At 39.2% G+C, this 40,890-nt stretch carries 41 protein-coding genes, 2 tRNA genes and 1 riboswitch (1 of these 44 only partly in view); of the genes, 12 read left to right on the top strand and 31 right to left on the bottom strand.

What is annotated here, in order from left to right; all coding sequences use genetic code 11:
* Window positions 1-2: 2 nt before the first annotated feature.
* From I6F50_RS08290 to xerD, 8 genes are all read right to left on the bottom strand, one after another.
* A tRNA-Arg gene (locus I6F50_RS08290) sits at window positions 3-76 on the bottom strand.
* A gap of 38 nt (window positions 77-114) precedes the next feature.
* A tRNA-Ser gene (locus tag I6F50_RS08285) sits at window positions 115-207 on the bottom strand.
* A gap of 128 nt (window positions 208-335) precedes the next feature.
* Window positions 336-518: a hypothetical protein gene (locus tag I6F50_RS08280; RefSeq protein ID WP_165727226.1), complete on the bottom strand. Its 183-nt coding sequence runs from the start codon at window positions 516-518 to the stop codon at window positions 336-338.
* Window positions 519-848: 330 nt separating this feature from the next.
* Window positions 849-2,384 carry a lysine--tRNA ligase gene (gene lysS / locus I6F50_RS08275; protein ID WP_165727225.1) on the bottom strand — a complete coding sequence of 512 codons (1,536 nt, stop codon included), beginning with the start codon at window positions 2,382-2,384 and terminating at the stop codon, window positions 849-851.
* A 26-nt stretch (window positions 2,385-2,410) separates the two neighbouring features.
* A protein-coding gene (prfB, locus tag I6F50_RS08270) for a peptide chain release factor 2 (RefSeq protein ID WP_165727224.1) occupies window positions 2,411-3,509 on the bottom strand; the annotation gives its coding sequence in 2 pieces (ribosomal slippage) (window positions 2,411-3,433 and window positions 3,435-3,509; 1,098 coding nt in all).
* Between the two features lie 143 nt (window positions 3,510-3,652).
* Entirely contained in the window at window positions 3,653-5,374 is a 1,722-nt protein-coding gene (gene recJ, locus I6F50_RS08265) for a single-stranded-DNA-specific exonuclease RecJ (protein ID WP_197175916.1), read from the bottom strand.
* A gap of 80 nt (window positions 5,375-5,454) precedes the next feature.
* Window positions 5,455-6,183: a bifunctional protein-disulfide isomerase/oxidoreductase DsbC gene (gene dsbC / locus I6F50_RS08260; protein ID WP_024596174.1), complete on the bottom strand. Its 729-nt coding sequence runs from the start codon at window positions 6,181-6,183 to the stop codon at window positions 5,455-5,457.
* A gap of 63 nt (window positions 6,184-6,246) precedes the next feature.
* Entirely contained in the window at window positions 6,247-7,173 is a 927-nt protein-coding gene (gene xerD / locus I6F50_RS08255; RefSeq protein WP_197175915.1) for a site-specific tyrosine recombinase XerD, read from the bottom strand.
* Window positions 7,174-7,267: 94 nt separating this feature from the next.
* Between xerD and fldB the strand changes: the two genes are divergently transcribed.
* On the top strand, window positions 7,268-7,789 hold the full coding sequence (gene fldB / locus I6F50_RS08250; protein ID WP_007583764.1) for a flavodoxin FldB: 522 nt from the start codon (window positions 7,268-7,270) through the stop codon (window positions 7,787-7,789).
* Window positions 7,790-8,139: 350 nt separating this feature from the next.
* Here fldB and I6F50_RS08245 read toward each other — a convergent pair whose 3' ends face one another.
* The 4 genes from I6F50_RS08245 to I6F50_RS08230 form a co-directional block, all read right to left on the bottom strand.
* Complete coding sequence (locus I6F50_RS08245; RefSeq protein WP_165727221.1) at window positions 8,140-8,607, bottom strand: YHS domain-containing (seleno)protein; 468 nt, start codon at window positions 8,605-8,607, stop codon at window positions 8,140-8,142.
* 139 nt (window positions 8,608-8,746) lie between these two features.
* On the bottom strand, window positions 8,747-9,193 hold the full coding sequence (locus I6F50_RS08240) for a DUF2147 domain-containing protein (protein ID WP_165727220.1): 447 nt from the start codon (window positions 9,191-9,193) through the stop codon (window positions 8,747-8,749).
* Between the two features lie 154 nt (window positions 9,194-9,347).
* Window positions 9,348-11,057, bottom strand: coding sequence for a DUF4153 domain-containing protein (locus I6F50_RS08235; protein ID WP_165727219.1), 1,710 nt, complete (start codon window positions 11,055-11,057; stop codon window positions 9,348-9,350).
* Window positions 11,058-11,118: 61 nt separating this feature from the next.
* Complete coding sequence (locus I6F50_RS08230) at window positions 11,119-11,817, bottom strand: tRNA1(Val) (adenine(37)-N6)-methyltransferase (protein ID WP_165727218.1); 699 nt, start codon at window positions 11,815-11,817, stop codon at window positions 11,119-11,121.
* 75 nt (window positions 11,818-11,892) lie between these two features.
* Here I6F50_RS08230 and srmB point away from each other — a divergent pair, with 75 nt between their 5' ends.
* Window positions 11,893-13,119 (top strand): ATP-dependent RNA helicase SrmB, encoded by a 1,227-nt coding sequence (gene srmB, locus I6F50_RS08225; RefSeq protein WP_166376491.1) that lies wholly within the window; start codon window positions 11,893-11,895, stop codon window positions 13,117-13,119.
* A gap of 272 nt (window positions 13,120-13,391) precedes the next feature.
* Window positions 13,392-13,712: a BON domain-containing protein gene (locus I6F50_RS08220; RefSeq protein ID WP_010553266.1), complete on the top strand. Its 321-nt coding sequence runs from the start codon at window positions 13,392-13,394 to the stop codon at window positions 13,710-13,712.
* 93 nt (window positions 13,713-13,805) lie between these two features.
* On the opposite strand, the gene I6F50_RS08215 is transcribed toward I6F50_RS08220, so the two are convergent.
* The 3 genes from I6F50_RS08215 to yaaA all read right to left on the bottom strand — a co-directional run bounded on the left by I6F50_RS08215 (window position 13,806) and on the right by yaaA (window position 16,587).
* Window positions 13,806-14,489, bottom strand: a complete 684-nt coding sequence (locus I6F50_RS08215) for a hypothetical protein (RefSeq protein WP_166376490.1) — start codon at window positions 14,487-14,489, stop codon at window positions 13,806-13,808.
* Between the two features lie 240 nt (window positions 14,490-14,729).
* Complete coding sequence (locus tag I6F50_RS08210; protein ID WP_165725197.1) at window positions 14,730-15,686, bottom strand: mechanosensitive ion channel family protein; 957 nt, start codon at window positions 15,684-15,686, stop codon at window positions 14,730-14,732.
* Between the two features lie 121 nt (window positions 15,687-15,807).
* Window positions 15,808-16,587: a peroxide stress protein YaaA gene (gene yaaA / locus I6F50_RS08205; protein WP_039488339.1), complete on the bottom strand. Its 780-nt coding sequence runs from the start codon at window positions 16,585-16,587 to the stop codon at window positions 15,808-15,810.
* A 225-nt stretch (window positions 16,588-16,812) separates the two neighbouring features.
* Here yaaA and tal point away from each other — a divergent pair, with 225 nt between their 5' ends.
* Together tal and I6F50_RS08195 are read left to right on the top strand one after the other, a co-directional pair.
* Window positions 16,813-17,763: a transaldolase gene (gene tal, locus I6F50_RS08200; RefSeq protein ID WP_197159796.1), complete on the top strand. Its 951-nt coding sequence runs from the start codon at window positions 16,813-16,815 to the stop codon at window positions 17,761-17,763.
* A 203-nt stretch (window positions 17,764-17,966) separates the two neighbouring features.
* Window positions 17,967-18,155: a DUF3545 family protein gene (locus tag I6F50_RS08195; RefSeq protein WP_166421303.1), complete on the top strand. Its 189-nt coding sequence runs from the start codon at window positions 17,967-17,969 to the stop codon at window positions 18,153-18,155.
* Window positions 18,156-18,262: 107 nt separating this feature from the next.
* Here I6F50_RS08195 and ung read toward each other — a convergent pair whose 3' ends face one another.
* The 8 genes from ung to I6F50_RS08155 all read right to left on the bottom strand — a co-directional run bounded on the left by ung (window position 18,263) and on the right by I6F50_RS08155 (window position 26,007).
* Entirely contained in the window at window positions 18,263-18,925 is a 663-nt protein-coding gene (gene ung, locus I6F50_RS08190) for a uracil-DNA glycosylase (RefSeq protein WP_197159798.1), read from the bottom strand.
* On the bottom strand, window positions 18,922-19,782 hold the full coding sequence (locus I6F50_RS08185) for a cobalamin-binding protein (protein ID WP_165741362.1): 861 nt from the start codon (window positions 19,780-19,782) through the stop codon (window positions 18,922-18,924). Before I6F50_RS08185 ends, ung begins: the two co-directional genes overlap by 4 nt.
* The gene (gene cobO / locus I6F50_RS08180; protein ID WP_165722116.1) at window positions 19,782-20,381 is read right to left on the bottom strand and encodes a cob(I)yrinic acid a,c-diamide adenosyltransferase; all 600 of its coding nucleotides are present in this window, start codon (window positions 20,379-20,381) and stop codon (window positions 19,782-19,784) included. Before cobO ends, I6F50_RS08185 begins: the two co-directional genes overlap by 1 nt.
* Window positions 20,374-21,858, bottom strand: a complete 1,485-nt coding sequence (locus tag I6F50_RS08175) for a cobyric acid synthase (RefSeq protein WP_165741360.1) — start codon at window positions 21,856-21,858, stop codon at window positions 20,374-20,376. Before I6F50_RS08175 ends, cobO begins: the two co-directional genes overlap by 8 nt.
* A 4-nt stretch (window positions 21,859-21,862) precedes the next feature.
* Window positions 21,863-22,867, bottom strand: a complete 1,005-nt coding sequence (locus tag I6F50_RS08170) for an iron ABC transporter permease (protein WP_165727209.1) — start codon at window positions 22,865-22,867, stop codon at window positions 21,863-21,865.
* Between the two features lies 1 nt (window position 22,868).
* The gene (locus I6F50_RS08165; protein ID WP_165741358.1) at window positions 22,869-23,681 is read right to left on the bottom strand and encodes an ABC transporter ATP-binding protein; all 813 of its coding nucleotides are present in this window, start codon (window positions 23,679-23,681) and stop codon (window positions 22,869-22,871) included.
* Between the two features lie 162 nt (window positions 23,682-23,843).
* A riboswitch (cobalamin riboswitch) is annotated at window positions 23,844-23,968 on the bottom strand.
* 67 nt (window positions 23,969-24,035) lie between these two features.
* Window positions 24,036-24,968, bottom strand: a complete 933-nt coding sequence (locus tag I6F50_RS08160; protein WP_197175914.1) for a porin — start codon at window positions 24,966-24,968, stop codon at window positions 24,036-24,038.
* Window positions 24,969-25,134: 166 nt separating this feature from the next.
* Window positions 25,135-26,007: a LysR family transcriptional regulator gene (locus I6F50_RS08155; RefSeq protein WP_010553277.1), complete on the bottom strand. Its 873-nt coding sequence runs from the start codon at window positions 26,005-26,007 to the stop codon at window positions 25,135-25,137.
* A gap of 91 nt (window positions 26,008-26,098) precedes the next feature.
* Here I6F50_RS08155 and I6F50_RS08150 point away from each other — a divergent pair, with 91 nt between their 5' ends.
* Window positions 26,099-26,473 (top strand): DUF413 domain-containing protein, encoded by a 375-nt coding sequence (locus I6F50_RS08150; RefSeq protein ID WP_007583734.1) that lies wholly within the window; start codon window positions 26,099-26,101, stop codon window positions 26,471-26,473.
* Window positions 26,474-26,559: 86 nt separating this feature from the next.
* Window positions 26,560-27,795 (top strand): response regulator, encoded by a 1,236-nt coding sequence (locus I6F50_RS08145; RefSeq protein WP_024592846.1) that lies wholly within the window; start codon window positions 26,560-26,562, stop codon window positions 27,793-27,795.
* Between the two features lie 17 nt (window positions 27,796-27,812).
* Here I6F50_RS08145 and rarD read toward each other — a convergent pair whose 3' ends face one another.
* Window positions 27,813-28,730, bottom strand: a complete 918-nt coding sequence (gene rarD, locus I6F50_RS08140; protein ID WP_165740539.1) for an EamA family transporter RarD — start codon at window positions 28,728-28,730, stop codon at window positions 27,813-27,815.
* Window positions 28,731-28,781: 51 nt separating this feature from the next.
* Window positions 28,782-29,237 (bottom strand): thioesterase family protein, encoded by a 456-nt coding sequence (locus I6F50_RS08135; RefSeq protein ID WP_197119790.1) that lies wholly within the window; start codon window positions 29,235-29,237, stop codon window positions 28,782-28,784.
* Window positions 29,238-29,622: 385 nt separating this feature from the next.
* Here I6F50_RS08135 and recQ point away from each other — a divergent pair, with 385 nt between their 5' ends.
* From recQ to I6F50_RS08115, 4 genes are all read left to right on the top strand, one after another.
* Window positions 29,623-31,446 (top strand): DNA helicase RecQ, encoded by a 1,824-nt coding sequence (gene recQ, locus I6F50_RS08130; RefSeq protein ID WP_010553279.1) that lies wholly within the window; start codon window positions 29,623-29,625, stop codon window positions 31,444-31,446.
* Window positions 31,447-31,453: 7 nt separating this feature from the next.
* Window positions 31,454-31,738 (top strand): DUF3630 family protein, encoded by a 285-nt coding sequence (locus I6F50_RS08125; RefSeq protein WP_007583724.1) that lies wholly within the window; start codon window positions 31,454-31,456, stop codon window positions 31,736-31,738.
* Between the two features lie 171 nt (window positions 31,739-31,909).
* Window positions 31,910-33,619, top strand: a complete 1,710-nt coding sequence (locus tag I6F50_RS08120) for a BamA/TamA family outer membrane protein (protein WP_197119791.1) — start codon at window positions 31,910-31,912, stop codon at window positions 33,617-33,619.
* Between the two features lie 69 nt (window positions 33,620-33,688).
* Window positions 33,689-34,261, top strand: a complete 573-nt coding sequence (locus I6F50_RS08115) for a mechanosensitive ion channel domain-containing protein (RefSeq protein WP_197175913.1) — start codon at window positions 33,689-33,691, stop codon at window positions 34,259-34,261.
* Window positions 34,262-34,365: 104 nt separating this feature from the next.
* Here the strand turns inward: I6F50_RS08115 and I6F50_RS08110 are convergent, their stop codons facing one another.
* From I6F50_RS08110 to I6F50_RS08100, 3 genes are read right to left on the bottom strand one after another with little or no spacing between them, the layout of a single operon-like run.
* Entirely contained in the window at window positions 34,366-35,424 is a 1,059-nt protein-coding gene (locus I6F50_RS08110) for a succinylglutamate desuccinylase/aspartoacylase family protein (RefSeq protein WP_007585786.1), read from the bottom strand.
* Window positions 35,411-36,316: a 30S ribosomal protein S6--L-glutamate ligase gene (rimK, locus tag I6F50_RS08105; RefSeq protein WP_002961977.1), complete on the bottom strand. Its 906-nt coding sequence runs from the start codon at window positions 36,314-36,316 to the stop codon at window positions 35,411-35,413. Before rimK ends, I6F50_RS08110 begins: the two co-directional genes overlap by 14 nt.
* Before the next feature lie 2 nt (window positions 36,317-36,318).
* Window positions 36,319-36,753, bottom strand: a complete 435-nt coding sequence (locus I6F50_RS08100; RefSeq protein ID WP_007585784.1) for an ATP-dependent zinc protease — start codon at window positions 36,751-36,753, stop codon at window positions 36,319-36,321.
* 285 nt (window positions 36,754-37,038) lie between these two features.
* Between I6F50_RS08100 and I6F50_RS08095 the strand changes: the two genes are divergently transcribed.
* Complete coding sequence (locus I6F50_RS08095) at window positions 37,039-38,010, top strand: zinc transporter ZntB (protein ID WP_165740541.1); 972 nt, start codon at window positions 37,039-37,041, stop codon at window positions 38,008-38,010.
* Window positions 38,011-38,098: 88 nt separating this feature from the next.
* Here I6F50_RS08095 and I6F50_RS08090 read toward each other — a convergent pair whose 3' ends face one another.
* The 3 genes from I6F50_RS08090 to I6F50_RS08080 form a co-directional block, all read right to left on the bottom strand.
* A complete protein-coding gene (locus tag I6F50_RS08090; protein ID WP_165742187.1) occupies window positions 38,099-39,286 on the bottom strand; it encodes a polysaccharide lyase family 7 protein in 1,188 nt (395 codons plus the stop codon).
* Window positions 39,287-40,401: 1,115 nt separating this feature from the next.
* Window positions 40,402-40,737, bottom strand: a complete 336-nt coding sequence (rraB, locus tag I6F50_RS08085) for a ribonuclease E inhibitor RraB (RefSeq protein WP_007585369.1) — start codon at window positions 40,735-40,737, stop codon at window positions 40,402-40,404.
* A protein-coding gene (locus I6F50_RS08080; RefSeq protein ID WP_024590693.1) for a 1-acylglycerol-3-phosphate O-acyltransferase crosses the window boundary here: on the bottom strand, window positions 40,737-40,890 show its 3' end. Its footprint extends 560 nt past the window's final position; 154 of the gene's 714 nt are visible here — the last part of the coding sequence; its start codon lies off the right edge, out of view; its stop codon occupies window positions 40,737-40,739. Before I6F50_RS08080 ends, rraB begins: the two co-directional genes overlap by 1 nt.

Here is a 40,890-nt window from a genome sequence, read left to right as displayed (position 1 = left end):
GGTGGGCGCAGGAGGATTCGAACCTCCGACCGCTCGGTTCGTAGCCGAGTACTCTATCCAGCTGAGCTATGCACCCATACTTTAAAACTTTACAAAACACGCCATTAAAAGAAATGGTGGAGAGGGAGGGATTCGAACCCTCGATAGAGCTACAAACTCTATACTCCCTTAGCAGGGGAGCTCCTTCGGCCACTCGGACACCTCTCCGTCTTGTGGGGCGTATAATAAAGATTTCAGAAAATATGTCAAACACTTTTCTACCAAAAACGACTATATGGTTACAGATTGCACATATGCTTGGTTTAAAAGTGTAATTAGTTTGAAATTTAAGCGGGTTACGTATTTTTATTTGAAGGATTAACACCTAGCACAGGAACTAAGTCATCCGTTAACTGAGCCAAATACTGTTCTTGGTAACCTAATTGTTGAAATTCGGCAATACAAGCACGGTAGTAAGCATCTCGTTCTTGCTCTGTTGTGCATTCTTCTGATAAATCATCTACTCGTTTATCTTTCATACTATTATTCTAAGTCCTTTAAGAATCTATATTAACTGCTAAATACTAAGCAGTTTAAATTTCGTGCGTATTTTAGCTAAAACCTTTACATTAATACAACATATGTTTAAAAAACAATCATACTAAAAAGTTATAGCACTGTTAGTTTTAATATTAAAACTGCCAATAACAATAAATTAGCGAAGCTGAATTGCACATTAACCAGCACTAATAACTACATTTAATTTTTAGTGTAGTACTTATTAACTAAAATAACAAAAGCCGATTTAAAAAACAAAAAAACGCCGCTATTAAGCGGCGTTTATTAACTTACTTTGTTCTACCAAAAGCTTAGTCAGCTTGTGGACGCATATGCGGGAACAGAATAACGTCTTTAATTGTTGATGAATCAGTAAACAACATTACTAAACGGTCAATACCAATACCTTCACCTGCAGTTGGCGGTAAGCCGTACTCAAGTGCGCGTATGTAGTCTTCATCGTAATGCATTGCTTCATCATCGCCTGCGTCTTTCTCTTCAACTTGGCGAGTAAAGCGCTCAGCTTGATCTTGTGCATCGTTAAGCTCAGAGAAACCATTTGCAAGCTCACGACCGCCAACAAAAAATTCAAAACGGTCTGTAACAAATGCATTGTCGTCGTTACGGCGTGCAAGTGGCGATACTTCCCACGGGTAGCCAGTAATAAACGTAGGTTGAATAAGCATGTGCTCTGCTGTTTCTTCAAATATTTCACACAAGAACTTACCAGGCCCCCAAACGCAGTTTTCAGGAATTTTAACGTGCACTTGTTTAGCGTACGCTTTTAATTCGTCAAAGTGGTTTTCTGGGTCATTAAATACCGCAGCATCAAACTCAGGGTTATATTTTAAGATAGCGTCCGCCATGCTTAAACGTGTAAACGGTTGGCCAAAGTCGTACTCTACTGAGTCAATCACTTCGCCGTTTTCGTCTTTAGTTGTATTAACTACAACTGCACTACCAAGTACGTTTTCTGCAACTGTACGTAGCATGTCTTCGGTGATGTTCATCAGGTCGATGTAATCAGCGTATGCTTGGTAAAACTCAATCATTGTGAATTCTGGATTGTGACGCGTAGATAACCCTTCGTTACGGAAGTTACGGTTAATTTCGAATACACGATCAAAACCACCTACCACTAAGCGCTTTAAGTAAAGCTCAGGCGCTATACGTAAGTACATGTCGATATCAAGCGCGTTATGGTGAGTTACAAACGGACGCGCAGATGCACCGCCAGGTATAACCTGTAGCATAGGTGTTTCTACTTCCATAAAGTCACGGTCTGCTAAAAAGCGACGAATGCCTTCAACTACTTGCGAGCGAATACGGAATGTTTCGCGCGTTGCTTCGTTGGTAATTAAATCAACGTAACGTTGGCGGTACTTTGTTTCTTGATCTGATAAGCCATGGAATTTTTCAGGCAACGGACGAAGTGACTTAGTTAATAATTGATACTCAGTCATTTCTACGTATAAATCGCCTTTACCCGATTTATTTAGCGCACCTTTAACACCAATAATATCGCCAGTGTCTAGTTGACCATATTTTTCTTTAAGATCTTTTTGAACATCTTTAGATGCATACGCTTGTACGCGACCTTTCATGTCTTGAATTACAAAAAACGGTCCACGCTTTGCTAAAATACGGCCAGCGATAGACACAACTTCTTGCATCTCTACTAATTCTTCTTTGCTCTTATCACCAAACTGGGCTTGCAAATCAGCCGTGTAATGCTCACGACGGAATTGGTTTGGATGACCGTTGGCTGGGCAATTTTCGCGTATAGCGTCTAACTTGCCGCGACGCTCAGCGATTAACTTGTTTTCGTCTTGGATTTTATCAGTCATTTTTTAGCTCTTTATTAGCTTGGTGGTTATAGGCCAGATTTAAGGCTGGCTTCAATAAATTTATCTAAGTTACCGTCAAGTACCGATTGGGTATTACGGTTTTCAACGCCTGTGCGTAAATCTTTAATGCGTGCGTCATCAAGTACGTATGAACGAATTTGACTACCCCAACCAATATCAGATTTCGCGTCTTCTTGCGTTTGTTTTTCAGCATTTTGCTGTTGTAGCTCAAGCTCAAATAATTTAGCTTTTAACTGCTTCATCGCTTGGGCTTTATTTTTATGCTGCGAACGCTCGTTTTGACACTGTACTACGGTATTTGTTGGTACGTGCGTAATACGAACCGCCGATTCGGTAGTGTTAACGTGCTGACCACCCGCGCCTGATGCACGGTAAACGTCTATACGTAGGTCTGACGGATTCATATCAATTTCAATATTATCGTCAACTTCTGGGTATACAAACGCAGAAGCAAATGAGGTATGACGACGACCACTTGAATCAAATGGGCTTTTACGCACTAAGCGATGCACGCCCGTTTCGGTACGTAACCAACCGTAAGCATATTCGCCAACAAAGCGAACTGTTGCGCCTTTAATACCAGCAACATCACCGTCGGTCGCTTCAACTAGCTCAACTTTAAAGCCTTTAGCTTCGCCCCAACGTAAATACATACGTAGTAAAATATTACACCAGTCTTGAGCTTCAGTACCGCCAGAGCCAGATTGTAAATCAAGGTAAGCATCATTTGAGTCGTGAGGACCGCTAAACATACGACGAAACTCTAAACCTTCTAACTGCTCGTTTAAATCAGCAAGTTCAGTTTGTGCTTCAACAAAGGTATCTTCGTCTTCAGCTTCTACTGCTAGCTCAAGTAAGCCTTCAACGTCGTCTGTACCGGCTACAAGGTTGTCGATTGTTTCAACAACCGCTTCCAATGCTGATTTTTCACGGCCAAGCGCTTGTGCGCGTTCAGGCTCATTCCATACGGCTGAATCTTCAAGCTCGGCGTTAACTTCTTCTAAGCGTTCTTGTTTAAGAGCGTAGTCAAAGGTACCCCCGAAGCAATTCAGTACGTTCGCGAATTTCCTTGATTTGATTAATCACAGGATTCACTTCAAACATGTACATCACTCCAAAATGGCTAGGTAATTGCGCCCCTTAAAATGGGATTTTCGCAATAAATTATCGTCAAATGATAAAAACGCCCGATTTTAACAAAAAACCGCGCGCTTTATTAGCATTTTATGCATGATATTACATATTTTTTAGTGCACTTTTTCAAGCTCTCTAACTATTAATTGCAGCGTAAATTTACCTCTAAACTCATTTATATCGAGCTGGTACGCTACTTTTACAAATTTAGCCTCGGTGTCGGGCCATTCTTTTACATCAATACCAAATGCGATGGCGTCAACTAATCGACCTGATTGATGTTTTAACACCAGCTTTAAATGTTTTTCGCCAACTATGCGCTGCTGTATTATTTCAAAGGTATGCTCAAACACCGGCTCAGGAAATTGCTGTCCCCATGGGCCAGATTGCTTTAATAGCTGGGCAAATTCCATGGTAAAGCAGTCGTTTGGCAGCTCGCCATCGGTAAACACAATACAGCGTTTACTTTCTTCGCTAAGTTGAGCGCTCACTGCGGCATCAAACGCTATTTTAAAGTCGTTAAAGTGCTGCTCGTTAATACTTAAACCAGCAGCCATTGCATGGCCACCAAATTTATTAATTAAGTGCGGATCGGCAGTATTAAGCCCTTCAAGTAAGTCGCGCATGTGCAGCCCTTCAATAGAGCGGCACGAGCCTTTAATTTCACCATTTTCTCCACCAGCAAATATAACGGTTGGGCGGTGGTATTTTTCTTTTAAGCGGCCGGCCAAAATACCAATAACGCCTTGGTGCCAATCATCTTGAAATAAACAAATTGCATCAGGAATGTTATCGTCGCTAAATGCGAGTCTATCGAGTACAGCTTGCGCTTCTGCTTGCATGCCCTGCTCTATTTCGCGCCTTGCAAAGTTTAAGCTATCGAGTTCGCCCGCTATGCTGCGAGCTTGATTTATATCGGTACTGAGTAAGCACGCTATACCCAAACTCATATCGTCTAATCGCCCTGCTGCGTTTAAACGCGGGGCAAGCGAAAAACCAAAGTCGCTAGCACTCAAACGTGCGGCATTGCGGTTAGCCACTTCAATAAGGGCGGTAATACCTGGGCGTGTTTTACCACTGCGAATACGTGCTAAACCTTGATGCACCAACGTACGGTTATTTGCATCAAGTGCCACTACATCGGCAACCGTACCAAGCGCTACAATATCGAGTAAATTTGCAAGGTTAGGTGGCGACTGTTGCTCAAAATAACCTAAGTCTCGCATTACGCTTCTCAGTGCTATTAGTAAGTAAAAAGCAACGCCAACGCCTGCAATCGATTTAGACGGAAAATCACATTCATGCCTATTTGGATTTACTATTGCATCTGCATTTGGCAGTTGCTCACCTTGTAAGTGGTGATCTGTTACCAGCACTTTTATGCCAACCGCTTTTAAAATATCAATACCGGCAATACACGATATGCCGTTATCTACGGTGATCACTAAATCAGGTTTTATTTGTACTATTTGCTCTGCAAGTGCGGGGCTTAAGCCATAACCTAAGCTAAACCTGTCAGGAATTAAGTAATCTAAATGCTTAAAGCCAAACATCTCAAGGCCTTGCATTAAAGTTGCAGTGCTTGTTGCGCCATCGGCATCAAAGTCGCCAACTATTAAAATATGGCTTTGTGCTTTTAATGCTTCAATTAATAAGTCACTGGCTTTGTCGATGTCTTTAAACAATTTAAAGTCGTGAAGCGTCGCTACGCTGTTATTTAGCTCTTCGGCATTGAATACATTGCGGTTAGCATAAATTTGTTTAATTACAGGGTGTAAATTACTCGGGAGATGCGAGTCGTCAACGTTTTCACGCGCAATGATTAGTTTTTTCATGCAGAGTTTTAACTTATTGAGTCGTATTAAAAAGACAAAAAAAGGCCATTAAGGCCTTTTTAATAATGCTACGCGTTTAATTACGACGCTTTGTTAGCTTCTAATGCTGCTTTTAATGCCGCTGCTGGCTGATAACCAGGGATCATCGTGCCATCTTCTAAAATAATAGCGGGCGTGCCGCTAATACCAAAGCTTTGACCAAGTTGGTAATGCTCTGCAACTGGCGCGCTACAACCTGCAACTACTTTAGTACTTGTGCCCGATTTAGCTTCTGTAAGTGCTTCTTGCTGATCGCGTGCACACCATACATTCATTAAATCTGCGTAACCAGAACCTTGCAGTCCACCACGTGGAAACGCTAAGTACTTAACGGTAATACCCGCATCAAGTAAATCGTCTAACTCACGGTGTAATTTACGACAGTAACCACAGCTAATATCGGTAAATACAGTAATGCTGTGTTTTTCGTTTGGTGCTTTGTACACAATCATCGATTCTTCGTATTCTTTAAGACCTTCAACACGCACGCCATTTAATGCTTGCTCTGTTAGGTTATTACGATTATTTAAATCAATTAACGTACCTTGCATTAAATATTGACCATCTGGACTTGCGTAAAGCACGCCCTTATTAGTGATCAATTCTTTTAAACCCGCTACGGGGCTTGGATTAATTTGCTTTACAGTTACACCAAGCTCGGCAAATTTAGTAATAATAGGATCATTAGCATCTGGTGTTACAGCAACGCCATTTGCAAATGCACTAATACTTGTGCACAACATGGCACCTGCTAACATTAATTTTTTCATAACTTCTCTCTATCCTAAAAATACTTAATATATTGACCGGCTTAATGATATTTAATTTCAAACTTACGCACGTGGATGATGCTGCGCATGTACCGACTTTAACCGTTCATTGGCAACATGGGTATAAATTTGCGTCGTTGATAAATCGCTATGGCCCAACATCATTTGTACCACACGTAAATCTGCCCCATGATTTAATAAGTGCGTAGCAAAAGCATGACGCATAGTATGGGGCGATAAGGGAGACTCAACTGCTGCCAAAATAGCATAGTGTTTAATTCTATGCCAAAAGGTTTGTCGCGTCATGCCTACTCCGCGTTTAGACGGGAACACAAAATCGGTGGCGTGTTTTATCATTTGCGCACGCCCACCCTTTAAAAATTGCTCAAGCCAATACATGGCTTCTTCACCCAGTGGAACTAAGCGCTCTTTATTACCTTTACCTTTTACAAACACCACTGCTTGGCGCAAATTAATTTGCTCCATGCGCAGGCCAACAAGCTCACTTACACGCAAACCCGTTGCATAAAGTAGCTCTAGCATGGCTTTATCGCGCAGTCCCATCGCTTCTTCGGTATTAGGCGCATTTAATAATGCCTCAACTTCGGCCTCTGAGAGTGTTTTAGGTAACGACTGCCCTGCTTTTGGCTGAGAAATATTTAGCATGGGGGTGTCGCTAATTAGTTTTTCGCGCACAAAGTACTGATAAAAACGCTTAAGCGCACTAATGCTACGTGCCGTACTGCGTGGTTTTAATCCTAAATCGACTCGGTGCGCTAAGTAACTCTCTACATCAAGCCCTGTTACCGTCATTAAATTTTGCCCTTTTAAAAATAGGCAAAACTTATCTAAATCACTGCGATAAGCACTTAATGTGTTTTCGCTTACGCCTTGCTCTAAGTACAGGCTATCTAAAAAGGTTTCTAGGTAGTCGCTATTACTGCTCATACTGCTGTTATTTTCAAAAGAATCGTCAGATAGCGTTGTCACATTATGCTCTCATGCTTTGCTAAGGTATCAATTAAAAATACCTTACGGTAAACTTGAGCCTATCATATCAGGCAATTACACAGTGATAAATACGATGCAAATTGGTTTATTTTTTGGTTCTACTACGTGCTACACCGAAATGGCAGCAGAAAAGATTCGCGACATTATTGGTGCCGATATAGTTACCCTGCACAATATTAAAGACGAGCCACTAAAAAATGCAGAGCAGTATGACTTTATCATCTTTGGTATTTCAACATGGGATTTTGGTGAAATACAAGAAGACTGGGAGTCAAAGTGGGACGACATAGCCGACGTAAACCTAAATGGTAAAACCATTGCTTTATTTGGCATGGGCGATCAACAAGGTTACGGGCAGTGGTTTCAAGATGCGCTAGGCATGCTACACGACGAAATAAATACGCAAACATTTACTCAACTTGGTTTTTGGCCAAACGACAGTAGTTACGAGTTTGAAGCTTCAAAAGCATTAACGCCTGATGGCAAACAGTTTGTAGGACTCGCACTCGACGAAGACAGTCAATACGAGCTAAGCGACGACCGTATTGCAACGTGGGTTGAACAGGTAATGACTGAATACGGCGAAACGCTTTAATTTACTTATCAATACTGACAAATAAAAAGCAAAAAGCCCGCAACTAGTTTAGCTGCGGGCTTTTTAATTAGGGCGTGTTGATCTTTGGTGGGTGAATTTGCAGCAGTATGTTTGGTTTTTAGGCAAGGCAGAGCCTATGTAGTGTGGTTATTCCCCATAAATAGGCGATAACGCAGCATAAATGCCAAACATGCACTGCCCTCTGGGTTCTTTTTAGGGGCGATCAACTCTTTGTTGCTCGGTTTTTACTTAGCCCACTAGGTTACAAACCTCGCGCCGCGATTTAATCGCCCCTAGATTGAACAAATTTCAATCCACAAAGATCAACACGCCCTAGCAATATGAGTAATTTATTGAAACGTCATAACATTGGTTGTTTGTGGGTAGTACCCATCGGCCATAACAATGTACGGCAGTAAATTACTTAGCCATTTTTGCTGTACGCTTTGGCTGTAATTTAAGTAAAGCTTACCTTCGTGAATATAAAATGCTTCTGGGTCTATACCTACAGCATTGCCCTCATCGGCCATCGCATAAGCGCACCATCCACCGTATTGCGGTGCATAACGCTTAGGGTCTTCTGCAAATGTGGTTTTGTTTTCTTCACTCGAAAAATGCCAGTCGGCACCTAAATAATTAAATGTGTATTTACTGCTGCCTTTAACTGCTTTATTTTGGGTAAAGTAAGCAACGCTATCGTACCCTTTAATAGCTGTGTTATTAAACCACCCCGTATTTACAGCATCATCCTTTGCATTTGCTACACCGCTTATTAACAGTGTGCTTAGCATCATTAAAGCAACTACGTACTTAATCATCTTCTTTCCTTTATTATTTACTCAAAATTTAATGCCAATTAAATATGGCTGGCTTAATGAGTAAGAAAGGCAAAGCGCAAAAATGATTTCAGTTAACGGTTAATTATTTAACGCCCAGTAATTAAATAAGCAGTAAAACTTACTCTACTCTTACCCAATATTGGTTGCGGTAAAAAAAGCCAATGTAGCCGCGTACTTCAAGCTTTTTACCTTCCTCTTGCGGGGTTAGTTGTAAGGTATAAGTTTTGCCATTTGTTGGGTCGAGTATTTCACCGTCTCCCCAGATGCCATCATCCTGTGCTTTTACATCTTTAATAATAGTCATGCCAAGAATAGGTTGGTCTTTTAACTCATCATCGCATTTACTGCATATATCGTTTTGTTTTGCAGGATCAATGATTTTGTCAACGGTACCGCTTAATACACCGTTGGTTTGAGTAATACGTACATACGACTTAGCTTGGTTTGTATCTTCATCAATGGTTTTCCAAAGGCCTACTGGCGTAATAGCAGCAAACACACCTTGGCTTGCAAAAATGGTGGCTGTTAACGTGCTAAGTAATACTAATTTATTTAACTTTTTCATTATGTTGCCTTTTAAATTAAGTGGCTAATGGCTAAATCATATCAGGTGATTTATAAACACACTATTAAAGCATCTTACCTAAAAGCAAAAAACCTAAACTAATAATCATTAGTTTAGGTTTAAGGGGCTGTAGCATAAAAAACAAAGTAACGTATTACCTCACTTTAAAAACAACATCCCCTATTTTTAGATTTGAATATTCAGGCTCAACTAAAGATAATTCATTATTATCAATCATGCTTTTAAGGTATCTAATCTCTTCAGGATTTTCGACATTCATATACTTTGAGCGCCACTTACCCATGTCGAATAACCAGAAATATGCGGCTATATTTTCATTACTTTCGTCAATCACTATAAAATCTAGCTCATCATCTTTGTTTAAATCCATGCCAATGAAATAGTAAGTATGTTCTTTTAAAGAGTTACGATCGTAAAAATGTTGTTCAGAAAATACTGCCTCTATTAAGCCTTGGGGTATTAGCGCTTGTGATGGCCAAAATACACTGCGCTCAATAAAATCATCGATTGTGTGTTCAAGCGTTAAAGCAAACTCATTATTTACATACATCCTATCGATAATAGCGTATTGCTCTGGGTGACTCGTTTCAATTTTCTGTTTTAATAACTGCATAGCTAAATAACCTTGACGACCTAAGCTGTACTCAAAATAGTAATAATCAAACTTTTCTACTGTTACTTTACCTGCATCTAAACGCGCTATTTGGCTGTTTGTAGATAAGCTTTGAAAGTTTAATAAAGGAGAGTTAACAACAAGCATACTTACAAGTACAACCCAGCCCATCACAATATTTATTTTGCTAAGCGGCTCTAGCCAATTATCTCTCTTTGTAATTATTCCAACAAGATAACTAAACGAAAAACACGCCAATAAAAACCAAATTAAAATACCCCAACAACGATCTACCGTTAGCCCATGCTGATCTACCCGTAAGTAAATTCCATAGGCAGAAATAACACTATAAACGGGAAGTAACGCAACGCTTATAAAAACGAGTCGATGCAAGAGCAAGTAATAAGGGCGAACTGATGAGTCATCTTTATAAACTGTATTAACAAAAAATAAGGTGAGCACCTGCAGCCACATTACTAACAAACTACCACTTCCGGTTTCCCATAATTTATTGAGCCCGGTAAAAGGAAGTGTTGCTAAAAAACCGAGAGAAATAACTGATAAAACAGGAAGTAAAAACTTAATTAAAGTTTGTAGTAAAAAAGCGATATTATCTTCAATGTTCAAAAGCTTTCTAAATATGATACTCGCAAAGGCAAATGCGAGCGTTAAGATTGGGATCCAAAACCATTCATTTCTTAGTAGCTCAGAGAAAAATTCTATATCTAAAATATCAAATAAAGCCGCACCTAAATTTAGAATTCCCCAAAAAATAAGCACGAACAGCCAGCATTCCCCAAAAATTATAAAATTGCGCCAAGAAAGCTTAAACAAACGACTGTAGCTAACATTTTCCGAACTACCAAATTGTTGAATGTACATAAGGCCTTTAAAGCCAGCTATTAAACTAGTAAAAATAAAAGCTGACATTAAAGTGTTATTACTTACGTACTCTTGAGGCTCTTGCTGAAAGCCTGCATACGCACCCAGTAAAGATAACAACAAGGAAAAAGGAAGGATTAAAAGTAACGACGTTTTTATATTATTTTTATTAACAGTCATTAGCATTAATAAAGGAAAGCTCATAGAAAATGTAATAAGTGAGACTAGCCATGTAGGGCTTGTTGCTGGCCACACATTGTTTTCTATACTGCTATATAAAAGAGTAAGAGCAATAGCCTGTAATACAGCAAGTGTAATTATAAAGGGTTTAGGTATCTGACTATCCATATCTGTTCTCAGCGATAAGTTTTAGTTAGTTTGCGTTATTCGTTCCTATTTTACAATTGCTTCACATTTTCAAATAAAATGCTTTGCACAGGGCTATATAATCAGCCGTGTAGGTATTATCTAAGTTTCTAATACACAGTGTTGATGATTCTATATCGCTTTTTACGTAGCTAAATGTCATTAAACTGCGGCTAATATCTTTATTTGGCGTGGCTTTCACTTGGCAATGAGTATTTAAATAAAGCCCATTTTGAGTAGCAAGCTCAATAAATAGCACGCCTTCAACTCTCGGGAGTATTAAGCTAAAGCGAGAGCTTCTATGGCTTAAACGTTTAAACGCATTAATTAACTCTTCAAAACTTAGGCCGTCGGTATGGCGTGCGGTATTACGCGCAACATTATCGCCTTTTAAACTGTGATTAAAATACGGTGGATTAGAAATAACCACGTCAAATTTAACTTCACTACTAAAGCTTTGAATAGTTTGGTGCGTAATACTTATAGTTGGCCACGGGCTATTAGCTACATTTTGTAATGCTTGGGTATAGGCGCTTTCGTCAATTTCTACCGCAGTTATATCAAGCTCATTACTGCGCTGCTTACACATTAGTGCTAGTAAGCCGGTGCCGGTGCCTATATCAAGTAATGACTTTGCACCGCTTAAATTAGCCCATGCGCCAAGCAAAATGCCATCGGTAGAAACTTTCATTGCACAGTGGTCGTGTTCAACTTTAAATTGTTTAAATACAAAACCAGACATTTTTTCACCTTTTCATTCACCAAGCGCAGCATAGCGCGTATAATCAGGGTAATTGTCCCTTATTTTAGACACTCTATGCAATTTTCTGAATTTGATCTTGATAACAAGCTACTCGATGCCATTAATAAAATGGGCTACGAGACGCCAACCAGCATTCAACAACAAGCTATTCCTGAAGCACTACAGGGGCGCGATATTTTAGCATCTGCGCCTACTGGTACAGGTAAAACAGCGGCATTTTTAATTCCGGCTATTCAGTACTTACTGGATTTCCCACGTCGTGACCCTGGTTTTGCGCGCGTACTCGTTATGACCCCGACTCGTGAGCTGGCTTATCAAATTCATGAACAATGTGAACTGCTAGCTAAACGCACACACCTAAAAATTGGTGTAGTAACAGGCGGTATTAACTACGGCACGCATAAAGAAATTTTTGAAAAAAATAATGATATTTTAATCGCCACACCAGGTCGATTAATGGAATACCTAGAAACCGAAAACTTTCATGCTGAACACGTAGAAATGCTTATTATTGATGAAGCAGATCGCATGTTAGATATGGGTTTCAAAAAAGAAATGAGCCGTATTTGTGACGAAGCTAAAAATCGTCGCCAATGTTTTTTATTCTCAGCAACACTTGAAGGTGACAGCGTAGAAAGGTTTGCTGAAAAAACATTAAGCGACCCAGCTCTATTAGAAGCCGAATCGTCACGTAAAGAAAAAGCTAAAATTCACCAATGGGTACATTTAGCCGACGATTATCATCACAAACTTGAATTATTAGTTAATACGCTAAAAAACCCTGACGTAACTAAAGCGATTGTGTTTGTTAAAACTCGCGAACGCTTAGAAACATTGATTGGCGAACTTACAACTAATGATGTAAAAGCGGCGTGGTTACGCGGCGAAATGCCACAAGACAAACGTATGAAAGCCATGGAAAACTTCCACAGTGGCAAAACAAGCATATTAGTTGCTACCGACGTAGCTGCACGTGGTATTGATGTATCTGACATCAGCCACGTTATTAACTTTGATATGCCGCGTACTGCCGACGTATATGTACACCGTATTGGTCGTACTGGCCGTGCTGGTAAAAAAGGGATAGCAATATCGCTAGTTGAAGCACACGATATTGGTATTTTATATAAAGTAGAGCGCTACGTTGAACAAAAATTAAAACGCCGTGTAATTAGAGGTGTCGAGCCACAGCATAAAGAAGCTAAGCCACCGGCTAAAAAACGTAAAGATCCAGTAAAAATGAAAGCCAAGAAAAAGGCTAAGGTTAAAAAGAAAAAGTAACCTAAAACATTTTTATACTAAGCCGACTTTTGTCGGCTTTTTAATGCAAGCCTTGCAGGCTCTGCTGTTTGTACCTGTTACATATGTAACCCAAGCATGTAACTCATACTCATTTAAATGTAATTTTTGCCCACCTGAATTCCCACTTAATAAAATTCCCTTATATTTCATAGCGTTAATATTGGCACCGAAATTGTAACTACAAAGATAACCTAGCCGATGGAATTTCCATATTGTGGCTGCACTATTCACCGTAATGTAAGGATTAAGTTATGAACCGCTTCAAGTTAACTATCGCTTTAGTATCATTTTGTTGTTTATTTTTATTAGCTTGCGCTACAAAAGTAAGTGCAGCAACCAACATGGCCGTAGTAAGCAGTGTAGCCACTCAACCTAACTTACAACAAGCTATCACCAACACCCTACGAACTAATCCTAACCTAGCGTTAAGTGATATTCGCGTGCAGGTAAAAAATGGTGAAGTAGATTTATACGGTGAAGCACAAACTGGTTTTCAGCGCGCACTGGCTCAAAAGTTTTTAGAAAATATGGATGGGGTTAAAATCATTCGTAACAAAATTAGCGTTATTTAATACGCACCACATAAACTTATTTGTATAACTAATTCATAAGCGCGGCTTGTTACTCCAACACAAGCTGCGCTTTTTTATGTTTATTTTTTGTAGTTATTTCAATTTATCTAGTTGTTGAATAACATCACTTAATTTAAAACTACTTTTTTGTGAATTAAAACTTTCAACAAAAACTTCTTTAAAACTGCTTACCGTAGAATCTTCATTTAGCTCAAAAGGAAAACCCTTAAGTTCCTTTGTTTTTGGGTTAAACTTATAAACAAAATTGTCACCACTTAAACCCGCTGAAAAAACGTAATGATGATTATCAACCCATCCTGCCGCGCCATGAAATAGAGCAATATTTATTTTATCGTTTTGAGTATGTACGCCGACTTTAACTACATTATTTTTATTGAATGCGGCTTTTGTTATCTCTTTACTGGGGATAAACCAAAACCCTTTTGTATTACCCACAAACACAGCTAAATATTCATTATCAGGTGACCAAGTGATAACGTTACTTTCATAACTTTTTCTAGGGCATAAAACATCATCTGAGCTACAAAACTCTCGTAACTTCTCTTTTTCAATATATGCCGCTTTATTTGGTAAGATTAATGTAGAGGTAAGGTTTTTGTTTTTATCGAGAAAAAGTATTTCAGCGGTATTGTTATCTATATTTAATTTATAACTCACATCATATTTAGCATTATATTCGTTACCTACTGAAATAAAGCTAATAACTAGGCTTGAAAATAAAATTATTTTTGTAAACCATTTAATCCTTAACTTCATTTGTTTGTAACCCTAATATCTAAAAAAAATACACCTTGTATAACCAATAATTGCATAATAAATAGATAAAAGGGAAACTTACCTTATAAAAAATACGTTACAAAATCTGCTGGAGAAAATAATTAATGAATAAAGAAAAGTGACTTGAACTAATTAAAAAGCGCATTTTTTACTCTGTAAAAATGCGCTGTTGGTAAGTAACTATTTCCCAATGCTTTTGCCTAATGAGCTTTAACTAAATTACTCACTTTGGTTAGAGTCAGTACCGTCGCTACTGTCTTTATTTGATGACTGCTGGCTTATTTTGTCGCTTATCATGGCATCGAGTTTTTCGCCGCCTTTAATACCAAAATCTAAAGTACGAATTGGGAATGGAATACTAATGTCAGCCTCATCGAGTGCCTGCTTAACGGCAACAACACCTTTGTGGCGTACCGTCATAAAGTCAGGCTCACCTGGGTATTTAATCCAAAACCACACCAGTAAGTTAATGCTGCTGTCGCCAAAACCTTCGGCGTATACAGCGGTTTCGTCTTTACGTATTACGAAGTCAAATTCATTTATTTTTTCGACGATGACGTCCTTTGCTTTTTCTATGTCGTCGCCGTACGAAATACCTACAGGTACTTCTATGCGCCTAACACCTAGCGTGGTGTAATTTTTTAGTACATTTCTAAATAATACTTTGTTTGGTACCAGTATTAACTGCCCATAAAAGCTCTCTATTAGCGTGTTACGTAGGTTTATAGAATGTATTGAACCAAACACGTCATCGGTTTCTATTACGTCGCCTGTTTTGAATGGTTTGCGTACACCCATAGCAATACCGGCTATTAAGTTTTCGGTCATATCCTGAAAAGCAAAACCAATTGCTAAACCAACAATACCCGCACCAGCAAGCAGTGAGGTAACAGTGCCTTTTAAGCCAACAAAATCGAGCGCTATAAATAAGCCTATACACAACACAATAACTTTAAAAATTGACGCCATTAAGTCGGCAATTTGTTTTGAGTCGAGTGAGCGGCGTAATACGTTTTTCATCAGCTTGCCAGCAAAGCGTGCCAATATTGAAAACACAATTGCGATCAGTATCGCAACTATAAAATTAGGGATATGACTTATTACAACATCAAACCACCCTCCGAGCTTTTCTTCTATTAGTTTTTCGGCTTCGTCAATTGACGGAATGCTGATCATTTTATTTGCACCTATTTAATTAGTGTTCTCATTAATATTAGATGAGATTGCAAATATAACGCCAACATCAAAAAAGCCATGCAATGCATGGCTTTTAAGTTTTTTATTTAAGCTTATAAACCTAATTTTGTTCGTCGCGCATAAATACCGGCTCAAGCTCTTTAACTGTTGCCTCTGGGCTAAAGTAATAACCTGCTACCGTAAACTCTTTAAGTTGGCTTAACTGCGTTACTTTATTTTCGATAATGTAGCGCGCCATCATGCCGCGTGCTTTTTTAGCGTAAAAGCTAATTACTTTGTATTGACCGTTTTTACAGTCTTTAAAGTGTGGGGTAATAATTTGTGCATTTAATGCTTTCTTATCTACCGCTTTAAAGTATTCGTTTGAAGCAAGGTTAACTAAGTATTGCGCGTCTTGTGCTTTTAATACTTCGTTTAATTTATTCGCTATTACGCTGCCCCAAAACTCGTATAAGTTTTTGCCACGCGAGTTTTCAAGCTTGGTGCCCATTTCTAGGCGGTAAGCTTGCATTAAATCAAGTGGTTTTAATAAGCCATATAAGCCAGAAAGGATACGTAAGTGGTTTTGTGCATAATCAAGCTCGCTAGCTTTAAGCGTGCTTGCATCTAAACCGCCGTATACATCGCCATTAAAGGCAAGCACTGCTTGTTTAGCATTACTTTGTGTAAACGGCTGCGCCCACTCGCTAAAGCGTGCTGCGTTAAGCCCAGATAGCTTGTCGCTAATTTTCATTAAACTGCCAATTTGCGCTGGTGTTAGTTCACGGCATACTTTCATGAGCTCTTCGCTGTGCTCTAGTAATTCAGGCTGAGTGAACTTGTCTGTTGCGGGTGGCGTTTCGTAATCAAGATTTTTTGCAGGTGAAATAACAGTGATCATAGTTAGCTATTGACTTGTAATTTATTTAGTGTCAATTTCAACATTAAATGAAACGAAAAGCACGTTTTGTTTAAATAAATCCTCTCTTAATAACCCATGCATTGCCGTTTTTTTATTGATCAGGACATAAGACCTATCAAGCATTGTCACACTGTTGCAGTATGGATTGTATATATTAAGAGTGATTAGATTATTCTTTTAACTTGCTTGGAATGAGGAAAGCAAATGACTTCAGCTCTACAAAGGCTAAAACAACATTCATCTATCGTGGCCGACACTGGCGATATTGAAGCGATCAAAAAGCATCAACCAGAAGATGCAACAACAAACCCGTCGCTTTTATTAAAAGCGAGCGAGATTGAAGCTTATAAGCCTTATCTAAATAAAGCTTGGAGCTATGCAAAAGAAACCGAGCAAGAGCCAGCTAAACAACTTGAACTAGCATGTGATTACTTTGCCGTATTACTAGGTAAAGAAATTAGCGAGATTGTACCTGGTTATATTTCTACTGAAGTAGATGCACGCCTTTCGTTTAATACGCAAGCTACGATTGATAAAGCACATACTCTACTTAGCCTTTACGAAAAAGAAGGCGTAAGCAAAGACAAAATTTTAATTAAAGTTGCGTCTACATGGGAAGGTATTAAAGCCGCTGAGCAGCTAGAAAAAGAAGGCACTAAATGTAACCTTACTTTATTATTTAGCGATGCCCAAGCCCGCGCGTGTGCCGATGCAAATGTATTTTTAATTTCGCCATTTGTTGGCCGTATTTTAGATTGGCACGTTGCTAACGGCATGGAAAAACCAACCGATCCGCTACAAGATCCAGGTGTTCAGTCTGTACGCAGCATTTTTGAATTTTACAAACGTCATGACTACAAAACAGTTGTGATGGGTGCAAGTTTCCGTAATACAGGCGAAATTATTGCACTTACAGGTTGTGACAAGCTAACTATTAGCCCTAATCTTTTAGAAGATTTAGGTAACTTAGAAGGCGCACAAGAATACTTGCTAGAAAGCGATGTTCCACAAGAGCCAAAACCAGAGCCTTTAACAGAAGCACAGTTCCGTTGGTTACATAACCAAGATGCTATGGCTACTGAAAAACTAGCTGAAGGTATTCGCTCTTTTGCTGATGCACAAGAACAACTGGAAGCACGTTTTAAAGCAATGTAATTTGCTTTAAACATACTTTAAAAAGCGTCGCTATTGCGGCGTTTTTTTATGCCTAAAATACGCTATTCCTTAATATAAATATTGATATAAACCTTCATCAATTCATCACATCTTCGTAACATTACTGTCACTTTTTTGTTCTATTTTAGCTAGGCCTGTGGTATAGGTATTCTTGAGGTCAATAAAATCAATAGGAGAAGTACATGGATAGCCTAAACGATATATTAGAGATATTAGAAGGACCAGATACAACAAGGAAAACCTCTCAGAAAAATAAAAAAAGAAAATGGCGGGAAATAGAAGCAATAAAAGACAAACACCGCTTACGTAAAGAATTACAGGAATATGATTTTTTTACAGACAGTATTGCGATTGATGAGCTAAATTTTTAATCCAATACGCCCCAACTAAACAAAAAGGCTTTCATTATATGAAAGCCTTTTTTAATGCGCTGAAATTAGCTGTATGAGATAAATTTATTATTCAGAGCCCAGGTTATTTACACCTGCCAGTTAATCGGCTTTTTATCTTGGGCTTGTAATAGCTCATTCGTTTTTGAAAAATGCTGACAACCAAAAAAGCCTCTATGCGCCGAAAGTGGCGATGGGTGCGGCCCTTTTAAAACATGATGGCGAGCGCTGTCTATGCCCTTACCTTTTTTCTGTGCATGTGCGCCCCATAAAATAAAGACTACACCTTCGCAGTGTTCATTAATGTGCGCTATTACGTTATCGGTAAATTGCTCCCACCCTAAATGCTTATGGGAATGCGCTTGCCCTTGCTCAACGGTCAGTACGGTATTAAGTAAAAACACGCCTTGATCTGCCCAACTTTGCAAGTAACCGTGATCAGCAATAGTAAAACCAGTAATGTCGGTAGCTAACTCTTTGTACATATTTTTAAGCGACGGCGGCAGCTTTTTTACATCAGGCAATACCGAAAAACACAAGCCATGCGCTTGCCCTTCTCCGTGGTATGGGTCTTGTCCTAAAATTACAACGCGGATGTCATTTAGTGCTGTGGCATCAAAAGCACTAAATACTTGAGGTTCAGGCGGATAAACAGCAACACCTTCATTGCGGCGATTAGCCACATACTCTAACGTTTCCTGCATGTAAGGTTGCTGTAATTCACTTTCTAAAAATGTAGCCCAATCGCTCATTGTGTACTCTTAATCTGTTTACGTGATGCGTCTATTTTATCACACATATCCGCGAGTCCATCTAGCATGCGCGGAGTAAAACGATGTAATAAATCGGCATTTACGCTAATAAATTGATCATTTTTAACAGCGGGCACTTCTGGCCACTTTTGCCAATTAACAACCGGCTGTGGCGTTTTTGATTTTTCATCAGGGATAATAATAACTTGTGGCTTAGTAACAATGACATTTTCGATACTAATTTGTGGGTAATCTGTAACGCTATCGGCAAATACATTACTTACATGGCATGTTTCAATCAGTTGGCTTATCCACGTATTTTTACTTACTGTCATCATAGGCTCAGCCCATAACTGATAAAATCCGGTAATATTTTTTTTATCTTGCTGGCTTTTAACAATCGCGTTTAGTTTTTGTGTAAATGCATTTGCCGCTTGCTGGCTTTGCTCAATATTCCCTGTAAATTCACCAAAAGTAAGTAACTCGTCGGCTACACCAGCGATTGTGGTCGGGTTACTTAAATATACTTTTATGCCCAGGCGCTCTATTTGGGCTAAATCTTCGCTTTGATTTCCGCTTTTCCACGCAATTACTAAGTCGGGTTTAAGCGCCAATACTTTTTCAAGCGAGATGCCGTAATAACCCCCTATGCGCTCAATACTTTGGGCCTCAGCAGGATAGTCGGCATAATCAACCGTGCCCACAATATTATCGCCCGCCCCTATGGCAAATAGGTTTTCAACTATATGTGGTGCAAGCGCGATTATTCGCAGTTTTTTAGAATCATTAGTCTGCTCTGCAAGTGCACTGCCCGATAAACTAAAAAGCAGCAGCCCAATAAAAAACGCTTTAAACATTAGTAATCAAACCCTTCAAGCGCTTTTATGCCTGAATCGAATGCATGTTTTACATTACGCACTTCGCTTACTGTGTCGGCAAGGTCGGTTAAAGTGCGGTGCGCTGCACGCCCTGTAATAATAACCGACTGCATTGGCGGGCGGTTATTAAGCGCTGTTACTACTTCATCTAAATCAACGTAACCGTAAGTCACCATGTAAGTAAGTTCATCGAGTAATACTAAATCAATACTGCTATCAGCAAGCATGCGTTTTGACTCTTGCCATGTTGCTTGGGCGGCTGCGGTATCAGCTTCTTTATTTTGCGTATCCCAGGTAAAACCGGTGTTCATTACAACAAACTCAACACCTGCACCTTGTAATAAATTACGCTCGCCACATTCCCAAGTACCTTTGATATACTGGCAAACGGCTGCTTTTTTACCATGACCTACGCAGCGTGCTACAACGCCAAAACCCGAGGTTGATTTACCTTTACCATTACCCGTAATCACCTGAAAAATACCTTTAACATCTTGTGCGGCAGCAACACGTGCATCCACTTGCTCTTTTACTTTTTGTTGGCGTTGTTGGTGCTTATCGTTATTTTGTTCAGTCATTATTGTGCCCTTCATAAATCGAGATAATTTGCTGTATATTTAAATGCGTTTCGCACATGGTTGCTAAGCGCTCTAACTGCTGCTCGCGGTGATCGGTAATACTAATAGGATTAATGGTAGCGCTTGGTTTTACCCATTTTAAAATTTGCGATGTCGCATCGGCTTCATCAAATAAACCATGTAAATAGGTGCCTGCAATAGCATTATCGTCACTAATAAAGCCATCAGTTTTAAAGCCATTTGGGTGGTTTTCGTCAAAGGTTAAAAACGGCTTATTAAGCGCTGCACCTTGGCTAATACCTGCATGTATTTCGTAACCACTACAGGGTGTTGATTGGTTATTTAAAAGTAGTGTAGCGGTTATTTTGGTTAATACTTTTTGTGTTGTCAGCGTGGTTTCAAAATCGCACAGAGCAAGCCCATTTACTTGCTTTAATGACGATTCAATACCATCGGGATCGTTGAGCGTATTGCCCAGCATTTGCATGCCGCCACAAATTCCAAGTACTTTGCCACCATAGCGTAAGTGGCGCTTAATTTGTAAATCCCAGCCTTCATTTTTCAAAAAGGTTAAATCCCCCAGCACGTTTTTACTGCCTGGTAGAATGATCAGATCAACTTCTGGGATCGTTTGCGTGTGGCGCACATAATTTATATTAATGTTTGGGTGCAAACGCAGTGCATCAAAATCGGTATGATTACTAATGTGTGGCACGAGCAGCACTGCAATATTAATTGTGGCATTGGTTACGTTATTATCAATTGCAACGGCGTCCTCAGCGTCAAGCGCTAGGTCGTGCAAATAAGGTAATACACCAAGTACGGGTTTGTTTGTGTATTCTTCAAGCCAATCTAGCCCGCCTTGCAGCAAACCTATATCGCCTCTAAAGCGGTTTATAACAAAGCCTTTTACGCGCGCTTGTTCTGACTCGCTTAACAACGCAAGCGTACCTACCAAATGTGCAAACACACCACCTTTATCAATATCGGCAATTATAATAACAGGGCAATCTACCTCTTCGGCGTAACCCATATTGGCAATATCGTTTTCACGCAGGTTTATTTCAGCAGGGCTCCCCGCTCCTTCAACAAGGAGTAATTCAAAGCGTTTAGCTAAGCGGTTATGTGAGGTAATTACTGCATCCATCGCGACTTTTTTATAGTCGTGATATTTGCCAGCTTCCATATTACTAATGGCTTTTCCGTGAATAATCACTTGTGCGCCCGTGTCGCTATTAGGCTTAAGTAATATAGGGTTAAAATCTATTTCGGGCTCTACTTTAGCTGCTATTGCTTGCAAAGCTTGCGCACGACCAATTTCGCCGCCATCTTTTGTTACTGCGCTATTAAGTGCCATATTTTGTGGTTTAAAAGGCGCAACCTTTACCCCTCGCTTAGCAAATACCCTGCAAAGGGCTGCAACTAAAGTGCTTTTACCTGCGTCGGAAGTAGTGCCTTGCACCATTAAGGTTTTCATGGAATTACACCCTTCGCTTTCTAAAAAACAATAAACTTAAAAAGAACACACTACCAATAGCAGCAGTAATAACGCCTACGGGCAATTCTTGGTTTTTTAGCAAGGAGCGCGAAAGTACATCAACCCACACCATAAATGTACCGCCCACTAAGCTGGTTACCAGTAAGCCAGCGATGGTGCCTTGGGATATAAAAAAGCGCACAATGTGCGGCACCATTAATCCTACAAACCCAATACCACCACACATAGCCACCAGCACAGCGGTAATTAATGAGCTCAAAACCAGCATAAGTATTCTAAAGCGCTGGACCCTAACACCTAATGTAATTGCGCTTTCATCGCCAAGTAACATAGCATTGAGTTGCCTTCTAAAGCTCAGCATTACAAACGTACACAATGTGATTACCAATAAAGGTAACCAAAGCGTAGCCCACTGCGCACGAGCAAAGCTGCCCAGTGTCCAAAATAAAATAGCGGCTACCGCCTGAGGGTCGCTCCAATAAAGCAACAAACTGGTAAATGCACTAAATAAAAATGACAGAGCAACACCAGCTAATAACATTGATTCTACCTGTGCACTTTGCTGCCTACCTGCAATAAGTATTAATAAACTCATAGCGAGTAAGCTGCCCAGCAATGCTGCTGCCGATAGCATAAAGCCTGCGCTAATGCCTGCTAGCGCCATAAGTAACACCACGCCAAATGAGGCACCCGACGATATACCAAATAAGTAAGGATCGGCTAAAGGGTTGCGCGTTACCGTTTGTAAAATAAGCCCCGCAATTGCTAAGCCAGAGCCTGCTAAAAAGGCGAGTAATGTGCGTGGCATTCTTAGTTCAAAAATAATACGCGAATTAAAAGACGCATCATTTGAGAGTAAAAAGCTATTAAATACATCTTGAAGTGAGGTCTCTGCTGCGCCAAAACTAAGTGCTGCAAATAAGCTAAATAAAGCAGCTACAACACTTATAAATAGCGCAAATGATTGGCGAGTATTAACTGCGCTCATATTATTTGTAGCCATAAAAGTAAGTGATATGAGGGATGCTATTTCCCGACTTCGATATTTGCGGGTGGTTATTTACTTGGGCGCAAACACCAAAAACGTCGCCTAGCATGTTTTCGGTTAATACCTCACTTGGCGTGCCTGTATGTGTAATTTCACCGTTTTTAATAACCACTAGTTCATCGCACATTGCAGAGGCTAAGTTTAAATCGTGAAACGATGCAAATACCGTTACACCCAACGATTTAGCAAGCTCCATAACCTGTATTTGGTATTTAACATCTAAATGGCTGGTTGGTTCGTCCATAATTAATAGTTGAGGTTGCTGCACAATAGCACGAGCAATAAGCGCTCTTTGTTTTTCACCGCCTGAGAGCGATTCAAAACTTTGATCAATATGATCCACTAACCCTACGGTGTTGATAGCTTGGATGATTTTTTGTTTATCAATATTGGTTATTGAGCTAAATAGCGATTTATGAGGCGTTAGCCCAAGTGCAATAACATCAAATACGCTTAAGTTAAATTGCGAAGGGGTTTCTTGTAAAACAACCGCGACTTTTTTTGCGTACTCATCACTTTTTAGCTGCCAAATGTCGGTGTTGTTAAACTCTACAACGCCATCACTTGGTTTATTAAAACGATATAAACAACGCAATAAGCTCGATTTACCTGCGCCATTAGGTCCAATTAAACCAACAAATTTACCTGTGGTTATTTTAAGGTTTATTTTTTTGAGAATCGTTTTATTGCCAATACCCCATGATACGTTTTTAACGTTTAGTAAAGGCGTGTTTAGCGCTGATTTAGTGTGCAACAGTGAGTCCTTGGTAGGCGTGTACTCACTAACAATACAGCTAACAATAACTAGTGCATTAATAAAAATGAGTAAACCCGCTCGTTAAAAAATTATACCAATCTATTTAGATATAGAACCTATTAAGCGATAAATTTAATTCGTTAAATTGTTCAAATATTTATGCTGATTGGTATTGCTCATTTGTATCTGACTTAAAGCGTTGTACTAATTACAGTTACGGGAATAGTTGAGGATTTGCACCTCATTCCAAATGAGGGTCTATTATGGGCGGGTAAATAATTTAAAGCAAAAAAAACCGCGCTCAAAGGAGCGCGGTTAAAAAGGGAGTGTTCTAACTAATTAGACTAGTCGTTAAAACTTGTATTCCATACCTAAGCCTACGTAATCTTGGTCAACATTGTTGTCCATGTCAAAGCTTGAGTAAAAACCAAATACTTTAATGTTTTTATTTAATTTGTGATCAAGACCAACTGAAATTGCTGACTTATCGTCGCTGTCGTCAAAGTCCATATCTTGGTATTGCACTTTAAATGTGTTGCTACCCATGCTGTAAGCAGCATTTAGCAAGTAACCATCCGCTTCTGCGCTGCCATCTACTGCTTCTTGTGTTTGGTACATTGCACCCAATTTAAAGTTTTCGATTTTACCTTGGATTGATGCACGCACTACGTCGTAGCCATTTACTTCACTATCGGCTGCAATAGAGGCGTATACCGCGCTCTTTTTAAGAGCCACGTCACCGTATGTCACCGCCATTGAATAACCGTTATCAGCGTCTACATCGTCTTCAGCTACAAAAGTAGCAAGTACTTTAAAGCCTTCGTATGAGTTTGATGAGTAGCTAACTGTGTTTCCTAAGCGGTTTTCACCTTTAAATACATTTTTAATATCGCCTTCAAGGTCGTTAAATAAATCTAACTTACCTTGAGATTGCTTAAGCGCAGTATCGTTACGACCAATTACAACCTGACCAAACGCACCTTTTAAACCAACGTATTGGTTACGCGCAGAAATATTGTCGTCGTTATCGCCTTTTGAATCAGCATCAGACACATCAACTTGAAACTCAAACTTATATACCGCTTCTAAACTATCATTTATTTTTTCAGAACCTTTAATACCAAGACGAGATGCATTACTTTTTATCTCGGTAAAAGACCCTTCGCCATCATCAGATGATTGCACTGTTACATTCGCTTTACCGTAAATGTCTACGTCGGCAAGTGCATTAAAAGATAAACCACTTAATAGTGCTAAGCATAAGCTCGATTTTACAAATTTCATGTTATTTCCTTGGATAATCACAAAAGACTAATTTTCAAAACTGCTGCATTTTGTCATTCCTAAATGACAGTAATATTACAATAGAAATATTACTGTCTTTTTTTGTTAATAAAAATGCATTAAATATGAAATCAAAATAACATGAAAGCCTAGTAGATGGTCGTACTTACTTACCTTGCTTTAATGACAAGCTTGGCGTCATTTGCGAAAGTAAATTAACTAAGGTTTCTATTAGCTCTTTTTGCTCGTTGTCTCTGTGATACGCAATAAATACGTCTCTTGAGGTGTTTTCTACCCCTTTAACATGAAACAACTCACCTTTTTCTAAATGCCCTTCAACCAATACTTGAGGTATAAATGCACTACCACCACATTGCAGTATTAAATCAAGTGCAATACGTCCCGTGCTGGTTCTAAAGTAAGGTGGCGTTTTTCCTGTAAACTGACGCGCATGCCAAAGAGAAAAAGTAGTTCCCCAATCCACATACACATATTGATTATCAAAAAAGTTTTCGTTCGTTGCGGTGTCGTATCCGCTTACTGGAATGATTGGCAACTCACAAATACGCTCTACTACGAGTTCATCTACTTTTGGTGGATCAAATAATATTGCCAAATCGAGAGTACGCTCTAATAAAAGTCGAGTGCTCTCTTGTTGTGCTTTAACTTCTGCAACTAACGACACGCCCGGCATCGCCGATACAATATTTGTTATACCAAACTGTAAAAAAGCATCCCAAATATTAGGCGTTCCTGCTAAGCTAATTTGCTTATGCATATTGTCGGCAAGTGCAACATCGACTTTGGCCCGCTGCATGCCCGTAATAATCATTTGTGCGTGCGGTAATAAGCGCTCGCCAGGTGCTGTAAGTTGAATATTATTACGCTGGCGAATAAACAAATTAACACCAAGCCCTTGCTCTAATTGGCGAATTCTAAAGCTCACTGCAGACTGCGTAATATAAAGGTTTTCGGCCGCTTTACCAAAGTGACGCGTACGCACTACCTCAACGAATGTTTTTAATAAATCGATATCCAATTTTTTATCCTCACGATAAAAATAATTTGTTTAATAAATTGCCAAACTTGCATCATACTCCAGCTAATTAATTGGGTATGAGGATAAAGCTATGAGCAATAACATTTCATTACTACGCCAAGCATTTGTTAGCCAACGTCAATTTTATGATGATCAGAATTTTCCACGTGGTTTTAGCCGCAGCGGAAACTTCACCTTATTAGAAGCCAGTATATTAGAACAACACGGTGTTGTTTTAAGAGGCTTATACAGTAAAACAATTGAGCCGCAAAACGAACATCAAGAACAGTTTGTAGCAGTAGTCACTGGCTCACAAGAACCTACTAACCCAATCGAACGTGCTTGGGTAAAATACTTAAAGCTAACGACCTGTAAAACTAAGTTTCATACTTTATTTGGCCGCTCAAAAATGTCAGGACCGGCACCGATTAGCCAAGAGTATTATTCAGAAGCGGATAATCTGTAAGTACTTAAGTTATTTGCTTTTTTGCGTTTTAACAGTTACAACTTGTATAAGCAAATATTTTTGCAAAATATAAACAGGGTTGTTCCGTGACGCGAAAAATACTAATAGTTGAAGATACACCTGCAATGGCGCGAGTGCAAAAGCACATCGCGCTTAAAGCAGGCTATGAAGTTGATATAGCAGAGTCATTAGCACAAACAAAAGAGCTTATAAGTAAAAATAGCTACTTTTGCGCTGTAGTTGACTTTATATTACCTGATGCCCCATCAGGTGAAGCAGTACCCTGCACTGTTAATGCTGATATCCCAACTATTGTAATGACGGGTAATATTGATAAAAAAACCCGCGACACCGTCGAAAAATACCCAATCATCGATTACATCATTAAAGAAAACAAACAAGCTTACCAATACCTAGAAAAACAATTACACCGCTTACCTCGCAATGAAAATGTAAAAGTACTCGTTGTTGATGATTCTAAATCGACTCGACGATACATTTGCAGCTTGTTAGTTCGTCACAAATATCAAATTATTGAAGCACAAGACGGACAAGAAGCATTAAAAATGCTCGAAAGTTCACCCGACATTTCAGTCATCATTACTGATAACGAAATGCCAAACATGAATGGTGATGAGTTATGTAGCGAAATTCGCCGCTTATATAGCAATGACGAAAAAGCCATTATTGGTATTTCGGGCTCTGACTCTGTAGGGCTTTCTAGTTTATTTTTAAAAAATGGCGCAAACGATTATTTACATAAACCTTTTAATAGTGAAGAGTTTTACTGCAGGCTTAGCCAAAACGTCGATATGCTAGAACAAATAGCCACAATTAAACGCCAAGCCAACACCGATTACCTAACTAATCTACCTAATCGTCGTTACTTTTTTGAAGAAACAAACAAATCACTCAAAAAGATTAAAAATAAGCAAGGTTCAGGAGCGCTAGCCATGCTTGATATTGACCATTTTAAAATAATTAATGACACTCACGGGCATGATGTAGGCGACGAAGTATTAAAAGGGCTCTCCATTTGCTTTAGCAAATATTTTAAAAAGTATTTAGTGGCCCGCTTAGGTGGCGAAGAGTTTGCCGTTTACTTTGCAAATGCGGATAAACAAGAAGCGCTAAAAAGACTTGAAGGTTTTAGGTACTTTATAGAGGCGAATAGCCAAGAGTTTAGTAAAGAAAAAATCAAATTTACTATATCTATTGGTTTTGCAGATGGACCTGTTTATCAAATTGATGAATTATTAAAACAGGCCGATTTAAAGCTTTACGACGCTAAAGAATCTGGTCGTAATAAAGTAGTTAGCTAACAGCTCTATTAGGTTAATTATACTTCAGCGGCTGTAATAGCCGCTTTTTTACGTTTGCGTGATTGATTGTAAGAATCCCAACTAAAAATAGCTAGCGCACTCCAAATACATGCAAACGTTACTAATCTCTCAGCGTCAAACACTTCACCGTAAAACACCACTGCCAATATAAACATTAGGCTTGGCCCAATATACTGAAAAAAGCCTAATGTAGTGTATTGCAAACGCTTAGCGGCGCCGGTAAAACACAGCAATGGTAATGTAGTTACAATACCTGCACTAATCAGTAATGCATTAGTATGCCAATCGTTAGCTGGCAGGCTTGATGTTGTTGTAGGCACCATTAACCACCAATAAATGAGTGCAACAGGCAGTAATATAAGTGCTTCGAGTAAAATGCCAGGCAAGGCTTCAACGGGTAGTTTTTTACGTAACAACCCATAAAGTGCAAATGATATAGCTAATGAAAATGCCACTACCGGAAACGAGCCAAAACTAATTAGCTGCAGCACAACACCGGTAAAGGCCAGTGCCACTGCTACACCTTGAAACTTACGCAGGCGTTCACCTAAAAAGAGCATACCCAGTAATACATTTAAAAGAGGGTTTATGTAATAGCCCAAACTCGCATCAAGCATATGGTTATTATTTATAGCCCATATAAATAAACCCCAGTTAAACCCTAGTAATGTTGAGGTAATAACAAGCATAAGCAAAAGCTTAGGCTGAACAATAATGCGTTTAACTTTATCCCAATACTTTAAAACACTTACTACTAGTACTAAAAATACAACCGACCAAACAACCCGATGCATTAAAATTTCAAAGGCAGAAACATGCTGAATCAACTTAAAATATATTGGCGCAAGGCCCCACATAAAAAAAGCAAGACAAGCAAAAATAGCACCTTTACGCTGCTCAGTATCAATCGACATAATAAACACTTAGTGATTTAAAAGGCCGCTAGTTTACTTCCCATACACGTTTTATCCAACTAAATACGTGCCTGTCCCAAAAGCAATTTGAACAGACTGTTCATTATGTAATTCCATTCGACAAACACACACTTTATTACCTGAGCGAATAAGTGTGGCACTCGCTGTAAAGCTCTCTCCTTTACCAGGGCGCAAATAATCAGTGCGCAAGTCGATAGTCCCAAGCGTGGCTAATTTTGTTTGCACACTTCCTATATCTAAATCGGTGAGCTTATCAATCACGCTTGCTGCCGCGAGCATACCGCCTACATTATCAAGTACGGCTGAAATAACACCACCGTGCAGTATTTTTTGCGCAGGGTTACCAATGAGTACATCCTTCCACGGAAACGTAATTTTGGCCTGTTCAGGGCTCAACGACTCAACCGATATTTGTAAAAACTGGTTAAACGGCATGCCATTTACAAATAATGCACCCACTTGTTCAATTAACATTTCTTTATTCATTATTATTCTCCATGCTTAAACTGGTACGATGAGTAAAGCATAACTTAAGCAAAACTACGAGGTTCTAGTTAAATCATTTACTTAGCAACCTAACTTTAAGGAAGCAGATCTATCTTAATAAGCGGTTTCAACACTACCAGAGTTTAATTTACTTACAATAGAGTTGAGGTTAATACCAATTAGCTTAATTAAGTGATCTATCTGGAGGTAAGAAAATAGTGTCTATAACAAGGCAAAAAACTCGTTATTTAGTTGTTCTATATCAGAAATTTTTAACGCAGCGAGCGTCAGATTTGATCCCTCAAATTGATTAAGTAGTATTGCGGATTGGTATAAGTAACTCAGCTAAAGACATCTCACTAAAAAACCACTAAAATACCCGCCAATGAATACATCAACACCACCTTCTAGCACCCTTGTGCGTAAACCCGAAACTGTCCTCAAACAAGTGTTTGGCTACAGTGAATTTCGCGACGGCCAAAAAACAGTTATTGATGCTGCTATTAACGGCCAAGACTCGCTTGTATTGCTCCCTACTGGCGGCGGAAAATCGGTTTGCTATCAAATACCCGCTTTAGTGCTTGAAGGCGTCACTATTGTTATATCTCCGCTCATATCGCTAATGCAAGATCAGGTAAGTCAACTTCAAGCACTTGGGGTTAAAGCCGCTTACGTAAATAACAGCTTAGCGCGAGAAGAGCAGCAATTGGTGTATCAACAGCTTCATCAGGGGCAAATTAAGCTTTTATATGTGGCACCTGAAAAAGTATTACAACGCGAATTTTTAGAGCGTTTATCGCATTTAAATGTAAGCTTATTTGCCATTGACGAAGCGCATTGTGTGTCGCATTGGGGTCACGATTTTAGGCCTCATTACTTTCGCTTAAACGAATTAAAGCAACGTTTTGCACATGTACCCATGATGGCGCTCACTGCAACTGCCGATAAAGCCACCCGTTTTGATATAGTTGAGCAACTAAAACTACAACAGCCTTATATTCATACTGGCAGCTTTGATCGCCCCAATATTCGCTACACCATAGAAGAAAAATTTAAACCTATGGTGCAACTGCTTCGCTACTTAAAAGAGCAAAAAAGCCAAAGCGGTATTATTTATTGCACCAGCCGTAAACGCGTAGACGATATTGCTGAAAAAATTGCAGATGCAGGGCTAAACGCTGCCGCTTACCATGCAGGTATGAGTAACGAGCAACGACAATTTGTACAAACTGGTTTTGCCCGTGACGATATACAAATAGTGGTCGCAACCGTTGCTTTTGGTATGGGGATTAATAAACCCAATGTACGTTTTGTACTGCATTACGATATTCCAAAAAGTATCGAGTCGTACTATCAAGAAACGGGGCGTGCTGGGCGAGATGGACTTGCCGCAGAAGCCATAATGTATTTTGACCCAGCTGATATTGGCCGTGTAAGACGCTTTTTTGAAGACATAGACGACGAGCAACGCCGCCGTGTAGAAGAACAACGCTTTAACGCAATGGCAAGCTTTGCCGAAGCACAAACGTGTCGCCGCCAAATTTTGCTTAACTACTTTAGTGAATATCAACGCGAACCCTGCGGCAACTGCGATATTTGCTTAAATCCGCCAAAAAGCTTTGATGGTACATTGGTTGCCCAACAAGCGCTTTCTTGTGTGTATAGAGCTGACCAGCGCTTTGGTCTTGGGTACATTGTTGAATTACTACGTGGTGCAAATACTAGCCGCATACGCGATAACAATCATCATGAGCTAAGCACTTACGGCATAGGTAAAGATAAAAGCAGTGAATTTTGGCTTAGTATTTTACGCCAGCTTATTCATCAAGGCTTACTTAGCCAAGATATAACGCAAGGTGCGTCACTTAGGTTAACCGAAGCCGCGCGTGCAATTTTAAAAGGTGAGTACGCACTGCAATTAGCCGAGCCACGCCTGCAAGCCAAACACGTTTATCAAGATAAGTTAGCGCAATTTAATTACGACAAAAAACTGTTTGCTCGCCTGCGCGCACTACGTAAAGAACTTGCTGATGCCGATGATGTACCACCTTATGTGGTATTTAATGATAAAACGCTAGCAGAAATGGCGCAGCTTATGCCAACAAACGACAGCGAATTTTTAAAAGTGTCGGGTGTGGGTTTTACTAAGTTAAATAAATACGGCGGCGAATTTTTAACTGCAATTCGCAATTACCTAGCTACAAATTAAGAATGTTATGACCCAAATAGAATATGACCACGCCCATAAATACATTTTAATTACGCCAGTCGAGCCTCCACACGATGAGGACTTTGAACTGTGGAGCACACTCTTTTTACACTCGGACGATGTAACACTCAATGAGTATTCTGCAGGCGCCGATCGCCATCAAGTCCGCTTTACCTATAATCAGCAGACCTTTAATTTAAACTATGAGCATTACAGCCAAAGTATTTGGATTAATGCCGAAGGCCATGAAGCTGAGCACTTATTAGCCGCTTTAGCATTTTATTTAAGTTAGCTTTTAATACCCCGCCCACAGGCGGTTCTAAACCAGGTTGGTTATTAACATAAGTGAATATGAGTAACAATTAATTAGTTTCAAAATCCATACCTTTTACTTACATTATAATAACAATGATGTAAGCTGATATTACGATAGTCATTTGCTACGTAGCAGTAAAGAGGTTTAATGGTGAACAAGAAATGGATAGCACAATGTTGTATTAGCTTAACGGTTTTAAGCTTTTATGTGCCTAATGCATTCGCACAACAATCTTCAACGAAAACTGATAACTGCCTTGTAGAACAGACAGATTTAAGCACAAATAAAAACTTACGCCGAGAAGTTCAAGACAAAACAACCCTCACGCACAGTAATAGTAACGCTAAAATAGCCTCAATAAAGCTCAAGCAACTTAATGTATTTAATACTGAGCTTGAAGAGGAAAATAATGCCCTATTCCGATTTGCTAACCGCGCTCATATTCAAACAGAGCCCGATGTCATTAATAACCTTTTATTATTCTCCCCTGGTGACAAGTACGATGCTAAAAAGCTTGCCGAGTCTGAGCGCTTACTTCGTAAAGAAAGTTACTTATATGATGCACAAATTAGTGCAATCGAAAACTGCGACGGTGACGTTAATGTAGAAGTGGTTACCCGTGATTTATGGACACTTTTACCTGAAGTAAACTTTAGCCGTAGCGGTGGAGAAAATAAATCAAGTATAGGTTTTAGAGAATCAAACCTGCTTGGTTGGGGGAAGCGCCTTTCTTTGTCACGCACGACCGACAGCGATCGTAGCGGTTATTTATTTGTTTACGACGATCCTAATATTTTTTCTACTCGCTACCGCGGCCGTTTAGAGTACGCTGATAACAGCGATGGCAAGCGCCATTTACTTGAGCTAACCTATCCATTTTACGCGATAGACACCCCTTTTAGTTACGGTATTTTAAGCTATTCTGAGCAGCGCGAAGAGTCACTATATAAACGCGGCGAAGAGTTTAGCGAATTTGATCAAACTACTGATTTAAACCGTGCATTTATAGGACACTCTAAAGCGCTTAATAATAATTGGACCCAACGCTTAACCTTAGGTTATACCGACGAGCAGCATACCTTTGAAGCTATAGACACTACATTTGCACCACTTGCCGATGACAGAAGTTTAAGTTATCCCTTTATAAGCGGCCATTGGTTTGAAGATAACTACATAAAAGTACGCAATTTTGACAGTATATCTCGCACTGAGGATTTAAACTTAGGTTGGAATATTAAAAGCTTAATTGGCTATTCAGACGAATCATTAAGTAATGACGACAGCCGCGCGGTGTATTCTGTTAACTTTAAAAAAGCCCACTTTACTAACGATAATACCTTATGGCGTTTTAGTGCTGATATTGATGGCTATTGGAATAAAGAACAGAAAAAACTCGAAAACTTTATGGCCACTAGCCAAGTACAATATTATTTAAATACCAGTGAAGACCAATCTTGGTATGTTAAAGCCCGGGTACAATACGCAAAAAACCTTACTGCTGATCAACAACTTACTTTAGGCGGCGAAACAGGCCTGCGTGGTTACCCTATGGATTATCAACATGGCGACCGCAGCTTTTTAGTTAATCTAGAAAAGCGCTATTACTGGGAGTACGATTTACTACAACTATTTAAAGTGGGTGGCGCAGCTTTTGTAGATGTGGGCAGAGCATGGTTTAACGATAAAGATAATGGCGAAAACGCACATGTATTAAAAAATATAGGCGTGGGTCTTCGTTTAGCACCAAGTCGTGCAAACTCAGGAACCATGATCCACATTGATATTGCAGCCCCAGTTGATAGCTACGATGACGTAGACTCAGTACAGTGGTTAGTGAGCGTTAAAAACACTTTTTAAATAATACAAACGCGTTAAACTAATACCAATTGAATTAAATTAAATTGGTATTAAAGTTCAGGGCCTAATGTGGAAATAATAGAAGTTTTAGAATTGTTTGCATCACAATATAAGTTAATTGTAACTATAATCGCTATTTTGGTTTTCCCTCTGCTATTAAAAATAACCAAAAAATTACTCGAAAAAGCAATTAAGGGGAAAGTTGATTTACACCGAAAATATCGTGCAGAGCTCTTACTAAAAATTATACTCGCCTTTGTCGTGCTGTGTTTAGTTTTAGTATTTTGGGGTATAGAGCTGCGTGGCTTATTGGTTTTAGGCTCCTCTTTATTTGCTATGTTGGGCGTAGCACTCTTCGCTGCTTGGTCATTATTAAGTAATCTCACCGCATTTTTACTAATGTTTATTCAAAACGATTGCCGCGTTGGTTATTGGGTACGAATTATTGATGGTGCAAATCATATTGAAGGGCGCATTGTTGAAATGGGCTTAATGAATGTAGTACTTGAGCATATTGATGGGCACCGTGTAATTTACCCTAATAATTTATTTGTGACACGCCCTGTCATGGTTTTAAATAAAGAACCAAAGCCAACAAAAGCTCCCGTTATAAAACGTATTATTGGCCCTAAAAAAACATAGTTTAAAAAGCATCGTTTATAAAGCAATACTCACAAAAAAGCCGCAGTAAGTAATTACCTACTGCGGCTTTTTAATGCTCAGCTAAACAGAATTTAGTTTAGCTATTAGTTATTTAGTTCAGCGGTTTTAAGCTCGTCATCTAAATCGTTTATCTCATCAATAAAGTTCTCTAGTTGCTGCTCTACTAAACTATTGTCATTTGCAAAGTAAGCAAGGTGGAATACCGCATCACCTTCATTTACCAATGGCATAGTTTGCTGACCAATAACAATACCGCCTTTAGGCGCTAAAAGCTCAAGCTCAGAGTCACCTAGTGGGCTACTAATATAAGCAAGTACTTGCCCTTTAGTTACATGCTCCCCTAGTGATACTTGTGCACGCACAATGCCATCAACTTCGGCACGTATCCAACTAGTTGAACCTGCAATAATAGGATCTGGTAACTTTTTAGGACGCTTGCCACGGATCATTTTTAAATGACGCATAACATAATCAACACCCTGTACACCGGCCGCAATTGCGATTGGATCAAAACGCAGTGCTTCACCAGCTTCATAGGTTATAACCGGGATACCTAGGTTTGCAGCTTCACTTCGTAATGAGCCATTACGCAATGATGCATCTATAACTGCTGGCGTGCCGAATGCTTTAGCCATTTCCGCGGTTGCTTCATCAGCTAAGTTAGCGCGAATTTGCGGTAAGTTAGTTCGATGAATAGCGCCAGTATGTAAATCAATAATGTGGGTACAATGTATTGCCACTTGATTAAAAAACATATAAGCCATACGCCCAGCAAGTGAGCCACGCTCAGAACCTGGGAAGCTACGATTCATATCGCGTCTGTCTGGTAAGTAACGCGATTTATGAATAAAGCCAAACACATTCACAATAGGCACAGCGATTATTGTACCGCGCAGTTGGCTTGGGTCTATTTTAGCAATTAATTGACGCACAACTTCTACGCCATTTAGCTCATCACCATGAATAGCCGCACACACCATAAGCACAGGACCTTCCATTACACCGTTAACCACTTCAATAGGAATATTAAGTGGTGAATGGGTATAAAGTTTAGCTGCCTCTAAGGCAAGTGTTTTACGCTCGCCTACGCCTACACTCTCTCCTAATAAGGAAAAAGGACGGTTAATTTTAACCTTTGCCACGTGTTGCTGTTCCTTTACTTGAAGCATTTTTTTCGATGAAATCAATCACCATGCCTGCAATGTCTTTACCTGTTGCTATTTCAATGCCCTCTAAACCTGGTGATGAGTTTACTTCCATCACAAGTGGTCCACGAGATGAGCGAAGTAAATCAACTCCCGCTACGTTCAAGCCCATTGATTTAGCCGCCGCTACTGCCGTTTTACGTTCTTCTGGAGTAATACGAACTAATGTAGCACTACCGCCACGGTGAAGATTAGAGCGGAACTCACCTTCTTGTGCTTGGCGCTTCATTGCTGCTATTACTTTATCGCCTAATACGAAACAACGTATATCGGCACCACCCGCTTCTTTAATGTATTCCTGAACCATAATATTAGCTTTTAAGCCCATAAATGCTTCAATAACGCTTTCTGCCGCTTTGCGTGTTTCAGCAAGTACAACACCAATGCCTTGTGTGCCTTCAAGTAATTTAATTACAACAGGTGCACCGCCTACCATTTCTAGTAAGTCTTTTACATCATCTGGTTTGCTAGCAAAACCTGTTACTGGCATACCAACGCCTTTGCGCGAAAGTAACTGAAGTGAGCGTAATTTATCGCGCGAACGAGAAATAGCGACTGATTCATTTACAGGGTAAACACCCATCATTTCAAACTGACGAAGTACCGAACAGCCATAAAATGTAACCGATGCACCAATACGCGGGACGATTGCGTCAAATTCTTTTAAGTTTTCACCGCGATAGTGAATTTCTGGTTGCTCAGAGTTTATATTCATATAACAGCGCAATGCATCAATCACTTTAACTTCGTGACCGCGTGCCTCTGCCGCCTCAATTAAGCGACGCGTTGAATATAATTTTCTGTTGCGAGATAAAATACCGATTTTCATAGTTAAACCTTACGACCTAATAGTTGAGATAAAGCCGGGTCAACGACTATACGATTTTCCATGGCTGTACGCCCTAATAACATTCTAAACTTCATTGTTGCACGGCTTGTTAAAGTAAGCTCGATAGGCCAGCTATGCTCGCCTGCATGCAATGTAGTTTCTATAAAGTAACGTAACTCTTTTTGCCCACTTGAGCTGGTTACGTACTTCATTTTTTTAACTTTTGCATTGCAAGTGACTTGCGTTTGTTCATCATCTTGCAGTGGCTGGGCCGTAAATTTAACCCATTTTTCTGAGTCAACTTCGTATTCTTCAATGTTAATTGCATGAATACATGAAGTGCGAGCGCCAGTATCAATTTTTGCTTTTATCTCGTTAATACCAAGCCCAGGTAAACTTAACCACTCACGCCAACCAACTGTGATCTTTGCTGTCATAAATGTGCCCTTAATAAAAAAGTGACTTATACGCTACAGGTAAAAAAACACCAACGAAATAAATTTATCTAGTCGATTAGTAAATTAAATTGATCTTTTTAAACAACTGGTCACACAATGCACGCCTTGCTGAATAGTACTTTATGCCACTTTACTCAGCCCAAAGGCTCTGCATATATTTTGCTATTTAAGCTTAACTTATTAAAAATAAAGGTAAGTTTAAAATACTTAAGTAGATACACTATAGTTAACGGTATTAAAAATACACTATTATGAGAAATAATTATGATTAATGGTTTACTACATGCACTTGTACTTGATGGACAAGGCGGCGCTCGCCCTATTGAAAGCACTAATGAGCTAAATAGCTGGCAACCAAGCCACGGAAAACTTTGGGTGCACATGGACTATAGCCAAAGCGAGGCTGTTGAATGGCTCAAGGCACAACCTCATTTAAACGACTACGAATTAGAGTCCTTAATTGCTGATGAAACACGCCCGCGTATTACATCAACGACTAACGGACATATGTTATTTTTACGTGGTGTAAATTTAAATCCAGCACAAAGCCCTGAAGACATGGTTTCAATTCGTTTATTTATTAGCGAAGACATTCTTATTACTACCCGCAAACGTCGTTTATTATCGGTGCAAGATACGATCGCTTGTTTAAATGAAAATAAAGGCCCATGCAATATTTCTGAGCTAGTATGCTCTATTACACAAAAACTAACTTCTCGCATGCAAAGCGTTATTGACTCACTAGATGAAACACTCGACGAGTTTGAAGAAGAAATAGATGAACCAAGTAAAAAGTTTGATAACCAAGGTTTATCACAGTTGCGCCGTCAAACAATTGCCTTAAAGCGTTATTTAAAACCGCAAAAAGAAGCCCTTAGCTCAATGGTAAATAATCACTACCCGTGGCTGTTAGATGACGATAAAGCAAAATTAAACGAAACAACAAACTTACTTATTCGTTATTTAGAGGAGCTTGATAGCTCTATTGAACGTGCGCAAATCATTCAGCAAACAATCACTAACCAAGTGTCTGAGCAATTAAATCAGCGTATGTATGTAATGTCGGTTGTAGCTGCATTGTTTTTACCTTTAGGCTTTTTAACCGGCCTGTTAGGCGTAAACGTAGGAGGTATTCCGGGTACCGAGAGCCCCTATGCGTTTAGTGCGTTTGTTATATTTTTGATTGTACTTACTGGCGGTATTGGTGTGTATTTTAAAAATAAAAAATGGTTATAGATTAAGTTTATACATTTAAAAAGCATTAAAAAAGCATTAAAAAAGCCACTCAGCTTTAAACTGAGTGGCTTTCTAAACTACTAAATAATTAGTTAGTTTTACGCGTATAACTAACGTCAGTCATTGTTACTTTAGCTTTTGTAATTCCTAAATCTTTAAAGCACTCTTTAAATGAATCTGAGTTTCCTGACTCGCCACACTCATCTAGTGTATATGGGTCTTGTGATTGTAAATAATTACCAAACTTAAAGTAAGATTCTGAATCATCTTCTACCGGAATACCAAAGGTAGTACCTAATGCAGTCACATCTACATCACCGTAATTATTAACTACTTTTAGATTGAATGAACCACCACTTCTAATAGTACCTAGTGCATGCTTTTCTTCTTTACCACTGGTGTTACGCAGGCGAACATAAACGTCAAAAATCCCGTTATCTGCTACGCTATCATCAAAACCTGATTCATCAGTATCTGAAACATATACTTTTGAAATCGTACCCGTATCGCTAGCATGGTGCTGAGAAATAATCGTTTTACCACCATCTGACATTTCAACTTTTACAGTTGCCTCAAAAACCTCATAGGTTTCAGTCATTGCAACACGTGCACTTTCTTTTACTTTATATTCATGACGCCAGCCATTCCCGTTTGGAGTGATATGACGCGCTTCTAGAGGAACAAACTCTAAAGTGTCGCTATTTACTAATGGATGAGGATCGTTACCTTCAAGGTCAAAAATACTACCGTTGGTGATATTGCTTGCTATGCCGGAACCACTACCAGTGTCGCCACCGCCAGTATCACCACCACCCGTGTCTCCGCCGCCAGAAGAACTTCCCTTAGTTAATGAAAAGCTGTCAAAGCGAACATCGTTTGAGCTATTGTCATGCTTAGCAAATACTTGCAATGAATTAGTGCTAGCTGTTGTGAAAGTTTTAGATACTTTTGTCCACGAAGAAACGTTAAATTTCTCACTTTTAAACAAACCATTAAGATCGTTAATGCCGATTTGTCCCTTGCCAAGTACGTACGCACTTAACGTGTACTGAGTATTTCGATCTACATCTACATTCTGGTAAACACGCCCTGGACTACCTTGAATTTTTAATGATTTAGAGCCCTTGTAAGCACTACCTGAAATAGCCGCTGGTTCTGTTTCATTCCAGTTATTCCAACCATCTTCAAATCCAGCATTATTAACAGTTGCCGCTTGTACAAAACTTGAGCTAGCAGTCATTGCTGCAAGCATAAATAGGGATTTTTGGTTAATCATTATCTTTATTTCTCCAAACCTGTACATGAAAAAATCTTACTACATGGCTATAAATGAGTATTTCACTTGAGCCTAGATCACCGCCTGCAAATAGGTTTTAACTTGTGTTTTTATGTGTAATTGGTAATAAATTAAATGTAAAAAAACCGCTCCTGGTTTACAAATAAATATTACCAATGATTATTGCCAGCTGGGCTGAGACACAAGTTATATTGCTTGTAATAAATTTGCAACAATTTATTTAATAGGTAATAAGTATTGATTTCATTTAGATTCATTAAATCAACATATAATAAAAACAAATAAAAACAGAGACTTAAAATAAATCACCGTCAAAAAACAACAAAACCCAGATAAGGGAAAAATATAAAATAATGAAAAAGCATTAAATAAAACTTTAATTGGTAATTTATTAAAAATTCAAAAATCGCATTTCCTGTAATAACAAAATTGGTTTTCATTTTATTTTATGCAGTAAAGCTTACGTTCAGTTTAATTAACTAGAATACCACTGGTTAACCAATTAATTTAGACTGTTTATATAAAATAAAATTTAATAATGGCAGAACGAAATGCATTTGAAATAAGAATTTAAAGATGAAAGTATTATTATATTAGTGAAGGGTAGCTTAGAAAATTTAAGAGGTGTTTGAGCTCAGTGAAGGTGGATATTTTATTTTCTATAGATAATTTATTAATAATATTTGTACAAAACATACCAATAAGTTTTAAATAAACTATTGAAAACACCTAGAAGGTTGATTTGATTTAGTTCGAATTAAAAGTTTTAGCAGAACTCGGCATGTTGTCCTTTGCGGATTGAAATTAGTTTAATCTAGGGGGCGGTTAAATCGCGGCGCGGGGTTTGTAACCTAGCTGGCTCGGTAACTACTCCTGCGTTACGCTACTGGCTTACTTCCATGTGAAAATAAGTAAAAACCGAGCAAAGCTTCCGCGTCCTGTTCACGCCCCTTACCACATCCATTTAGGCAACAAAGAGTTAATCGTCCCTAGAAAAAAACCTAGGGGAAGCGCATGTTTGGTAGCACGCTTTTACAGGCATTAAAAAAGACGAGCACTTTGCAATGATCGTCTTTTTTATAACAGTCAGCTAATTACTCTTGAAAGTAAGTACCCCAACCATCGTACTCAACTTCGCACTCAACGGCTAGTTGCGCTAGCTTATCAACGTCTTCCATAATAACGTCTACGTCTAGCTCAGCTTCAACTACAATGTCAAAGCTCCAAATTTTGTTACCGTCTTCAAGCTCAAGCTCTGCTGGTTCTTCAACATCGTAACCCAATTTAAAAGCAGCAAGTGCAGCTTGCTCTAACTTAGGAAAGTCTTCACACACAAAGTGGTGCTCTACTTCATAAAGTATTTCAGGGTCTGACCCATCTTCAAGTAGTGAACTTACGATGTCTTCACTTATTTCACGCCAGTTTTCCATTATTTTTCTCTCACTTGAGCATCTAATTCAGTTATTTTAGCAGCCATAATGCTATGCACGCTTTTAGCATGCTCACGCGCGCTAATTTCTTTATCAAGCGGTATAGGCGCTAACATTTCGATGTGAATTGTACCATTATCCCAACGATTTAGC

Source organism: Pseudoalteromonas sp. NZS127_1 (assembly GCF_015864295.1).
In the GTDB taxonomy this organism is placed as follows: Bacteria; Pseudomonadota; Gammaproteobacteria; order Enterobacterales; family Alteromonadaceae; genus Pseudoalteromonas; species Pseudoalteromonas arctica.
The sequence above is the reverse complement of the archived record's forward strand: the minus strand, read 5'-3'. Positions and strand labels throughout refer to the sequence as shown.

Bases quoted from the DNA above. Each gene is read 5' to 3' on its own strand.
- I6F50_RS08195 (WP_166421303.1), top strand. From the start codon at position 17,967: ATGGATAGCCTAAACGATATATTAGAGATATTAGAAGGACCAGATACA.
- I6F50_RS08120 (WP_197119791.1), top strand. From the start codon at position 31,910: ATGGTGAACAAGAAATGGATAGCACAATGTTGTATTAGCTTAACGGTT.
- lysS (WP_165727225.1), bottom strand. From the start codon at position 2,384: ATGACTGATAAAATCCAAGACGAAAACAAGTTAATCGCTGAGCGTCGC.
- I6F50_RS08245 (WP_165727221.1), bottom strand. From the start codon at position 8,607: ATGATTAAGTACGTAGTTGCTTTAATGATGCTAAGCACACTGTTAATA.
- I6F50_RS08235 (WP_165727219.1), bottom strand. From the start codon at position 11,057: ATGGATAGTCAGATACCTAAACCCTTTATAATTACACTTGCTGTATTA.
- I6F50_RS08100 (WP_007585784.1), bottom strand. From the start codon at position 36,753: ATGACAGCAAAGATCACAGTTGGTTGGCGTGAGTGGTTAAGTTTACCT.
- I6F50_RS08215 (WP_166376490.1), bottom strand. From the start codon at position 14,489: ATGAAGTTAAGGATTAAATGGTTTACAAAAATAATTTTATTTTCAAGC.
- tal (WP_197159796.1), top strand. From the start codon at position 16,813: ATGACTTCAGCTCTACAAAGGCTAAAACAACATTCATCTATCGTGGCC.
- I6F50_RS08220 (WP_010553266.1), top strand. From the start codon at position 13,392: ATGAACCGCTTCAAGTTAACTATCGCTTTAGTATCATTTTGTTGTTTA.
- I6F50_RS08095 (WP_165740541.1), top strand. From the start codon at position 37,039: ATGATTAATGGTTTACTACATGCACTTGTACTTGATGGACAAGGCGGC.
- recQ (WP_010553279.1), top strand. From the start codon at position 29,623: ATGAATACATCAACACCACCTTCTAGCACCCTTGTGCGTAAACCCGAA.
- I6F50_RS08090 (WP_165742187.1), bottom strand. From the start codon at position 39,286: ATGATTAACCAAAAATCCCTATTTATGCTTGCAGCAATGACTGCTAGC.
- I6F50_RS08150 (WP_007583734.1), top strand. From the start codon at position 26,099: ATGAGCAATAACATTTCATTACTACGCCAAGCATTTGTTAGCCAACGT.
- I6F50_RS08280 (WP_165727226.1), bottom strand. From the start codon at position 518: ATGAAAGATAAACGAGTAGATGATTTATCAGAAGAATGCACAACAGAG.
- I6F50_RS08185 (WP_165741362.1), bottom strand. From the start codon at position 19,782: ATGTTTAAAGCGTTTTTTATTGGGCTGCTGCTTTTTAGTTTATCGGGC.
- dsbC (WP_024596174.1), bottom strand. From the start codon at position 6,183: ATGAAAAAATTAATGTTAGCAGGTGCCATGTTGTGCACAAGTATTAGT.
- I6F50_RS08240 (WP_165727220.1), bottom strand. From the start codon at position 9,193: ATGAAAAAGTTAAATAAATTAGTATTACTTAGCACGTTAACAGCCACC.
- I6F50_RS08230 (WP_165727218.1), bottom strand. From the start codon at position 11,817: ATGTCTGGTTTTGTATTTAAACAATTTAAAGTTGAACACGACCACTGT.
- I6F50_RS08135 (WP_197119790.1), bottom strand. From the start codon at position 29,237: ATGAATAAAGAAATGTTAATTGAACAAGTGGGTGCATTATTTGTAAAT.
- yaaA (WP_039488339.1), bottom strand. From the start codon at position 16,587: ATGATCACTGTTATTTCACCTGCAAAAAATCTTGATTACGAAACGCCA.
- cobO (WP_165722116.1), bottom strand. From the start codon at position 20,381: ATGACTGAACAAAATAACGATAAGCACCAACAACGCCAACAAAAAGTA.
- rimK (WP_002961977.1), bottom strand. From the start codon at position 36,316: ATGAAAATCGGTATTTTATCTCGCAACAGAAAATTATATTCAACGCGT.
- ung (WP_197159798.1), bottom strand. From the start codon at position 18,925: ATGAGCGATTGGGCTACATTTTTAGAAAGTGAATTACAGCAACCTTAC.
- rraB (WP_007585369.1), bottom strand. From the start codon at position 40,737: ATGGAAAACTGGCGTGAAATAAGTGAAGACATCGTAAGTTCACTACTT.
- I6F50_RS08125 (WP_007583724.1), top strand. From the start codon at position 31,454: ATGACCCAAATAGAATATGACCACGCCCATAAATACATTTTAATTACG.
- I6F50_RS08210 (WP_165725197.1), bottom strand. From the start codon at position 15,686: ATGATCAGCATTCCGTCAATTGACGAAGCCGAAAAACTAATAGAAGAA.
- rarD (WP_165740539.1), bottom strand. From the start codon at position 28,730: ATGTCGATTGATACTGAGCAGCGTAAAGGTGCTATTTTTGCTTGTCTT.
- fldB (WP_007583764.1), top strand. From the start codon at position 7,268: ATGCAAATTGGTTTATTTTTTGGTTCTACTACGTGCTACACCGAAATG.
- recJ (WP_197175916.1), bottom strand. From the start codon at position 5,374: ATGAAAAAACTAATCATTGCGCGTGAAAACGTTGACGACTCGCATCTC.
- srmB (WP_166376491.1), top strand. From the start codon at position 11,893: ATGCAATTTTCTGAATTTGATCTTGATAACAAGCTACTCGATGCCATT.
- I6F50_RS08160 (WP_197175914.1), bottom strand. From the start codon at position 24,968: ATGAAATTTGTAAAATCGAGCTTATGCTTAGCACTATTAAGTGGTTTA.
- I6F50_RS08175 (WP_165741360.1), bottom strand. From the start codon at position 21,858: ATGAAAACCTTAATGGTGCAAGGCACTACTTCCGACGCAGGTAAAAGC.
- I6F50_RS08170 (WP_165727209.1), bottom strand. From the start codon at position 22,867: ATGAGCGCAGTTAATACTCGCCAATCATTTGCGCTATTTATAAGTGTT.